56 protein-coding genes and 2 tRNA genes (2 of these 58 cut by a window edge) are annotated in these 55,135 nt (G+C 69.8%); 26 read left to right on the top strand and 32 right to left on the bottom strand.

Annotated elements, in window-relative coordinates; translation table 11 throughout:
• From dacB to COA07_RS14145, 3 genes are all read left to right on the top strand, one after another.
• A protein-coding gene (gene dacB, locus COA07_RS14155) for a D-alanyl-D-alanine carboxypeptidase/D-alanyl-D-alanine endopeptidase (RefSeq protein ID WP_096641244.1) crosses the window boundary here: on the top strand, positions 1 to 891 show its 3' portion. Its footprint begins 525 nt before the window's first position; only the last 891 of its 1,416 coding nucleotides appear in the window; the start codon falls outside the window, past its left edge; the stop codon is at positions 889 to 891.
• 137 nt (positions 892 to 1,028) lie between these two features.
• Positions 1,029 to 1,364, top strand: coding sequence for a hypothetical protein (locus COA07_RS14150; protein WP_066711026.1), 336 nt, complete (start codon positions 1,029 to 1,031; stop codon positions 1,362 to 1,364).
• Between the two features lie 94 nt (positions 1,365 to 1,458).
• Complete coding sequence (locus tag COA07_RS14145) at positions 1,459 to 1,875, top strand: hypothetical protein (RefSeq protein ID WP_174525821.1); 417 nt, start codon at positions 1,459 to 1,461, stop codon at positions 1,873 to 1,875.
• 33 nt (positions 1,876 to 1,908) lie between these two features.
• On the opposite strand, the gene COA07_RS14140 is transcribed toward COA07_RS14145, so the two are convergent.
• The 5 genes from COA07_RS14140 to COA07_RS14120 form a co-directional block, all read right to left on the bottom strand.
• A complete protein-coding gene (locus COA07_RS14140) occupies positions 1,909 to 2,514 on the bottom strand; it encodes a glutathione S-transferase family protein (protein ID WP_066711027.1) in 606 nt (201 codons plus the stop codon).
• A 15-nt stretch (positions 2,515 to 2,529) separates the two neighbouring features.
• Positions 2,530 to 3,414, bottom strand: coding sequence for a dienelactone hydrolase family protein (locus COA07_RS14135; RefSeq protein ID WP_066711028.1), 885 nt, complete (start codon positions 3,412 to 3,414; stop codon positions 2,530 to 2,532).
• Between the two features lie 67 nt (positions 3,415 to 3,481).
• Positions 3,482 to 3,835, bottom strand: coding sequence for an ATP-dependent Clp protease adapter ClpS (gene clpS / locus COA07_RS14130; protein ID WP_083956861.1), 354 nt, complete (start codon positions 3,833 to 3,835; stop codon positions 3,482 to 3,484).
• A 187-nt stretch (positions 3,836 to 4,022) separates the two neighbouring features.
• On the bottom strand, positions 4,023 to 4,649 hold the full coding sequence (locus COA07_RS14125) for a phasin family protein (protein ID WP_066711032.1): 627 nt from the start codon (positions 4,647 to 4,649) through the stop codon (positions 4,023 to 4,025).
• An 83-nt stretch (positions 4,650 to 4,732) separates the two neighbouring features.
• Complete coding sequence (locus tag COA07_RS14120) at positions 4,733 to 6,376, bottom strand: PHA/PHB synthase family protein (RefSeq protein WP_083956862.1); 1,644 nt, start codon at positions 6,374 to 6,376, stop codon at positions 4,733 to 4,735.
• Between the two features lie 169 nt (positions 6,377 to 6,545).
• Between COA07_RS14120 and COA07_RS14115 the strand changes: the two genes are divergently transcribed.
• Both COA07_RS14115 and COA07_RS14110 read left to right on the top strand, forming a co-directional pair.
• Positions 6,546 to 7,754, top strand: a complete 1,209-nt coding sequence (locus COA07_RS14115) for an LL-diaminopimelate aminotransferase (protein ID WP_066711040.1) — start codon at positions 6,546 to 6,548, stop codon at positions 7,752 to 7,754.
• Between the two features lie 233 nt (positions 7,755 to 7,987).
• Positions 7,988 to 8,416 carry an acyl-CoA thioesterase gene (locus COA07_RS14110; protein ID WP_066711042.1) on the top strand — a complete coding sequence of 143 codons (429 nt, stop codon included), beginning with the start codon at positions 7,988 to 7,990 and terminating at the stop codon, positions 8,414 to 8,416.
• 30 nt (positions 8,417 to 8,446) lie between these two features.
• Here COA07_RS14110 and COA07_RS14105 read toward each other — a convergent pair whose 3' ends face one another.
• Positions 8,447 to 8,857, bottom strand: coding sequence for a winged helix-turn-helix transcriptional regulator (locus COA07_RS14105; RefSeq protein ID WP_083956863.1), 411 nt, complete (start codon positions 8,855 to 8,857; stop codon positions 8,447 to 8,449).
• A gap of 214 nt (positions 8,858 to 9,071) precedes the next feature.
• Here COA07_RS14105 and COA07_RS14100 point away from each other — a divergent pair, with 214 nt between their 5' ends.
• Positions 9,072 to 9,407, top strand: coding sequence for a CC_3452 family protein (locus tag COA07_RS14100; protein ID WP_066711046.1), 336 nt, complete (start codon positions 9,072 to 9,074; stop codon positions 9,405 to 9,407).
• Positions 9,408 to 9,547: 140 nt separating this feature from the next.
• Positions 9,548 to 11,695: a RelA/SpoT family protein gene (locus COA07_RS14095; RefSeq protein WP_096641242.1), complete on the top strand. Its 2,148-nt coding sequence runs from the start codon at positions 9,548 to 9,550 to the stop codon at positions 11,693 to 11,695.
• Between the two features lie 71 nt (positions 11,696 to 11,766).
• Here COA07_RS14095 and COA07_RS14090 read toward each other — a convergent pair.
• Together COA07_RS14090 and cpdR are read right to left on the bottom strand one after the other, a co-directional pair.
• Positions 11,767 to 11,841 (bottom strand) — tRNA-Val (locus COA07_RS14090).
• Positions 11,842 to 11,937: 96 nt separating this feature from the next.
• Positions 11,938 to 12,312 (bottom strand): cell cycle two-component system response regulator CpdR, encoded by a 375-nt coding sequence (gene cpdR / locus COA07_RS14085; protein ID WP_066711768.1) that lies wholly within the window; start codon positions 12,310 to 12,312, stop codon positions 11,938 to 11,940.
• Positions 12,313 to 12,455: 143 nt separating this feature from the next.
• On the opposite strand from cpdR, the gene COA07_RS14080 reads away from it, so the two are divergent.
• Positions 12,456 to 13,286, top strand: coding sequence for an N-formylglutamate amidohydrolase (locus tag COA07_RS14080; RefSeq protein WP_066711767.1), 831 nt, complete (start codon positions 12,456 to 12,458; stop codon positions 13,284 to 13,286).
• Between the two features lie 263 nt (positions 13,287 to 13,549).
• Here COA07_RS14080 and COA07_RS14075 read toward each other — a convergent pair whose 3' ends face one another.
• The 3 genes from COA07_RS14075 to COA07_RS14065 form a co-directional block, all read right to left on the bottom strand.
• Complete coding sequence (locus COA07_RS14075; RefSeq protein WP_066711766.1) at positions 13,550 to 14,110, bottom strand: cytochrome b; 561 nt, start codon at positions 14,108 to 14,110, stop codon at positions 13,550 to 13,552.
• Positions 14,111 to 14,129: 19 nt separating this feature from the next.
• The gene (locus COA07_RS14070; protein ID WP_066711765.1) at positions 14,130 to 14,897 is read right to left on the bottom strand and encodes a SapC family protein; all 768 of its coding nucleotides are present in this window, start codon (positions 14,895 to 14,897) and stop codon (positions 14,130 to 14,132) included.
• 86 nt (positions 14,898 to 14,983) lie between these two features.
• Positions 14,984 to 16,420 (bottom strand): FAD-binding oxidoreductase, encoded by a 1,437-nt coding sequence (locus tag COA07_RS14065; RefSeq protein ID WP_066711764.1) that lies wholly within the window; start codon positions 16,418 to 16,420, stop codon positions 14,984 to 14,986.
• 118 nt (positions 16,421 to 16,538) lie between these two features.
• Between COA07_RS14065 and COA07_RS14060 the strand changes: the two genes are divergently transcribed.
• The 3 genes from COA07_RS14060 (at position 16,539) to COA07_RS14050 (ending at position 18,732) form a co-directional block, all read left to right on the top strand.
• Positions 16,539 to 17,015 (top strand): hypothetical protein, encoded by a 477-nt coding sequence (locus tag COA07_RS14060; protein WP_066711769.1) that lies wholly within the window; start codon positions 16,539 to 16,541, stop codon positions 17,013 to 17,015.
• 116 nt (positions 17,016 to 17,131) lie between these two features.
• On the top strand, positions 17,132 to 18,547 hold the full coding sequence (locus COA07_RS14055; protein WP_096641240.1) for a DEAD/DEAH box helicase: 1,416 nt from the start codon (positions 17,132 to 17,134) through the stop codon (positions 18,545 to 18,547).
• Positions 18,544 to 18,732 (top strand): DUF1289 domain-containing protein, encoded by a 189-nt coding sequence (locus tag COA07_RS14050; protein WP_066711589.1) that lies wholly within the window; start codon positions 18,544 to 18,546, stop codon positions 18,730 to 18,732. Before COA07_RS14055 ends, COA07_RS14050 begins: the two co-directional genes overlap by 4 nt.
• A gap of 231 nt (positions 18,733 to 18,963) precedes the next feature.
• Here COA07_RS14050 and COA07_RS14045 read toward each other — a convergent pair whose 3' ends face one another.
• From COA07_RS14045 to COA07_RS14025, 5 genes are all read right to left on the bottom strand, one after another.
• Positions 18,964 to 19,998, bottom strand: a complete 1,035-nt coding sequence (locus COA07_RS14045; RefSeq protein ID WP_245842166.1) for a cell wall hydrolase — start codon at positions 19,996 to 19,998, stop codon at positions 18,964 to 18,966.
• Between the two features lie 62 nt (positions 19,999 to 20,060).
• Positions 20,061 to 20,291, bottom strand: coding sequence for a hypothetical protein (locus COA07_RS14040; protein ID WP_066711590.1), 231 nt, complete (start codon positions 20,289 to 20,291; stop codon positions 20,061 to 20,063).
• Complete coding sequence (gene tgt / locus COA07_RS14035) at positions 20,288 to 21,439, bottom strand: tRNA guanosine(34) transglycosylase Tgt (protein ID WP_066711591.1); 1,152 nt, start codon at positions 21,437 to 21,439, stop codon at positions 20,288 to 20,290. The genes COA07_RS14040 and tgt overlap by 4 nt, the downstream gene beginning before the upstream one ends.
• Positions 21,436 to 22,056, bottom strand: coding sequence for an EF-hand domain-containing protein (locus COA07_RS14030; RefSeq protein WP_245842165.1), 621 nt, complete (start codon positions 22,054 to 22,056; stop codon positions 21,436 to 21,438). Before COA07_RS14030 ends, tgt begins: the two co-directional genes overlap by 4 nt.
• A gap of 39 nt (positions 22,057 to 22,095) precedes the next feature.
• The gene (locus tag COA07_RS14025; RefSeq protein WP_169803546.1) at positions 22,096 to 24,363 is read right to left on the bottom strand and encodes a TonB-dependent siderophore receptor; all 2,268 of its coding nucleotides are present in this window, start codon (positions 24,361 to 24,363) and stop codon (positions 22,096 to 22,098) included.
• Positions 24,364 to 24,441: 78 nt separating this feature from the next.
• Here COA07_RS14025 and COA07_RS14020 point away from each other — a divergent pair, with 78 nt between their 5' ends.
• From COA07_RS14020 to COA07_RS14010, 3 genes are read left to right on the top strand one after another with little or no spacing between them, the layout of a single operon-like run.
• A complete protein-coding gene (locus COA07_RS14020) occupies positions 24,442 to 24,762 on the top strand; it encodes a hypothetical protein (protein WP_066711593.1) in 321 nt (106 codons plus the stop codon).
• A complete protein-coding gene (locus COA07_RS14015) occupies positions 24,759 to 26,294 on the top strand; it encodes a PepSY-associated TM helix domain-containing protein (RefSeq protein ID WP_245842164.1) in 1,536 nt (511 codons plus the stop codon). The genes COA07_RS14020 and COA07_RS14015 overlap by 4 nt, the downstream gene beginning before the upstream one ends.
• Positions 26,287 to 26,646 carry a hypothetical protein gene (locus COA07_RS14010; protein ID WP_096641238.1) on the top strand — a complete coding sequence of 120 codons (360 nt, stop codon included), beginning with the start codon at positions 26,287 to 26,289 and terminating at the stop codon, positions 26,644 to 26,646. Before COA07_RS14015 ends, COA07_RS14010 begins: the two co-directional genes overlap by 8 nt.
• Here COA07_RS14010 and COA07_RS14005 read toward each other — a convergent pair.
• The 5 genes from COA07_RS14005 to COA07_RS13985 form a co-directional block, all read right to left on the bottom strand.
• Positions 26,634 to 27,626: an alpha/beta hydrolase gene (locus COA07_RS14005; protein WP_211280968.1), complete on the bottom strand. Its 993-nt coding sequence runs from the start codon at positions 27,624 to 27,626 to the stop codon at positions 26,634 to 26,636. The genes COA07_RS14010 and COA07_RS14005 overlap by 13 nt on opposite strands.
• Positions 27,627 to 27,710: 84 nt before the next feature.
• Entirely contained in the window at positions 27,711 to 29,300 is a 1,590-nt protein-coding gene (locus tag COA07_RS14000; protein WP_066706366.1) for an acyl-CoA dehydrogenase family protein, read from the bottom strand.
• A gap of 1 nt (position 29,301) precedes the next feature.
• Positions 29,302 to 30,444, bottom strand: coding sequence for an acyl-CoA dehydrogenase family protein (locus COA07_RS13995; protein WP_066706369.1), 1,143 nt, complete (start codon positions 30,442 to 30,444; stop codon positions 29,302 to 29,304).
• Positions 30,441 to 31,655 carry an acetyl-CoA C-acetyltransferase gene (locus tag COA07_RS13990; protein WP_066706378.1) on the bottom strand — a complete coding sequence of 405 codons (1,215 nt, stop codon included), beginning with the start codon at positions 31,653 to 31,655 and terminating at the stop codon, positions 30,441 to 30,443. The genes COA07_RS13995 and COA07_RS13990 overlap by 4 nt, the downstream gene beginning before the upstream one ends.
• Before the next feature lie 14 nt (positions 31,656 to 31,669).
• Positions 31,670 to 32,869 carry a CoA transferase gene (locus COA07_RS13985; RefSeq protein ID WP_066706468.1) on the bottom strand — a complete coding sequence of 400 codons (1,200 nt, stop codon included), beginning with the start codon at positions 32,867 to 32,869 and terminating at the stop codon, positions 31,670 to 31,672.
• Positions 32,870 to 33,016: 147 nt separating this feature from the next.
• On the opposite strand from COA07_RS13985, the gene COA07_RS13980 reads away from it, so the two are divergent.
• Complete coding sequence (locus tag COA07_RS13980) at positions 33,017 to 33,655, top strand: DUF1826 domain-containing protein (RefSeq protein ID WP_066706381.1); 639 nt, start codon at positions 33,017 to 33,019, stop codon at positions 33,653 to 33,655.
• A 3-nt stretch (positions 33,656 to 33,658) separates the two neighbouring features.
• Here the strand turns inward: COA07_RS13980 and COA07_RS13975 are convergent, their stop codons facing one another.
• The gene (locus COA07_RS13975; RefSeq protein WP_066706383.1) at positions 33,659 to 34,327 is read right to left on the bottom strand and encodes a uracil-DNA glycosylase; all 669 of its coding nucleotides are present in this window, start codon (positions 34,325 to 34,327) and stop codon (positions 33,659 to 33,661) included.
• Positions 34,328 to 34,350: 23 nt separating this feature from the next.
• Here COA07_RS13975 and folK point away from each other — a divergent pair, with 23 nt between their 5' ends.
• The 3 genes from folK (at position 34,351) to COA07_RS13960 (ending at position 35,703) form a co-directional block, all read left to right on the top strand.
• On the top strand, positions 34,351 to 34,848 hold the full coding sequence (gene folK / locus COA07_RS13970; RefSeq protein WP_066706386.1) for a 2-amino-4-hydroxy-6-hydroxymethyldihydropteridine diphosphokinase: 498 nt from the start codon (positions 34,351 to 34,353) through the stop codon (positions 34,846 to 34,848).
• A 10-nt stretch (positions 34,849 to 34,858) separates the two neighbouring features.
• A tRNA-Lys gene (locus COA07_RS13965) sits at positions 34,859 to 34,934 on the top strand.
• Positions 34,935 to 34,974: 40 nt separating this feature from the next.
• On the top strand, positions 34,975 to 35,703 hold the full coding sequence (locus COA07_RS13960; RefSeq protein ID WP_083956657.1) for a phosphatase PAP2 family protein: 729 nt from the start codon (positions 34,975 to 34,977) through the stop codon (positions 35,701 to 35,703).
• Here COA07_RS13960 and COA07_RS13955 read toward each other — a convergent pair.
• Together COA07_RS13955 and galE are read right to left on the bottom strand one after the other, a co-directional pair.
• Complete coding sequence (locus COA07_RS13955) at positions 35,680 to 36,516, bottom strand: HpcH/HpaI aldolase/citrate lyase family protein (protein ID WP_066706471.1); 837 nt, start codon at positions 36,514 to 36,516, stop codon at positions 35,680 to 35,682. The genes COA07_RS13960 and COA07_RS13955 overlap by 24 nt on opposite strands.
• Entirely contained in the window at positions 36,513 to 37,508 is a 996-nt protein-coding gene (galE, locus tag COA07_RS13950) for a UDP-glucose 4-epimerase GalE (RefSeq protein ID WP_066706395.1), read from the bottom strand. The genes COA07_RS13955 and galE overlap by 4 nt, the downstream gene beginning before the upstream one ends.
• Positions 37,509 to 37,573: 65 nt before the next feature.
• On the opposite strand from galE, the gene msrA reads away from it, so the two are divergent.
• Positions 37,574 to 38,113, top strand: a complete 540-nt coding sequence (msrA, locus tag COA07_RS13945) for a peptide-methionine (S)-S-oxide reductase MsrA (protein WP_066706397.1) — start codon at positions 37,574 to 37,576, stop codon at positions 38,111 to 38,113.
• A 4-nt stretch (positions 38,114 to 38,117) separates the two neighbouring features.
• Here the strand turns inward: msrA and COA07_RS13940 are convergent, their stop codons facing one another.
• Positions 38,118 to 39,044 (bottom strand): L-threonylcarbamoyladenylate synthase, encoded by a 927-nt coding sequence (locus COA07_RS13940; RefSeq protein ID WP_174525785.1) that lies wholly within the window; start codon positions 39,042 to 39,044, stop codon positions 38,118 to 38,120.
• Positions 39,045 to 39,081: 37 nt separating this feature from the next.
• Between COA07_RS13940 and COA07_RS13935 the strand changes: the two genes are divergently transcribed.
• A complete protein-coding gene (locus COA07_RS13935; RefSeq protein ID WP_066706403.1) occupies positions 39,082 to 40,752 on the top strand; it encodes an acyl-CoA dehydrogenase in 1,671 nt (556 codons plus the stop codon).
• A gap of 3 nt (positions 40,753 to 40,755) precedes the next feature.
• Here COA07_RS13935 and COA07_RS13930 read toward each other — a convergent pair whose 3' ends face one another.
• Genes COA07_RS13930 through COA07_RS13920 form a run of 3 tightly spaced genes read right to left on the bottom strand, consistent with a single transcriptional unit; the run spans position 40,756 to position 42,240 of the window.
• A complete protein-coding gene (locus COA07_RS13930) occupies positions 40,756 to 41,241 on the bottom strand; it encodes a hypothetical protein (RefSeq protein WP_083956658.1) in 486 nt (161 codons plus the stop codon).
• 16 nt (positions 41,242 to 41,257) lie between these two features.
• Entirely contained in the window at positions 41,258 to 41,614 is a 357-nt protein-coding gene (locus COA07_RS13925; protein WP_066486224.1) for a GntR family transcriptional regulator, read from the bottom strand.
• A 47-nt stretch (positions 41,615 to 41,661) separates the two neighbouring features.
• A complete protein-coding gene (locus COA07_RS13920; protein WP_066706407.1) occupies positions 41,662 to 42,240 on the bottom strand; it encodes a nitroreductase family protein in 579 nt (192 codons plus the stop codon).
• Positions 42,241 to 42,360: 120 nt separating this feature from the next.
• On the opposite strand from COA07_RS13920, the gene COA07_RS13915 reads away from it, so the two are divergent.
• From COA07_RS13915 to COA07_RS13895, 5 genes are all read left to right on the top strand, one after another.
• Positions 42,361 to 44,160, top strand: a complete 1,800-nt coding sequence (locus tag COA07_RS13915) for a peptide MFS transporter (RefSeq protein WP_066706408.1) — start codon at positions 42,361 to 42,363, stop codon at positions 44,158 to 44,160.
• Positions 44,161 to 44,173: 13 nt separating this feature from the next.
• Positions 44,174 to 44,848 (top strand): NnrU family protein, encoded by a 675-nt coding sequence (locus COA07_RS13910; protein ID WP_066706410.1) that lies wholly within the window; start codon positions 44,174 to 44,176, stop codon positions 44,846 to 44,848.
• Between the two features lie 88 nt (positions 44,849 to 44,936).
• Positions 44,937 to 46,100, top strand: coding sequence for an acyl-CoA dehydrogenase family protein (locus COA07_RS13905; RefSeq protein ID WP_096641236.1), 1,164 nt, complete (start codon positions 44,937 to 44,939; stop codon positions 46,098 to 46,100).
• Positions 46,100 to 47,740: a long-chain-fatty-acid--CoA ligase gene (locus COA07_RS13900; RefSeq protein ID WP_245842163.1), complete on the top strand. Its 1,641-nt coding sequence runs from the start codon at positions 46,100 to 46,102 to the stop codon at positions 47,738 to 47,740. The genes COA07_RS13905 and COA07_RS13900 overlap by 1 nt, the downstream gene beginning before the upstream one ends.
• Before the next feature lie 126 nt (positions 47,741 to 47,866).
• Entirely contained in the window at positions 47,867 to 49,720 is a 1,854-nt protein-coding gene (locus COA07_RS13895; protein ID WP_066706412.1) for an AMP-binding protein, read from the top strand.
• Here COA07_RS13895 and COA07_RS13890 read toward each other — a convergent pair.
• The gene (locus COA07_RS13890; RefSeq protein ID WP_066706414.1) at positions 49,675 to 50,610 is read right to left on the bottom strand and encodes a LysR family transcriptional regulator; all 936 of its coding nucleotides are present in this window, start codon (positions 50,608 to 50,610) and stop codon (positions 49,675 to 49,677) included. The two genes, COA07_RS13895 and COA07_RS13890, sit on opposite strands and share 46 nt — an antisense overlap.
• 92 nt (positions 50,611 to 50,702) lie before the next feature.
• Between COA07_RS13890 and COA07_RS13885 the strand changes: the two genes are divergently transcribed.
• Positions 50,703 to 52,787, top strand: a complete 2,085-nt coding sequence (locus COA07_RS13885) for a malate synthase G (RefSeq protein WP_066706417.1) — start codon at positions 50,703 to 50,705, stop codon at positions 52,785 to 52,787.
• Between the two features lie 21 nt (positions 52,788 to 52,808).
• Here COA07_RS13885 and COA07_RS13880 read toward each other — a convergent pair whose 3' ends face one another.
• From COA07_RS13880 to hppD, 3 genes are all read right to left on the bottom strand, one after another.
• Positions 52,809 to 53,189, bottom strand: coding sequence for a Rieske (2Fe-2S) protein (locus COA07_RS13880; protein WP_245842162.1), 381 nt, complete (start codon positions 53,187 to 53,189; stop codon positions 52,809 to 52,811).
• A complete protein-coding gene (gene hmgA, locus COA07_RS13875; protein ID WP_066706420.1) occupies positions 53,156 to 54,460 on the bottom strand; it encodes a homogentisate 1,2-dioxygenase in 1,305 nt (434 codons plus the stop codon). The genes COA07_RS13880 and hmgA overlap by 34 nt, the downstream gene beginning before the upstream one ends.
• Positions 54,461 to 54,856: 396 nt before the next feature.
• Positions 54,857 to 55,135 carry the 3' portion of a 4-hydroxyphenylpyruvate dioxygenase gene (gene hppD, locus COA07_RS13870; RefSeq protein WP_066706423.1) on the bottom strand. Its footprint extends 792 nt past the window's final position, so the window shows 279 of its 1,071 coding nt (coding positions 793-1,071); its start codon lies off the right edge, out of view; its stop codon occupies positions 54,857 to 54,859.

Genomic DNA, 55,135 nt, shown 5'->3' with positions numbered 1-55,135 from the left:
CCCGGCGCGGCGGGGGCGCCCGCGGTGGTGGCGGGCGACGGCTATTTCCGCATCGACAACCGCATCCTGACCACCCCCGTCGGCACGTCCGCCGACCTGGGCTTCGCGCGCGAGCCGGGCAGCGACCTGTTGCGGCTGACCGGTACCGTCCCCGCCGGCGGCTCGGTACAGACCGTGACGGTGGGGCTGGACGATCCCGCGCACCGCGCCGCCTGGCTGCTCGCCCGGCAGTTGCGCGCCGCCGGGGTGCGCGTCACCGGACGCATCGCCGCCCGCCACCGCGCGATCACCCCCGCCGACGATCCCGCGAAGCGCGGCGGCGCGCCGGTCGCGCGCGCGGCCGAACCCGCACCGCTCGCCCGCCTCACCCCGCCCCCGCTCGTCGAGGATATCCATCACACCAACAAGGTCAGCCAGAACCTGCACGCCGACCTGTTGCTGCGCCGCGTCGGCGCGGTGACCGGCAGCGGATCGGTCGCCGACGGGCAGGCGCGCGTCGATGTGATGCTGGCCGCCGCGGGGGTGCCGCGCGACGGCTACGACTTCGCCGACGGATCGGGGATGTCGAACTACAACCGTATCACTCCGCGCACCGCCGTCCGCCTGCTCCGCTGGGCGCAGGCGCAGCCATGGGGCGCGGCGTGGCGCGCGACGCTGCCGGTCGGCGGGCAGGACGGGACGCTGGCGCGCCGCTTCGGCGGCACCGCGCTGGCGGGCAAGCTCTTCGCGAAGACCGGGACGCTCAACGCCTCCAATGCGCTGTCGGGCTATCTGTTGACGGCATCGGGGCGCACCTTCGCCTTTTCCGCGCTGGCCAACGACATGCCGCAGGATGCCAGCGCCACCCGCGCGGTCGATCGCGCGCTGCTGGCGATCGCGGCCGCGCACTGAAGCTGAACGAAGGTCGCGCGGCTGCGACACGCCGCGACACTTTTGCGGGGCGATTGCGAACAATCCGCGACGCCCGCCCCCTATCTCTCTCATCGGGCCGGGGTTTCCCCGGTCGCGCGTTATAGGGAGTATCGATCATGAACCGTTTCCAGACGCTGATCGCGGGCCTCGGCCTTGTCGCCGTCGCGCTGCCCGCCGCCGCCTCGGCCGCCCCGTGGCAGTCGGTCAATGCGCGCCAGGCGCGGCTCGATGCGCGGATCGACCAGGGCATCCGCTCGGGCGCGCTGACCCGCGGCGAGGCGATGCGGCTGCGCGGCGAGTTCCGCCAGATCAGCGCGCTCGAATATCGCTACCGCCGCTCGGGCGGGCTGTCGGCGGGCGAGCGCCGCGATCTGGATCGCCGCTTCGACGCGCTGAGCGCGCGCATCCGCTACGACAAGCATGACCGCAACGACCGTCGCCACTATCGCTGACGACGCGCGCGGCCCCGCCCGGTGACGGCGGGGCCGCGCTGCAACTTATGGCCGCAACGAACATTCCAGCCTGATCCATGACAGGAGGGTTGCGATGAAGATGGCGTTGGTGGCGGCGATGGGTGCCGCGGTGACGGTTGCCGGCTGTTCGACCTATGGCGACGGCTATGGTCCGCGCAGTGCCGGCTACAACGGCTGGGGCGCCTATGACTACAACCGCGTCGATCCCAATTACGGCGGCTATTATGCCGACCGCTATTATCGCGATGCCCCTAGTTACCGCGAACGCCGCCTGTCGCGCCGCGATCGCGTCTATGTCGGTCAGGACGGCCGCTATTACTGCCGCCGCAACGACGGGACGACCGGGCTGATCGTCGGCGGGATCGCCGGCGGCGCGCTGGGTGCGGCGATCGCACCGGGCGGGTCGGGCGTGCTGGGCGCGCTGATCGGTGGCGCGGCGGGCGCGGCGGTCGGGCAGTCGGTGGATCGCGGCCAGGTGCGCTGCCGCTGAGGTGATGATCCGGGGCCGGTTGCGGCCGGCCCCTTATCCTGCCGCGATCAGCGCGTCGTCGATCGCCCGCGCCCGCGTCAGCGCCGGACGCGCCTCGACCCGCTCCAGATAGCGCGCGAACGCCGGGCGCTTGTCCAGCAGTCCGAACTGCGTGAACCACCCGACCGCGCTGCCGACATAGACGTCCGCCGCGGTGAACCGCTCGCCGGCGATATAGTCGCTCTCCGACACCGCCGCCTCCAGCGTGTCCACCGCCTTGGCGAAGGTGGCGTATCCCACCATCCCCTCGCGCTCCGGCGGCACCGTGACGCCCAGCACCTTGTCCACCATCGCCGCCTCCAGCGGGCCGGCGGTGAAGAACATCCAGCGCAGGTAGCGCGCGCGTTCCGCCGCGGTCGGCGCCAGCCCCGCCTGCGGGAACGCCTCGGCCAGATAGGCGCAGATCGCCGCCGCCTCGCTTACCACCGCGCCGTCGTGGACGATCGTCGGCACCTTGCCCAGCGGATTGGCCTCCAGCAGCGCCGCCGGCTTGCCGGCCCAGTCGACCAGCACCGTGTCGTACGGCTGCGCCACTTCCTCCAGCATCCAGCGCGCGATCCGCCCGCGCGACATGGGGTTGGTGTAGAAGGTCAGTGCCATGTCGCTTTCCCTTGCTCAGTGGTCGAGATGCCGGTGCAGGAACGCGATCGTGCGCCCCCACGCCAGATCGGCCGCCGCCTTGTCATAGCGTTGCGCCGACGTGTCGTTGTTGAACGCATGGTCGACGCCTGGGTAGGTGAACGCCTCCACCGGCTTGCCCGCCGCCTTCAGCGCCGCCACCCACGGCTCGCCGGTCTGCGCGACGCGCGCATCCTTGCCGGCGTAATGCAGCATCAGCGGCACCGTCAGCTTAGGCGCCTCGGATACGGCGGGCGCGGGGCCGTAGTAACTGACCGCCGCCGACAGCACCGGCCCCGCAGCCAGCGCGACGCGGTTGACCAGCGCCCCGCCCCAGCAGAAACCGATGACGCCCACCCGCGCCCGCGGCCCGGCGGCGGCATAGTGGCGCGCCAGCCCCACGGTTTCGGCGACGACGCGCTCCAGGTCCGCCGCCGCGATCAACGCGCGCGCGCGATCCTCATCGGCGGGCGTGCCGCCCTGGTCGGTCAGCAGGTCCGGCGCCACCGCGACGAAACCGGCCAGCGCGACGCGCCGCGCGACATCCTCGATATGCGCGTTCAGCCCGCGATTTTCGTGGATGACGATCACCGTGCCCCGCGGTCGCGCGCCGCGCGGCGCCGCGACATAGCCCTTCAGCGTCCCCTGCCCGTCGGGCAGCGTCGCGTGCGCGTCGATCCGCAACCGCTGGTCGTCCGCCGGAACGATCGCCGCCGCCGCCGGGGTCGCGGCGATCCCCAGGATCAGCGCCTCCGCCGCCGCCGCCGATCCGGCCAGCGCGGTCATCTGGCGCAGCAGCGTTCGCCGGTCGCGATGATCGTGGGTATAGGCATCGTACAGTCGCACCGCGTCGTCGCGCAGCGCGGGGTCGAAATCCGTCATGGCCGCTCCCGAATCGCCCCCCGGCGATGCCGAGGCTAGAACGGCGGGCCTTCCGGCGATAGCGGGGTCAGGCCTTTTCCAGCGTGCATTGCAGCGGGTGCTGGTTGGCGCGGGCGAAATCCATCACCTGCGTCACCTTCGTCTCGGCCACTTCGTAGCTGAACACGCCGCACACCCCGACGCCCTTCTGGTGGACATGCAGCATCACCCGCGTCGCCTCCTCCACGTTCATGCGGAAGAAGCGTTGCAGGCACAGGACGACGAACTCCATCGGCGTGTAATCGTCGTTGAGCATCAGGACGCGGTACGGCGTCGGCTTCTTCGTGCGCGCACGGGTGCGCGTGGCGATGCCGACACCGGTGCCGTCGCCATCGGCGTCGTCATTCTGGCCCGCGGCCATCGAAGGGGGGTGCTGCTGCATGGACACGCGGCAAAATATGGCACGCGGCGGCCGCAGGGCAAGCCCCCGATGCGCCGATTGCCGGTCGTCACGCCATGCCGCCGCGACGAATCCGGCATGAAAAAGGGGGCGCCCGCGGCACGGACGCCCCCTCTCGATCACGATCCGTCCGGCACCGGGCGACGATCGCCCCGCGCCGTTACCGCGTTCAGGCGGCGATCTTGATCTTGTCCGCGGCCAGCGCGACGCGGTTCTGGATCGGCGCGGCGACCTCACCGGCCAGCTTCAGCGTCGCTTCGGTCGAGCGCGACGCCTCGGCGACCATCGCGTCGAACGCGCCGCGCAGGAAATCGGCCTGCAGCTGGAACAGCTCGGTCGGCGACTTGACGGTCGCGACGGCGTTCACGACCTGCGCGGTGCTGTCGTAGCGCGCGCGCAGGAACGCCGCGGCGTCCTGACCCATCGTCTCCAGCCCCTTGGCCGCGATGCGCGACGATTCCATCAGCGCTTCGACATTGCCCTTGCTGAATTCCGCCATGTCCTCGGCGGCCTTCTTGCTCTTTTCCATCGCGGACTTGGTCTGATCGCCGGCCTGGCCGAAGAAGTTCTTGGCCTGCTCCTGCGCCTTTTCGGCAAACGCCTTGACGGTGTCGTTCATGGTCTGGTCCTTCGCTGCGATCTTGGGGGTGGCGAGAGTGGCGGCCGGCGCGTCCTCGGCGGGGACGATGGACGGCGCGATGGCCGCTACCGCCGACACCACCGCGGCACGGGCGCGACGCGGACGTGCCGGCTTCGCCACCGATGCGGCGGGCGCGCTCCGATCCTGGTCCGACATGCACCTGCTCCTGTCATTTGCTGCGGTGCACAATAAGCCTTTTCAGCGCTTTTGACAAGTCCGTTGTGCGCCGCAACATAATGTCACGGCTGGCGCACGTATGTCCCCGGGGCATCCTCCAGCGCGGTCAGCTTCCCCTTGCCGGGGATGCGCGCGCCCTTCGCCTTGACCGTGTCCGGCGCCTGCGCGGTCAGCCACGCGATCCAGTCGGGCCACCAGCTGCCGGCCGTCTCGCTGGCGCCGGCGACGAAATCGTCCAGCGTCGCGGCCGGCGCATCACTGGTCCAGTAGCGGTATTTTCCCGCCGCCGGCGGATTGACCACCCCGGCGATATGCCCCGACGCCGCCAGCACGAACCGCGCCGGCCCGCGGACGTGACGGGTGATCTCCCACACGCTGGCGGGCGGCGCGATATGATCCTCGCGCCCCGCCTGGATGTAGCAGGGCGTCTCGATCCGCGTCAGGTCGATCGGCTCGCCCAGCACCGTCACCCCGCCCGGCTCGACCAGCCGGTTGTCGCGGTACAGATCGGTCAGGTACGACAGGTGCCATTTCGCCGGCAGGTTGGTCGTGTCACCGTTCCAGTGGAGCAGATCGAACGGCGCGTAATCCTTCCCCAGCAGGTAATTGTTGGTGACATAGTTCCAGATCAGGTCGCGCCCGCGCAGCAGGTTGAACGTCGCGGCCATGAACCGCCCGTCCAGGAACCCGTCGGGGGTGAGCTGCGCGATCATCGCCAGCTGTTCGTCGGTGACGAAGTGCATCAGGTCGCCGGCCTGTGCGAAATCGACCTGCGCGGTAAAGAAGGTCGCGCTCGCCACCTTGTCCGCCTCGCCGCGCGCCGCCAGCAGCGCCAGCGTCGCGGCCAGCGTGGTGCCCGCCACGCAATAGCCGATCGTGTGCACCGCCGGCACGTCCAGCGCGGCGCGGATCGTGTCGATCGCGTCGATCTGCGCCGCGACGTAATCGTCCCATGTCACGTCGGCCATGGAGGCGTCGGCCGACTTCCACGACACCATGAACACGCTGACGCCCTGCTCCACCGCCCAGCGGATGAAGCTCTTCTCCGGGGTCAGGTCCAGGATGTAGAAACGGTTGATCCACGGCGGAAAGATCACCAGCGGCGTCGCCAGCACCCGCTCGGTGGTGGGCGCGTAGTGGATCAGCTCGTACAGCGGGGTGCGCTTGACGACCTTGCCCGGCGCCGTCGCCAGGTTGCGTCCCAGTTCGAACGCATCGGCGGCAGTATGCGTCAGCTGCCCGCGCGCCATGTCGGACAGCATGTGCTGCAACCCGGCGACCAGATTCTCGCCGCGCGTCTCGATCGTCTTCTCGATCACCTCGGGATTGGTCAGCGCGAAGTTCGACGGGCTCAGCGCGTCGATCATCCCGCGCGTCGCGAAGCGCAACTGCTCGCGCTGCCGCGCATCCAGCCCGTCGACCGCATCGACCCCGCGCAGCCAATGGTTGGCGATCAGCGCATAGCTTTGCCGCAGCCAGTCGAACATGGGGTTGGCGCGCCACGCCTCCGCCGAGAAGCGCCGGTCCTTTTCCGGCGGGCGTTCCGCGGTCGCGGCGCCGGGCGCGGTGAACCACTGCCACAGCCCCAGATAGTCGGTCCAGAAATCGCGCGCCTGCGCCGCGATCGCCTCGCCATCGGCGATCGGCAGCCCGGCCTCCAGCATCAGCTGCTGCGCGCGGCCCAGCATCCACGTCCAGTGCTGCATGTCCGCCAAGGTCGAAATCGGCGGGACGGGCGGCTGCTGCTTGGGGTCGGTCACGGGCGGGCCTCCTCTCCTTTGACCCGTGTAGACCAGCGGCGCGCGCCCGCCACCGTTTTTCTTCGCGTGGCCGCGCGCAATGGCGTTATAGCGGACGCTCCAGAGGAGTAAGATCGTGTCCGACGAATTCTACCGCATGAAACGCCTGCCCCCGTATGTCATCGCCGAAGTCAATGCGATGCGGGCAGCGGCGCGTGCGGGGGGTGAGGACATCATCGACCTGGGCATGGGCAATCCCGACCTGCCGCCGCCCGACCATGTCATCGACAAGCTGGTGGAGGTCGCGCGCAAGCCCGACGCGCACGGCTATTCACAGTCGAAGGGGATCCCCGGGCTGCGCCGCGCGCAGGCCAATTACTACGCGCGCCGCTTCGGCGTCGAGGTCGATCCCGAGAACGAGGTCGTCGTCACCATGGGGTCGAAGGAGGGGCTGGCCAGCCTCGCCACCGCGATCACCGCGCCGGGCGACGTCGTGCTCGCGCCCAACCCCAGCTACCCGATCCACACCTTCGGCTTCATCATCGCCGGCGCGACGATCCGCGCGGTGCCGACGACGCCGGACGAACATTATTTCGAAAGCCTCGACCGCGCGATGGCGTTCACCGTCCCGCGCCCCAGCGTGCTGGTGGTCAATTATCCGTCGAACCCGACCGCCGAATCGGTCGACCTGGCCTTCTACGAACGCCTCGTCGCCTGGGCGCGCGAGAACAGGGTGTGGATCATCTCCGACCTCGCCTATTCGGAACTGTATTACGACGGCAATCCCACCCCCTCGATCCTGCAGGTGAAGGGCGCGAAGGACGTCGCGATCGAATTCACCTCGCTCAGCAAGACCTATTCGATGGCCGGCTGGCGGATCGGCTTCGCGGTCGGCAACCGCACGCTGATCGCGGCGATGTCGCGCGTGAAATCCTATCTCGACTACGGCGCCTTCACCCCGATCCAGGCCGCCGCCTGCGCCGCGCTCAACGGCCCGCAGGATATCGTCGAGAAGAACCGGCAGCTGTACCACAAGCGTCGCGACGTGCTGGTCGAAAGCTTTGCGCGCGCCGGCTGGGACATCCCCTCGCCGCGCGCCTCGATGTTCGCCTGGGCGCCGCTGCCCCCGGCGCTCCAGCATCTGGGCTCGCTCGAATTCTCCAAGCAGTTGCTCACCCAGGCCAAGGTCGCGGTCGCTCCCGGCGTCGGCTATGGCGAGAACGGCGAGGGCTTCGTGCGCATCGCGATGGTCGAGAACGAACAGCGCCTGCGCCAGGCGGCGCGCAACGTGAAACGCTATCTGCAGAGCATGGGCGTCAACACCCCGGGCAAGGCGACCGGCTGACGCCCCGGCCGGGAATGTCATCCAGCGTCACATCGCCGTCCCGGCAGAACCGAAACCTCTGCGCCCCCCTTCGTCATGCCGGACTTGTTCCGGCATCCATGTTGCCGCGAACGCACAGGCCGATGCTCTTGCGGCACCATGGACCCCGGCCTGCGCCGGGGTGACGGCGGTCCCGCGATCTCCCCGCCGCCCGCGCGGTTGACCCGTCCCCGCCACGCCGCCAAAGCATCGCCATGACCCGCCCCGGCTTCGCCTTCTCCACCCGCTTCAAGGTCCGCTATGCCGAGATCGACGGCCAGAAGGTCGTCTTCAACTCGCGCTACCTCGAATATGCCGATGTCGCGGTCACCGAGTTCTGGCTGTGGACCGGGATCGGCGAGGCGCTGGGCGCGCTGTGGCAGGACACCGAATTTCACGTCCGCCGCGCGGAGGTCGATTATCTCGCGCCGTTCACATGGGGCGACGAGGTGGAGGCGTTCGTCCGGATCGAGCGGCTCGGCACCTCCAGCATCACCAAGAGGTTCGAACTGGTGAAGGCCGGCGACGGCACGCTGTGCGCCGCGATCACCATCGTCAGCGTCAACGTCCATCTGCCGACTGGTCGCCCGGTGCCGATCCCCGACGCGATCCGCGACTTTATCGCTGCGCTGCCACAAGGCTGACCGGCGGACGGGCCGGCCCGGTCCCGGCCCTCAGCCCGCGTCCGCCTCGGCCGGCACGTCGCCCGGCAACGCCCAGTGCATGTCGTGCTTGGTCAGCTTGCGGCCGTCATGGCTCAGCACCGCAATCTCCTGGATCGGGCGACCGTCGCGCACGTCGACCAGGATCGGGAACGCCGGCTCGCCCGTCTCCCACCTCTCCCCCCACTGGCGCAGCGCAACCATCGTCGGCAGCAGAGCCGATCCCTTGGGGGTCAGGTTGTAGACGATCTTGCGGCGATCCTCGGGCACCGACGCGCGTTCCATGATGCCGTGTTCGACGAACCGCGCCAGCCGGTTGGCCAGGATGTTGCGCGCGATCCCCAGTTCCTGCTGGAACTCCTCGAAATGATGCAGGCCGTTGAACGCCGCGCGCAGGATCAGGAACGCCCAGCGTTCGCCCATCGATTCCAATGCCGCCGGTAGGCTGCACTCCGCCAGATTTTCGCGCACCTTGCCCACGCATCACTCCTCGCGCCGAACGAACGCCGGCGTCAACCCGCATCTACAGCCCGGCCATATAAGTTTTGTAATGAAACTCGCAAATGCGAGTTGCCTCTTGCAACTCGCAGTCGCAGCAACTAGGTGGCGATCAGAAACCTAGTTACGGAGTCGTGTCATGCTTCGCACCGTCCTGTCCGCCATCATCGCCTCCGCCGCCACGCTGGCCGCCGCGGGCGTCTCCGCCCAGCCGGCCACCGGCTATTATGTCGCGACCCCGGTGGCGGCGCCGGCGAAGGTGCGCTTCATCACCCGCGCCACGCCGTGGCAGCTGCAGGACGGCACCTATGTCGCCGCCCGCGCGCCGGAACGCGACGCCATCCTGTGCCAGCTGGTGGTGCGCGACATCGGCGCGCTCAGCGCGTTCAGCGCGGGGGGCAAGGCCTTCGACGCCGCACAGCTCGAAAAGTGCAACGGCAAGGCGGCGACCGTCACCGCCTCGGCGCAGCGCTGATCGCCTCGCACTCACGCCATCTCCCGCCCCTCTGACCGGGAGCGCAATGGGCCTCTGCCGGAACTCCCCCGGCGGAGGCCTTTTTTGTTGCGCGCGTGTTGCCATCGGGGGGCGTTCGGCGGCATCCTGCGCAGGTGCCTGTGCTGAGACAATATGAACTCGTCGACCGGGTTCTCGATTACGATCCCGACGCCGACGAGGCGATGCTCAACCGCGCCTATGTCTTCTCCGTGAACGCGCACGGCACGCAGAAGCGCGCGTCGGGCGACCCCTATTTCAGCCACCCGATCGAGGTGGCGGGCATCCTGACCGAACTGCATCTCGACGACGAGACGATCGCGACCGCGATCCTGCACGACACCGTCGAGGATACCGTCGCCACCCCGGAGGAGATCGAGCGGATCTTCGGCGCCAATGTCGCGCGGCTGGTCGACGGCGTGACCAAGCTCAGCAAGATCGAGGCGCAGACCGAGAACGAGCGCGCGGCGGAAAATCTGCGCAAGTTCCTGCTGGCGATGTCGGGCGATATCCGCGTGCTGCTGGTCAAGCTGGCCGACCGGCTGCACAACATGCGCACGCTCCATTACATTCCCAAGCCGGAGAAGCGCCGCCGCATCGCGCGCGAGACGATGGATATCTACGCCCCGCTCGCCGAGCGGATCGGCATGTACGAGTTCATGAAGGAGATGCAGACGCTCGCCTTCCAGCAACTCGAACCGGAAGCGTATGAATCGATCACCCGCCGGCTGGAACAGCTCAAGGACGGGTCGGACGGCGATCGCATCGCCAAGATCGGGTCGGGGCTGAAGCTGCTGCTGGCGCGCGCCGGCGTCGATGCCGAGGTGTCGGGGCGCGAAAAGCATCCCTATTCGATCTGGCGCAAGATGCAGGAACGCCACATCAGCTTCGAGCAGCTGTCCGACATCATGGCGTTTCGCGCGATCGTGCCGACGGTGGAGGATTGCTACCGCGCGCTGGGCGTCATCCACCGCCGCTGGCCGATGGTGCCGGGGCGGTTCAAGGATTACATCTCCACCCCCAAACGCAACGGCTACCGCTCGCTCCACACCAGCGTCATCCACGCCGAGAACCGCCGGATCGAGATCCAGCTGCGTACGCCGGAAATGCATGCGGAGGCGGAATTCGGCCTCGCCGCGCACTGGGCGTACAAGCAGTCGGTGCCCGCGACCGGGGGGGCGACCCGCCGTACCGCGCAGGCCGCGGCGCAACCGGGGGCGCAGGCCGGGTGGATCGCCGATCTGGTCGAGATCCTCGACACCGCCGCGACCCCGGAGGAGTTGCTCGAACACACTCGCATCGCGATGTATCAGGATCGCATCTTCGCCTTCACGCCGAAGGGCGAACTGATCCAGCTGCCCAAGGGCGCGACCCCGATCGACTTCGCCTATGCGGTGCACACCGATCTGGGCAACCAGGCGGTCGGCGCGAAGATCAACGGCCGCGTCGTGCCGCTGTCGACCGTGATCGAGAACGGCGACCAGGTGCAGGTGCTGCGGTCGAAGGCGCAGGTGCCGCAGCCGGCGTGGCTCAACCTGGCGATCACCGCCAAGGCGCTGGCCGCGATCCGCCGCCACCTGCGCAACGAGGAACGCGACCAGTCGGTCGCGCTGGGGCGCAAATTGTACGACGACATCGTCCAGCGGCTCCCCGCGACGCTCGCCGCCAATGCGCTGGACGAGGCGCTCAAGCGGCTGAAACTGCCCGACGAGGCCGCGCTGATGCAGGCGATCGCGCGCCGCACGCTGGGCGATGCGCAGGTGATGGAGGCGCTGATGCCCGGTTCGGCGGGCGCCGACCTGGCCGATGCCCCGCCGCAATCGAGCGCGATCTCGATCCAGGGGCTGGCGCCCGGCGTCGCCTATGAGCTGGCCGAATGCTGTCACCCCGTGCCCGGCGACCGCATCGTCGGGCTGCGCCGCCCCGATGCCTCGATCGAGGTCCATGCCATCGACTGCCCCGTGCTCGCCGCGCTCGCCGAACGGTCGGAGGAGGAAACCGACTGGATCGACGTCCAGTGGGGCAACAAGACCGAGGGCGCGGTCGCACGCATCTCGGTCGAGGTGCGCAACGAACCGGGCGCGCTGGGGATGCTGGCGACCGTCATCGGCCAGCACAAGGCCAACATCATCAACCTGCGCCTCGACAACCGCGACACGCAATTCCACACCAACACGATCGACGTTGAGGTGCACGACGCGCACCAGCTGATGCGCCTGCTCGCCGCGCTGCGCGCCGCCGAAGCGGTCAATGCCGCCGAACGCATCTAAGCGCGCCCACGCCGGCTACGCCCCTGACAGCAAAAACCCCGCCAGGCCGGTCGGCCTGGCGGGGTTTTTAATGGTGGGCGTGGCAAGGATTGAACTTGCGACCCCTGCGATGTCAACACAGTGCTCTACCACTGAGCTACACGCCCACGTGAGGAAGGCGCCTCTACCGGGGTCGGCGGGGGAGCGCAAGCGCTATTCCGCATCGCTCCCGATATCCCGTCATCCACCCGAAACGGCGCGCGTCAGATCAGCTCGGCATTGTCCACGTTGAACAGCCGGTCGACCTCCAGCACCAGGTCGCGCAGGTGGAATGGCTTCGACAGGACGCGTGCGTGCGGCATCGCGCTGCCGGCCTTGAGCGTGACGGCGGCGAAGCCGGTGATGAACATCACCCGCATCCCCGGCGCCATTTCCTGCGCCTTCTGCGCCAGTTCGATGCCGTCCATCTCGGGCATGACGATATCGGTCAGCAGCAGGTCGAACGTCTCGCGCTCAAGCAGCGGCAGCGCCGCGGTCCCGCGGTCCACCGCGCTGACGGCATAGCCCGATCGTTCCAGCGCGCGCGCCAGATACTCGCGCATCACCGCATCGTCTTCGGCCAGCAAAATCTTGATCATCTTGGTCCTAAGCTCCCGTGCACGCCTTATGACCCACGCGGCTTGAAGTTTCCACCAGCGGACATGGTGAACCGATGTCGTTAACCGGCTGAAATGCGACGAACGGTTGCGGGCGGCGCGACGCTTCCATAGCGTGCGGCCAGATGCCTTCGTTCCGCCTCGTCGGGCCGGTTCCGCCGGAAAGCCCCGTGATCCTGTCCGTGCCGCATGCCGGACGCGATTATCCCGCGGCGCTGATGGCGGCGCTGCGCGCGCCCCCTGCGGCGCTGCGCACGCTGGAGGACCGGCATGTCGACGCGGTCGCGCTGGCCGCGCGCGGGCGCGAGACGGCGCTGATGCAGGACGTGCCGCGCGCCTGGATCGACCTGAACCGCGCCGAGGACGAACGCGATCCGCTGCTCGACGAAGGCGCCCGCGCCGCGCCGCTGTCAGCGAAGGTGCGCGCCGGGCTGGGGCTGGTCCCGCGCCGGACCAGCGCGGCGGGCGAATTGTGGTACGGTCGCCTTTCCGCGGCCGAGGTGGAGAAACGCATCGCCGACGCGCACCGCCCCTATCACGACGCGCTGGCACGGGTGCTGGCGGCGACCCGCGCGCGCTTCGGCGTGGCGGTGCTGGTCGACGTCCATTCGATGCCGCCGATCGCGGGCAGCCGCGCGCGGATCGTCATCGGCGACCGCTTCGGCCGCTCTGCCGCGGTCCGCTATGTCGCGCGGGTGGCGGGGGCGATCGGCGCGACGAGCATCCCCTATGCCGTCAACACGCCCTATGCCGGCGGGCACATCCTCGATCGCCACGGCGATCCCGCGCGGGACGTGCATGCCGTCCAGATCGAGATCGACCGTTCGCTGTATCTCGACCGGCGGCTCGACGCGCCCTCGGTCGATCTGCCTGCGGTCGCCACGCTGCTGCGCGCGGTGGTGGACGCACTGACCGACGAGGCGCTGGGCGCGGGACTGGCGCAGGCAGCGGAATAGTCGCCGCCCACAGCGCGGCGCATTCAGCCACTTCAGGCCGGGCGCCGCGAAACCGCGCCGATAAAAAAACCACCGCGTGTTTGCACACGCGGTGGCCAAGGTTCAGGGAGGAGACACGCCAGAGGCGTGCCATACGGTTCCGCGAAAGGGGGGACACGGAAACCGTACGCCAACAACATAAGAGGGCGGCAAAGGGTTTCAAGTCTTCGCCCCGCCGCCACGATAAACTGTTCGAATCCGGCGATGGGCCGCTGACCAGCGGGTCAGCGCCCGGCGGGCAGCATCCGCGCCATCACGCCGTCGCGCAGCAGCACCGCATGGCGCAGCGCCGCGGCGACATGCGCGGCGACCAGCACCGCCATCATCCAGCCCAGCACCTCGTGCCCCTCGGCCCCCAGTCCGGCGGCGGCGTCCGACACGGGCAGGTACGGCAGGCCGAACAGCCTGAACCACGTCAGCGCGCGTCGCCCCTCTGGGCCGGATACCATCATCCAGCCGGTCAGCGGCACCGCGATCATCAGCACGTACAGCGCCCAATGCGTTGCATGCGCCGCCGCCCGTTCCCACGCCGGCGTCGTCGCGGGCAGCGGCGGCGGGCGATGCGCCACGCGCCAGGCCACCCGCGCCGCCGTCAGCAACAGCACGGTGATGCCGATCGCCTTGTGCGCCGGCATCCATGCGCGCAGCGCCGGGATCGATTCATGCCCGATCCCGACGATCAGGTTGACGATCACCAGCACCGCGATCGTCCAGTGAAAGGCGATGGCGACCCGCGAATAGGTCGCGCCCGCGATCGGTCGCGCCGCGTGCCCGCGCGTCGCCATCACCCCTGCCCCATCCGCGTCAGGCGACCAGCTGCGGCTGCGGCATCTTGCCCAGCTTCACCTGGCGCGCGAAGATGTCGCGCATCAGCGACAGCGAGAACAGGTGCGCATACAGCAGCGGCAGCATGCCCGACTGCGACATCTTGCGCAGCTGGTCGCCGCGCAGGTCGGCCAGCTTCTGCTCGTCCACCATCTGGAACCCACGATAGACGAACGGCTGGTCGATGCCGTCCTGCTGGATCGTCACTTCGCCTTCCATCAACAGGCCGGCGTCGCGGATTTCCGTCATGAACTGACCGGTGCGCGCCGCGGCCTGCTCGAAATTCTCGTTGAACTGAAGGATGTTGCGCGTCAGCTCGGTCGGCTGGCCGTCGGCGAACAGCGGCTCGCCGTCATCGAACGCGCCGATCGTGTCGGTGGTCGGGTCGAAGCACAGCGACAGCTCGTCCGCATCCGGGCGCAGCCGCGCCAGCATGTACGGATAGCGGCGGACATAGGCCGGGACGTACAGATTGTCCTCGGTCAGCGCGCCGGCGTCGTCGACGAACACGTTGACGCCCTCGTTCAGGCCCATCAGCGCGATCGGGATCGAATCGTCGCCCGACGAAAAGACGATCGGCATGAACCGCTGCACCAGCGGGAATTCCTCCACGGTCAGCGGGATCGCGTGCTGGCCGGTCAGGAACGGCGCCACGTTCGACGAGCGGATCTTGTAGTTGGCGTGGAGTTCGCTCGAAAGCGGCTCGAGGCCGTTGTAGAAAAGCGGAAGCTGCGGCGCGCTGGCCATGGGATTCTCCGTAGCGGACGGGATGAGGTTCGTATCGTCTCGATCGGGCGCGCCGCGTCCTGCCGCCACCCGGACGGGGGACGGGCCTATTGCGGGTTGCCCGGCGGCGCAAGCGTCACGAGCTTGCCGGGGTTCATCAGTTCCCCCGGATCGAACGCCGCGCGGATCGCGCGCAGCGCCGCCAGCCGCGCCGGCGGGGCCAGCCGCTCCAGTTCGTCGCGCTTCATCTGGCCGATGCCATGCTCGGCGGAAATCGTGCCCCCTGCCGCGACGACCAGGTCGTGGACGAAGGCGGAGACGACCGGCACCTGCCGCGCATACCAGTCGGCCGGGTCGGTGCCGGGGGCGGCGCGGACATGGAAATGGACGTTGCCGTCGCCCAGGTGGCCGAAGCCGCTGGCGCGCGTGCCGGGAAAGCGCGCCTCGCACGCCGCCGCCGCCTCGATCATGAAGCGCGGCATCGCCTCCACCGGCACCGCGATGTCGTGCTGCGCCGCCGGCCCGGTGGCGCGTTCGGCGTCGGAGATCGATTCGCGGATCCGCCAGAACGCCTCGGCCTGCGTCTCGCTCGCCGCGATCGTGGCATCGCCGGCCAGCCCGTCCGCGATCGCCGCGCCCAAGACACGCTCCACCACCGCCGCGGCGCCGTCGGGCGCGTCGTCGTCGGTCACCTCGATCAGGACGTGCCACGGATGCGCGCTTGCCAGCGGCGCGCGGGCGTCGGGCAGATAGGCGAGCACCGCGTCCAGCGATTCGGCGGGCAGCAGCTCGAAACTCTCCAGCGCCGGGGTCGTGCGCTGGAACCGGCGCAGCAGCGTCATCGCCGCGTCGGGGGATGCCACCCCCGCCCAGGCGACCGTCCGCCCCGCCACCGCCGGCACCAGTCGCAGCGTCGCGGCGGTGACGATGCCCAGCGTCCCTTCGGCCCCGATCAGCAACTGCGTCAGGTCGTAGCCGCGATTGTCCTTCTTCAGCGCCGCCAGCCCGTCGTGCCGCGATCCGTCGGGCAGCACCGCCTCGATCCCCGCGACCAGCCCGCGCATCGTGCCGAAGCGCAGCACCTGCGTCCCCCCGGCGTTGGTGGATACCAGCCCGCCGATCGTCGCCGATCCCTTTGCCCCCAGCGACAGCGGGAAACGCCGCCCGTGCGCCGCGGCCGCCGCGTGCAGCGTCGCCAGGATCACGCCCGCCTCCGCCACCGCCAGCCCTGCCTCCGCGTCGATCGAACGGATCGCGTTGAGCCGGCGCAGCGACAGGATCGCCGCGCTGCCGTCCGCGGGCGGGGTCGCCCCGCCGACCATCGAGGTGTTGCCCCCCTGCGGCACCAGCGCGACACCCTCGGCCCGGGCGGTGGCGACGATCGCCTGCACCTCGTCGACCGTGGCGGGCGCCAGCAACAGCTCGGCATGGCCGTGGTAGCGGCGGCGCCAGTCGGTTTCCCATGGCGCGATCGCATCGCGATCGGTGACGATGGCGGCGGCGGGCAGGCGCGCGGCGATCCGTTCGGCGAAGCGGGCAAGCATCGGGTTCACGCGCGTGTCCTTGCGCCCGATTGCGCGCGGCTTCAACCGCGTCACGGCCGCTTCGCCGGCGGTTCATCCCCCGTTCAACCGGCGCCGGTCACCGCGATGGGCGCCTGTCATGATCCCGCGCCTTCCGCCCGCCCTGCTGCTCGCGATGGCCGCCCCCTTTGCGGTGGGCGCGGCCGCGCCTGCGCCGGATGCGCTGGCCGACGGCACGCAATGGGCGCAGCTGACGATCCACGAACGGCTCATCATCCGCATCCCGCGGATGCCGGCCGCCGCACGCACTGCGCTGCGCGCACCGGCGCCGGCGCCGGTGGACTGGCGCGAACGCCGCGGGCCGCGCTGCCTGACGATGACGTCGCTGACCGGCGCGGCGATCGGTCGCGACGGCGAGGTCGATCTGATCGTCGAGGGGTCGCAACGCGTGCGCGCGCGGCTGGATTCGCAATGCCCGACGCTCGATTTCTACTCGGGCATGTACCTGAAGCCGACCGCCGACGGCAAAATCTGCGCCCGGCGCGACGCGATCCGCACGCGATCGGGCGGCCGCTGCGCGATCGCGCAGTTCCGAAAGCTGGTGCCGGCGCGCTGAAAACCCGCTCGAACGCGCATATTCCTTGACTTTGCGGCCGCGATCGGGAAGCGCGGACGGGATAGAAAAGAGGCGTCGGCGCCGGCCGCGCCCGCCCCCGGCAACCGGACATCTGCATGAGCTTCGCCGACCTCGGCCTTTCCGACGAACTCCTCCGCGCCGTTGGCGACACCGGCTATACCGAGCCGACGCCGATCCAGGCCAGCGCCATCCCGTCCGTACTGATGATGCGCGACATCATCGGGATCGCGCAGACCGGCACCGGCAAGACCGCCAGCTTCGTGCTGCCGATGATCGACATCTTGGCCCACGGCCGCAGCCGCGCGCGGATGCCGCGCAGCCTGATCCTGGAGCCGACGCGCGAACTGGCCGCGCAGGTGGCCGAGAATTTCGAGATCTACGGCAAGTATCACAAGCTTTCGATGGCGCTGCTGATCGGCGGCGTGCAGATGGGCGATCAGGTCAAGGCGCTGGAAAAGGGCGTCGACGTGCTGATCGCCACGCCGGGCCGGCTGATGGACCTGTTCGGCCGCGGCAAGATCCTGCTGACCGGCTGTTCGATGCTGGTCATCGACGAGGCGGACCGGATGCTCGACATGGGGTTCATCCCCGATATCGAGGAAATCTGCACCAAGCTGCCCGCGCAGCGCCAGACCCTGCTGTTCAGCGCGACGATGCCCGCGCCGATCAAGAAGCTGGCCGACCGCTTCCTCAGCAATCCCAAGACGATCGAGGTCGCGCGCCCCGCCAGCACAAACATCAACATCACCCAGTGGGTAGTGCCGGTGAAGGGCAGCGCGTTCGAGAAGCGCCGCAGCCTGCGCACCCTGCTACGCCAGGACGACGTGCGCACCGCGATCATTTTCTGCAACCGCAAGACGACGGTGCGCGAGCTCAACAAGAGCCTGAAGCAGCACGGCTTCGCCTCGGGGGAGATCCATGGCGACATGGACCAGCCCGCGCGCCTCGCCGAACTGGACCGGTTCAAAAAGGGCGACGTCAACATCCTGGTCGCCAGCGACGTCGCCGCGCGCGGGCTGGACATCAAGGGCGTCAGCCATGTCGTCAACTTCGACGCGCCGTGGCACCCGGACGATTACGTCCACCGCATCGGCCGCACCGGGCGCGGCGGCGCGACCGGCGTGTCCTATACGCTGATGGGGCCGGACGATCAGGAGAATGTCGAGAATATCGAGAAGCTGACCGGACAGGCGATCCCGCGGCTCGATGCGCTTCCCGATGCCCCCGAGGCGGAGGAAGACGCCCGCCCCGCCCGCCGCACCCGCGAGCGTCCCGAGCGTGCGGAACGACCCGAGCGGACCGAACGCGCCGAACGTCCTGCCCCGGCGCCCGCCGAACGCCGCGAACGCCCCGCCCGCCCGGATCGCACCCCGCCCGCGCCGCGCCTGGCGGACACCGCCGAACCCCGTCACCAGCGCCCGCCGCGCCGCGATCCGGTTCAGGACGGTCCCGACGACGGCGGCTGGAATGGCCCGATCCCCGACTTCCTCGGGGTCGCGCTCACGTCATGACGATCGCCGCCGACGACGTTCCGGCGTCGCCGTGCAATCTCGTCTGCACCATGGACCCGGTGACCGGCTTCTGCCTGGGATGCTATCGCACGATCGGTGAGATCGCGGGGTGGAGCAGCGCCGACACGACGGAGAAGCGCGCGATCCTGCTGCGGGTCGCCGAGCGCGAGCGCGCCGCGCGCTAGATCGGATCGACCGTCGTCGCCCCAACGCAGGTCGATACCGTTGCGAAAGCCCTCCACGTCATGCCGGACCCGTTCCGGCATCCATCGCGCCGCATAGGCCGCAAACGGTTGAATTCTCGACACCGCGGACCCCGGAACAGGGCCGGGGTGACGGGGCTGTCACGGCGGCGGGCACGCCTTTCGAAGCGGCCCCGTGCGATGCGGGACGACGATACCGCCCCGCCGCCGCCTTCACCGCAGCGGCTTGCCCGAATCCTTCCAGCGATCGAGGATCGGCGATTCCGGCAGGCGGTCGCCCGGCGCGCGCACACTGGGTGAAGGCGACGGCGCAGGCACCGGCGTCGCCATCCCCGCCACCGCACCCGCCGAAGCCGCCACGGGCACTGGCGTCGCCACTCCGACCGGTATCGCCATCGCCACCACCGGTGCCGCCACCGGCCCCGCCGGCAACAGCTCGCCGCCGCGATACCGCTGCACGAATGCCGCCGCCGTCCCCCAGAAGCCCTTCCAGCGGTGGAAGAAATGCGCCCCCACCGCATCGGTCATCACCAAGGTGCGGTTCCACGCCGGGGTCACCGCGAACGTGTGGTAATGGGTGGCAAGGCCCACCGGGGCATAGACCGATCCGTTCAGCGCCGCCGCCGCGATCCGCGCCGCGCGCGCCCAGCCCTGCCGGCTCGGCACCCGCGCACTCGCGCCGTCGCACGCGAAGCTGAACTGGCACCCGCCGCCCCCGGCCCCCGCGCCTGCGCCGACGCCCTGATAGACGACGCCGCACACGCTCGCAGGAAAGGCCGGGTGCCGCACGCGGTTCAGCACCACCTGCGCCACCGCGCGCTGCCCCTCGTCCGATTCCGACGCCGCCTCGTAATAGATCGCGGCGGTGAGGCATTCGAGCGCACGCGCGCGGTCGATCGACGCGACGCCCGCCAGCGTGAACGGACGCGCCGGCGTCACCTTCGCATCGCCCGCGATCCGCGCGGCGAAGGCGGGGGCGGCCGGCAATGGCGCAGTCCCGGTCGTGCCGCGCGCGGGTGAGGCGAAGGCGACGGGATCGCCCGCCACCGGCACCGCACCGGCGCCCGCAGGGGCGGGCAGCGTGCGGCTCACCAGGACACGCGGCGATGCCAGCATCAGCATCGCGGCCTGCGCCGCCAGCGCACCAGCGGCCACCACGATCAGCGCACCGATCACCGCCAGCGCGCGCCGCGCCCAGTAGCCGGCGGCGCGTTGCGATCGCTGGTCGATGGGGAAGAAGGCGCGCACGGCCCGGCTCCTCGCACGCGCCCGCCCGCCGGGCGCGTCGCTATCGCCTAGCGCGCCGGCCCTTACTTTTTCTTATCACTCCGGCGGCTGTCGCGCTGCGAATTGGCGAACAGCACCGCGGCGGCCACCGCGGCGGAACCGATGCCCACGCCCAGCCACGTCTTGCCGATCTGCCAGCGTCCGCCACGGTGCATCGCGGCGTCCTTGGTCCCGCCGGCTTCCTCATGCGCCTTGGCGGCGGCGACGGTCGCCAGGATCTCGTTCGGTTCGCTCCGGTCGGTTGCGTCGGTCATCCTTGTCCTCCTTTGCCCGCGCCATAACGCGCGCGGAAACCGCTGGCGAACGCCGCCAGCCGCTGCTCGGCGATGGCGCCACGCAGGTCCGCCATCAACGCCTCGTAAAAGGCGATATTGTGTTCGGTCATCAACATCGCTCCCAAAATCTCGCCACTGCGGACGAGATGGTGGAGATAGGCACGGCTCCACGTCGCGCACACCGCACAGCCGCATTCGGGGTCCAGCGGCCCCTGATCCTCGTTGAAGCGCGCGTTGCGGATGTTGATCGGCCCGGTCCGCGTGAACGCCTGCCCGGTGCGCCCCGACCGCGTCGGCATGACGCAATCGAACATGTCGACGCCGCGTTCCACCGCGCCGACGATATCGTCGGGCTTGCCCACCCCCATCAGATAGCGCGGCCGGTCCGCCGGCAACTGCCCGGGGGCGTAGTCCAAGCAGCCGAACATCGCCTCCTGCCCCTCGCCCACCGCCAGCCCGCCGATCGCATAGCCGTCGAAGCCGATGTCGATCAGCGCGTCCGCGCTCGCGCGGCGCAGCCCTTCGTCCAGCGCGCCCTGCTGGATACCGAAGATCGCATTGTGCGCCGCATGGACGCCGCCATCGGCGTCGTGGAACGCATCGCGGCTGCGCCTGGCCCAGCGCATTGATCGTTCCATCGCCGCGGCCTGCACCTCGCGCGTGGAGGTGGTCGGCACCAGTTCGTCGAAGGCCATCGTGATGTTGCTGCCCAGAAGCCGCTGGATCTCGATCGACCGTTCGGGGGTGATGAGGTGCCGCGTCCCGTCCAGATGGCTGGCGAAGGCGACGCCCTCCTCCGACCTCTTGGTCAGTTCGGACAGGCTCATCACCTGATAGCCGCCCGAATCGGTCAGGATCGGCCGTTCCCACCCCATGAAGGCGTGCAGCCCGCCCAGCCGCGCCACGCGCTCCGCACCGGGACGCAGCATCAGGTGATAGGTATTGCCCAGGATGATGTCGGCACCCGCGCGCTCGACATCGGCGGGCTTCATCGCCTTCACCGTCGCGGCGGTGCCGACCGGCATGAACGCGGGCGTGCGGATCGTCCCGCGCTCCATCGCGATCGTGCCGGTGCGCGCCGCCCCGTCGGTGGCGGCGATCGTGAAGGCGAAACGCGGCGCGCTCATCGCTCGCCGCCTCCGTTGCCGCCTTCCTTTTCGCCGTCGTTCTTGTCGTCCGGTTCGGGTGTACGCGGATCGTGCCCGCCACGCGGCACCGCCTCGGCGCCCGGCTTGCCTTTCCCGCGCGGGCCGCCGCGCCCCATCGTCGGGCCGTCCGCGCCGATCGGCATGGTACGGAACGTCAGCAGCTCGGCACGGCTGATCGTCTTGCTGCCGTCCTTGTCGTAACGCGCGAACAGCCGGCTGAACTGGTCGAGCATCTCGTCCAGCGTGACCTGCCCGTCGTTGTTGCGATCGACCTCGAACGGGCTGGGCAGCGCATTGGCATCGCCCAGGAACCTGGCCGCCCAGTCCGAATAGGCGATGTAGCGCAGCGCGCCGGTATGCGCGGTGTCGATCGCCTCGAACGATGCACGCACGCCGTCGATCATCTCCGACCGGTCGACCAGCGCATCGCCATTGGCGTCGAACGTCGCGATCATCATCGCCACCGGCTCGACCACCATCGTCGCGGGAGTCTGCGGCTGTGCGGGCGCGGGCGCGCGCACGACGATCGGCGGCGGCTCCTGCGCGGGGGCGGCAGCGGCGGCGACAAGTGACAGCAACAGGGGGAGCGCACTCATCGCTCCCCCGTGGCAGAACATGCCCGCCTTATCCAGCCGTCACCAATTGTAGCGCAGCGTGCCGACGACGGTGCGCGACGCACCGAAATAGCAGCTGTTGTTGAAGAAGCAGCTGGCGATGTGGCGCTTGTCGAACAGGTTCTGCGCATTGACGCTCAGGCTCAGCCCCGCCAGCGACCGATCGGCCGCGCCGAAATCATAGCCGATCAGCGCATCGGCCAGCACGAACCCGGGCGACTGGAACCGCGTCGTCACCAGCTGCCGGTTGCGGGTGATCTGCGCCGTCCCGTCCGATTCGCCGACATAGCGGACGCCCGCGCCGACGTTCAGCCCGCCCAGCGCCCCCGCCGCGGCGTGCTTCAGGTCCCATGCGACGAAGCTCGATGCACTCCACTTGGGGATACCCAGCGGGCGCGTGCCGGTCACGCCGGCCAGTTGGTCGCCGGTGCCGGTGGGCGGATTGCCGCGCACCGTCAGCGCATCGGTATAGCTGCCCGCGACCGTCACCGACACGCCCGGCGCGATGTCGCCGCGCCCGTCCAGCTCGACGCCGCGCACCTTCACCTCGCCCGCCTGGATCGAAAAACCGATGTTGACCGGATCGGGCACGGTCGCGTTCTGGCGCCGCAGGTCGAACGCCGAAAGCGTGAACAGCGCGTTGGTGCCGCGCGGCTGGTATTTCAGCCCGGCCTCATATTGCCGCCCCGTGACGGGGACGAACGGCGTCCCGTCGAACGCCGTCCCGGTCTGCGGCTCGAAGCTTTCGGAATAGCTGGCGAACGGCGACAACCCCCACTTGGTCTCGTACAACGCGCCGACGCGCCCGGTGAAGGCGGTCTGCGACAGCCGGGTCACCGCCCCGCTGACGCGGTTGCGCGACAGCGTCGAATACCAGTCGTACCGCCCGCTCGCGATCAGGTTCAGCCCGCCGATCGCGATCTGATCCTGCGCATAGACGCCGACCTGGTCGGTCTTGCGGAAACCGCGCGTGACGCCGGGGAACAGCAGCAGGTCGCTCGACGGCAGGTTGCGGCCATAGACGGGGGCGTACAGGTCCAGGTTGGGGATGTTGATCGCCGGATTGGCGCTGGTGCCGGTCGCGAACGCCTGGTCGTTGCTGCCGCGGTTGTTCTGCCAGTCCAGCCCGGCCAGCAGCGTATGGCGCACCGGCCCGGTCGCCAGCTCCGCCGCCAGCCGGTTGTCGATCGTGATCGTGCGGAACGCCTCATCCGCGCCGCCGCCGCCGCGCGTGATCCGCGACAGGTCGGTGTTGCCGTTGGCGTCCAGATTGGCGTTGGCGTTGAACGACAGATAGATCTGTCGATAATGCAGGTCGACATCCAGGTAGCGCGCATTGGTGGTCCAGGTCAGCGCGTCGTTCAGCTGGTGGCGGAAGAGGATCGTCGCCGACTTCTGCGTCCGGTCGAACGCCTCATACGCCGGCTCCGAGACGTTGAGGTCCACCGGCAGCGCGCCGAGCGGGCTGGGCAGCGCCGAGCCGTAGACCGGCACCCCGCTGTACGACGCCGCCTCGGGATCGCGCTGGTAATTGAGGATCAGCGTGACGCTGGTCGCGTCGTCGGGCGCGAAGGTCAGCATCGGGCGCGCATAATAGCGCCGGTTGCGGGTCAGCGCGACGAACCCGTCGGACCGTTCCGCCCCGGCGATCACGCGGAACAGCAGCCTACCGTCGCGGTCGAGCGGCTGGTTCACGTCGATCGACGAGCGCAGCAGGTCGAAATTGCCCGCCGCCAGCTCGATCCGCCCGCCCGCCTCGCGGTACGGCACCTTGCTGGTCAGGTTGACGAGGCCGCCCGGGGTCGAATTGCCGTACAGGACCGACGCCGGCCCCTTGATGATGTCGACGCGGTCGACCAGGTGGAAATCGATCTGCGGGCTGGAATACGGCCCGCCCAACAGGCGCATCCCGTCCATATAGACGCCTGGCGTGAACCCGCGGATGTACAATTGGTCGTAGCGCGTCGCGACATTGCCGCGCTGGTTGGGCGCGACACCCGCGACATAGCCGAGCGCCTGGTTGATCGACTGCGCGTTGCGGCGCAGCAGCTCGGCCTCGTCGATCACCGTCACCGCTTGCGGCAGCGCGATGAGCGGGGTCGGGGTCTTGGCACCCGAATCGCCGGTCGCACGCTCGCGCACGCCGTTGACGATCACGTCGTCATTGTCGCGCACCTGCGCGTCGTCGGCGGCCACGGCATCATCGGCAACACCGGGCATCGCCCATCCCGTCGCCGGCGCCGCCCCCAGCAGCAATGCCGTGATCCATCCGCTTTTGCGTCCCCGCATCATTATTTTCCGCTATTGATAGTGACTCGCAGACGCTGCTAAGGGGCATGCAGCGTTGAGGCAAGGGGGTTGCGGCAAATGTTGATGGGACGGGCCGGTTCGGGAGCCGCGCGGCGCTGGCGCATCCGCCCCGCCGCCTGGGCGATGACGGCCCGCTGCCTCACCGCGTTCCTGGGCAATTACGCGTTCGCCGCCACCGCCGCGTCGCTGACCGCGCGGCTGCTGCCGATCGCGCGGGTGGAGGCGACCGCCTGGGCGATGATCCTGTCGTTCCTCCTCTACGCGATCGTCGGCCTGTGGTGCTTTGCGGAGGCGCGGCTGGCGCGCGTCGCGGGCGTGGTGTGGGGCGGCGCGCTGCTGATGGGCGCGGCGGTGTGGTGGATCGGGGTTCGCCCGTGATCCGCGCGCTGCGTCAGTCGATGGCATGGATCCACGGCTGGCTGGGGCTGGTCGCCGGCTGGCTGCTGTTCGCGATGTTCGCCACCGGCACCACCAGCTATTTCCGCCCGGAGATCACGCGCTGGATGCAGCCGGAGATCGCCGCCAACCGCACCGCCCCCGCCGATGCCGCCGCCACCGCGGTCCGCCACCTCCAGCGCGTCGGTGCCGACGACGTGCAATGGTTCATCGCGCTGCCCGACGATCGCACGGCGGTGACCCGCGTGTTCGAACAGCAGAAGCCCCCGGCGGATGGCGCCCCCCGTCGCCGCCGCGCCGAGGAACTGGTGCTCGATCCCGCCACGGGCGCGCCCGTCGCCGCACGCGACACGCGCGGGGGCGAACATTTCTACCGCTTCCACTTCCAGCTGCAGCTGCCCTTCCCCTGGGGCCGCTGGCTGGCGGGCGTGTGCGCGATGTTCATGCTGGGCGCGATCATCTCCGGCGTCGTCACGCACAAGCGCATCTTCGCCGATTTCTTCACGCTGCGCTGGAACAAGGGGCAGCGCAGCTGGCTGGACGCGCACAATGTCAGCGCGGTGCTGGCGCTGCCCTATCATGCGGTCATCACCTACACCGGGCTCATCACGCTGGTGGTGATGTACATGCCCTGGCCGATCGCCGCCAATTACCCGCAGCCCGCGCGCTTCGCGCAGGAAGCCTATGGCCTGGCCCCCGATGTCGAGGCGATCGGGCGTCCCGCGCCGCTGGTCGCGGTCGCGCCGCTGGTGCGCGATGCCGAACGGCGGCTGGGCGGCGCGGCCGGGCGCATCGTCGTCAGCCATCCCAATGATGCCGCCGCGACCGTCACCGTCACGCGCGGCAACGCCGCATCGGTCGGCGCGCGCGGCGTCAGCGCGACCTATTCGGGCACGACCGGTCGGCTGCTGTCGGTTACCCCGCCGCCCGGCCCGGCGATCACCACCGCCAACGTGCTGCTGGGGCTGCACCTGGCGCAATTCGCCGGGCCGGGCTTGCGCTGGATGCTGTTCCTGCTGGGGCTGAGCGGGGTGGCGATGGTCGGTACCGGCCTGCTGCTGTGGACGGCCGCGCGCCGCCGGCCGGGCGCCGCCCCCTTCTTCGGCCTGCGGCTGGTGGAGCGGCTCAACATCGCCACGATCGCCGGCCTGCCGCTGGGAATGGCCGCGTTCCTGCTCGCCAACCGGCTGCTGCCCGTCGACATGGCGGGCAGAGCCGATGCGGAGGTGGCGGCGATGTTCTGGACCTGGGGCGCCGCCGCACTGCTGCAATGCGTCCGCACGGCCCGGCTGGCGTGGCGGGACCTGTTCGCGCTCGGCGCGCTCGCCTTCGCTGCGATCCCGATCGTCGATGCGCTCACCACCCCGCGGCTGGCGGCGGGCGATCCGCTGTTCGTCGCCTTCGACCTGGCGATGGCGGTGATGGCGCTTGCGCTCGCCTTCGCCAGCCGCCGCGCCGCACGCATCCCCGCCGCCCCCGTCCGTCGCTCCGCCAGAAAGGTTGCCCATGCCTGACACGATCCTGATCGCCGCGCTCGCCTTCGTCCTGCTCGCCGCGACCGCGCATCGCCACCGCCGCGATGCCGGGATCGTCGCCCCCGGTCAGGTGCGCGCGCTGCGCGTGGTGGCGGGCGCGCTGCTGCTCGCCGCTTTCGTGCGCGCCGCCGGGCCGCTGGCGGGCGAACGGATCGTGCGGTTCCTGGTCGGCGGGTCGGTCGCCGGCATCGCGGTGGTGCTGGCGCTGTCGTTCGACGCGGCGCGCGTGCTGGCGCCGGTCCGCTGGCTGCTCAGCCGCCCGCGCCCCGCCGCCGTACCCGCGACGGTCCCCGCACGCGCCCGCGCGACGGCGCGCGCTCAGCGCGGCTGACGCGCGATCCAGGCGGCCAGCAGGTCGGGCCAGTAATGCGCGGGCAGGGCGCGGTCGCCGGTGCCGTATCCGTGCCCGCCTTCCTGGAAGAAATGCGCCTCGACCGGTCGCTTCGCGGCTTCCAGCGCGCGCATCATGATCCGGCTGTTCTCCGCCGGCACCGCCGGATCGTCGAGCGAATGGACCAGGAAGGTCGGCGGCGTCTGCGCCGTCACGTGCAGCGCGGGTGACCGCCGCGCCACCAGCGCCGCATCGGGGGCATCGCCCAGCAGCAGGTGAGTCGACAGCGCATGCCCCACCCCGGCGGCGTGCGAGATCACCGGATAGACCAGCGCCGCAGTCGCCGGGCGCGCGTCCAGCCGGTCGATCGCGTCCCCGCCCGGTGCCAGCGGCTCGGCAAAGCCGGTCGCCAGCGACGCGGCCAGGTGCCCGCCCGCCGAAAAGCCGACCACCGATACCTGCGCCGGGTCGAAGCCATATTCGCCCGCGACCGACCGGATCACGCGTATCGCGCGCTGCGCGTCCTGCAACGGCACGTCGGCGCGGTTCGCCCAGCCCTCGCCCGGCAGGCGATAGGTGAGGACGAACACCGTATAGCCCTTGGCAGTCATCCGCGCCGCGACGTCGACGCCCTCGTTGACGATCGACACCAGCCGGTATGCGCCGCCGGGGAGCGACAGCAGCGCGCGCCCGTTCGATTCGCGCGGGCGGAACACGCGCAGGTCGGGCGCGGCGACGTTGCGGATATAGATGGTGTCGCCCGGCTCGGCGGGCTGGCGGGTGAAGCCTGATCCGGGCACGCCCTTCGGCCACAGCGGGATCGACCGCGCCTGTCCCCAGATGACCGGCAGCGGCGGCAATACGGGCGCCGGCGCGGCCGCGGCCGACACCGCCCCCGCGCGCGTCAGCGCCGCACCCGCCGCGACACCCCCGGCCGCCGCCATCATCCCGCGCCTGCTGATCCCGTCGCCCTTTGCCATCGCCGCATCACTCTCCCGTTACGCCCGCCATGCCACCTCGTACAGCGCAGTGCAAAGGTTTGCTTGCAGAATGAGTAACTTGGATCAGCGTCCCGCGATCAGTCCGCGCGCGATCACCTGCGCCTGGATTTCCGCCGCCCCTTCGAAGATGTTCAGGATGCGCGCGTCGCACAGCAGGCGGCTGATTTCATACTCCAGCGCATAGCCGTTGCCGCCGTGGATCTGCAGCGCGGCATCGGCATTGCTCCATGCCGCGCGCGCCGCCAGCAACTTGGCCATCCCCGCCTCGATATCGCAGCGGCGGCCCGAATCCTTCGCGCGGGCGGCGGCATAGGTAAGCTCGCGCGCCATCACCATGTCGACCACGCCGGCGGCGATCTTGTCGGCAACGCGGGGGAAGGCGATGATCGCGCGCCCGAACTGGCGACGCTGGCGGGCATAATCCAGCGCCAGCTCGATCGCGCGGCGCGCGACGCCGACCGCGCGCGCCGCGGTCTGGATGCGCGCGCCCTCGAACGTCGCCATCAACTGCTTGAACCCGCGCCCCTCCTCGCCGCCCAGCAACGCGTCGGCAGGGGCGGCCATGCCGTCGAACGCCAGCGCATATTCGCGCATCCCGCGATAGCCCAGCACCGCGATCTCGCTGCCCGCCATCCCCGCCGCCGGGAACGGATCGGTCTCGGTCCCGCGCGGCTTGGGCACCAGCAGCATCGACAGCCCGGCATGACCCGCCACGTCGTCGCGCGTGCGGGCCAGCAGCGTCATCAGGTCCGACCGGCTGGCATGGGTGATCCACGTCTTCGCCCCGTCGATCCGCCAGCCGCCGCCCGGCGCGGCGCGTGCGCGGGTGGCGATCGCGCCCAGATCGGATCCGACATCGGGTTCGGTGAACACCGCGGTCGGCAGCACCGCGCCGCTCGCGATCGCGGGCAGCCAGCGCGCCTTCTGCGCTTCCGTCCCCGATGCCGCGATCAGCTCGCCGGCGATCTCGGACCGCGTGCCCAGCGATCCCGCGCCGATCCACCCGCGCGACAATTCCTCGGTGACGACGCACATCACCAGCTTCGACAGGCCCAGCCCGCCATAGGCCTCCGGAATGCACACGCCGAACGTGCCCAGCGCCGCCATGTCCGCGATCACCGCATCGGGGATCAGCGCATCGTCCAGGTGCCAGCGATGCGCGTGCGGCACGATCCGCTCGTCGGTGAAGCGGCGGAACTGGTCGCGGATCGCGTCCAGTTCGGCATCGTCCAGCGCCTCCGCCGGCCACTGCCCGGCATCCAGCGCCGCCGCCAGTGTCGCGCGCTCGTCGCGCCGGTCCGTATCCAGCAGCGGGGCGGCGGCATCCGCCAGCGCGCGCGCCGCGCCATGCGTCCCCAGATCGGCGGGACGGACGATCTCGTTCTGCCCCATCGGCAGCCCGCCGGTCAGTTGCGCGACGGTTTCGGCGACGCCGATGCGCAAAACCGCGTCATTGACCGCATCGGGGGCGCTCCGTCCGTGCCAATCGGCCAGCGCCTCCAGCGCCGCAACACCCGTCGCCACCCACGCCAGCCCGTGCGCAGCGCGCTGCTCGGTGTCGATGGAGGCGTCCGCAACGCGGCCTCGCACCGCCTCGACCGTCGCCGCACCATAGCTTTTGGCCGCCGCCAGCGCCTCCGCGACGTCGCGCATGTCAGTAACTCCGCGGCAGATTCAGCACATGTTCCGCGACATAACTCAGGATCATGTTCGTGCTGATCGGCGCCACCTGGTACAATCGCGTCTCGCGGAACTTGCGTTCGACGTCATATTCCGCCGCGAAACCGAACCCGCCATGCGTCTGGATGCACGCCTCCCCTGCTGCCCAACTCGCCTCGGCGGCCAGCATCTTGGCGATATTCGCTTCCTCACCGGCGTTGTCGCCCGCTTCGTACCGGCGCAACCCTTCGTGCACCATCAGTTCGGCGGCGCGCATCTGCGCATAGGCGCGCGCGATCGGGAACTGGACGCCCTGATTCTGCCCGATCGGCCGCCCGAACAGCACGCGTTCGCGCGCATAATCGCTGGCCCTGTCGATGAACCACTTGGCATCGCCGATACATTCCGCCGCGATCAGCAGGCGTTCGGCATTCATCCCCGACAGGATATAGCGGAACCCCTTGCCCTCCTCGCCCACCAGATTGGCCGCCGGGACGCGCAGATTGTCGAAGAACACCTCGGTCGTGGCGTGGTTCATCATCGTCTCGATCGGGCGGATCGTGATCCCCGGCGACGTCATGTCGACCAGCAGCACCGACAGCCCGTCGGTCTTCGACGCCGCTTCCTCGCGCGGGGTGGTGCGCGCCAGCAGCAGCATCAGGTCCGAATGTTCGGCCCGGCTGGTCCAGATCTTCTGCCCGTTGACGACATAATCGTCGCCCTCCCGCCGCGCCGTCGTCTTCAGCGCCAGCGTATCGGTGCCGCTTGTCGGCTCGGTCACCCCGAACGCCTGCAAGCGCAGCTCCCCGGTGGCGATCCGCGGCAGATAACGGCGCTTCTGCTCGTCCGACCCGTGGCGCAGCAGCGTGCCCATGATGTACATCTGCGCATGGCACGCCGCGCCGTTGCACCCCTGCCGCTGCACCTCCTCCAGGATCGCCGCCGCCGCCGACAGCGGCAGCCCGGCGCCGCCGAACTCCTCCGGGATCAGCGCCGCCAGCCATCCGCCCTGCGCCAGCGCCGCGACGAATTCGGTCGGGTACGCACGCTCGCGATCCTTCGCCCGCCAATAGGCACCGGGGAATTGCTGGCACAGCCGCGCCACTTCGGCGCGGATCTCCGCATGATCGGCGCTCACGCCGCGCGCTCGAACACCGCGGCGATGCCCTGCCCGCCGCCGATGCACATCGTCTCCAGCCCGTAACGCCCGCCGCGCCGTTGCAACTCGCGCGTCAGATTGGCCAGGATCCGCCCCCCGGTCGCGCCGATCGGATGACCCAGCGAGATCCCCGATCCGTTGACGTTGAGCATGTCGTGCCGCGCGTCGTCCTCGCTCCAGCCCCAGCCCTTGAGCACCGCCAGCACCTGCGGCGCGAACGCCTCGTTCAGCTCCACCAGGTCGATGTCGCCCCAGCCGAGGCCGGTGCGCCGGAAGAGCCGCTCCACCGCCGGCACCGGCCCGATCCCCATGCGCGACGGGTCGCAACCGGCCGCCGCCCAGCCATGGAACCATGCGATCGGCTCCAGCCCCAGTTCGTCCAGCCTGTCCTCCGCGACCACCAGACAGGCGGCGGCGGCGTCGTTCTGCTGGCTGGCATTGCCCGCGGTCACCACCCCGCCCTCGATCGGGCGCAGCTTGCCCAGCGACTCGATCGTGGCATCGGCACGATACCCCTCGTCATGCGCGAAGACGACCGGATCGCCCTTGCGTTGCGGGATCGTCACCGGGACCAGCTCGTCCGCGAACAGCCCCTTTTCCCACGCCGCCGCCGCGCGCTGGTGCGAACGCACGGCATAGGCATCCGCCGCCTCGCGCGTGATGCCATAGTCCTTCGCCAGGTTCTCGGCGGTCTCGATCATCCCGCTGATGACGCCGAACCGCTCGACCGGCTGGCTCATCAACCGCCCGCGGGTCAGCCGGTCGTGCAGCGTGACATTGCCCATCCGCACGCCGCCGCGCAGGTCGGTGGTATAATGTTCGACGTTCGACATGCTCTCGCACCCGCCCGCCACCACGACGTCGCTGGCGCCGGTCTGCACCATCATCGCCGCATCGATCACCGCCTGCAGCCCGGACCCGCAGCGCCGATCGAGCTGATAGCCCGGCACCTCGATCGGCAGCCCCGCCGCCAGCCACGCCCAGTGGCCGATCGCGGGCGCCTCGCCATTGCCATAGCCTTGCGCGAAGACGACGTCATCGACGCGCGCCGGGTCGATCCCGGTCCGCTCGATCAGGGCGGTCAGCACCGTCGCGCCCAGTTGGCCGGCGGTCAGCGTGGACAAGGAGCCGCCGAACTTGCCGACGGCGGTACGGATCGGGGCGACGATGGCGGCGCGGCGCAGGGTCATGGGATGGGTGTCCTTCAGGAAATGCCGACCACGCCGGCGTCGATCAGGCGCGCGATCGCGCCGGAGGAAAGGCCCAGCCGCTCGGCCAGCACGCTTTCGCTGTGCTGGCCGTTGCGCGGCGCAGGCGCGGGCGGCGCGCGGTCCAGCTGCGGCACCGTCGCGAACGGTCCCGCCGCCGGATAGGCGAAGCCGCTGGGATTGTCGTCGCGCGCGGCGAAGATCGGGTTGTCGGCGACCAGCCGCGGGTCGTGTGCCGCCTCGCGCATCGTGCGATAGGCGGAATGGACGATGCCGGCCGCATCGAACGCCGCCGCCAGATCGGCATGGTCGCGGCTCGCGATCGCCGCCTCGAACAACGGCATCAGCGCGTCGCGATGGACGAAGCGCGCGCCGTCGTCCTGCGCGAAGGCGACCCCGCGCGCCGCCTCCACCGCTGCGACCGCCTCCTCCAGCGCCAGTGCCGACAGCAGGCGCGCCCATTGCCGGTGCGTCACCACCACGATCATCGTGCGCACCCCGTCGCGCGTGGTGAAATCGCGCCCGAACAGGCCGTAGACGGTATTGCCCAGCCGCGGGCGATCGGCGTCGCCGTACAGCACCTCGGCGATCCCGCCCAGATTGGCGACGGTGCCGATCGCGACATCGGACAGCGGCACACGCACCTCCCCGCCCTGCCCGGTCGCGGCACGCCGCTGGATCGCCGCCAGCAGCGCGAAGGCGGCATAGGCACCGGTCAGCAGGTCCCACGCCGGCAGCACGTGGTTGACGGGTGCGGGTCCGTCGCCCGTCAGCATCGGATAACCGACCGCATTGTTGACGGTATAGTCCAGCGCCGGGCTGCCGTCCGCCCAGCCCATCACGCGCACCGTCACCAGATCCGCCCGCCCCGCCGCCAGCGTCGCATGCGACAGAAAGCCGTCGACCGGGAAATTGGTGACGAACTGCCCGGTGGCGCGCACCAGCGCCTGCAACAGCTCGCGCCCCTCGCCCCGCGACAGATCGAGTGCGACCGACTTCTTCGCGCGGTTCAGGTTTTCCCAATAGAGCGAATCGCCCGCCGCAGTCACCGGCCAGCGGCGATAGTCCGGCCCGCCGCCGATCGGGTCGACGCGGATCACCTCGGCGCCGAACTGCGCACAATACAGGCCCGCGGTGGGCGAGGCGACGAACGACGACGCCTCGATCACGCTCAGCCCGCCCAACAGGTCGTACACCGCCATCCTCTCGTTTTGCGGCCACCTTATCGGTTCGCACTCGCGCTTCAACCATCACCGGCGTTTTGACAAACACGCGCCATACCAATATGAGATGTTATCTCATTCCACCCACAGCGCCGGATTTCGCCCGGTGAGGAGCAACTGATGGCGACGCTGCTGCTGTCGGACACGACCCTGCCCGATCACGTCCGCGCCAGCGATCGCCCGTCGATCCTGTCATCGGTGCTGATGCCGCAGGTCACGCTCGCCATCTGGAACCGCGGCGACACGGCTCCCGCGGCACCGTCGCTGGAGGTGCTGGCGACGATCGACGACATCTGCCTCACCGCGCCCGTGTCGACGCTGTCGGCATCGGTCCGCGCCGCGATGACAGAGGCGGGGTATCCGGCTGCGGTCGTCGACGCGCTGGGCACTGACATCGCGATGCTCGCCGACCAGCTGGCGCGGCTGCTCGATCGCGACGCGGTGTCGGTGCGGCTGGAGGTGGTGGAAACCGATGCCTGTCGCCGCTTCCATGCCGATTACGTCAGCCTGCGGCTGATCTGCACCTATGCCGGGACGGGGACGCAATGGCTGGACGATCGCAGCGCGGCGTTGCTGCGCGATGGCGTCGCGCCCGGCGAAGCGGCGATCCGTCACCTCGGCCCCGGTGACGTCGGGCTGTTCAAGGGGCGTGAATGGGCGGGCGACCGCGCGATCATCCACCGTTCCCCGCCGATCGCCGATACCGGGGAACGCCGGCTGCTTCTGGTGATCGATCCCGCGCCCAACGCTTCCCGCTGACCGCTAAGCCCCCGTCGCCGCCCGCACCGCCAGCGCGCGTTCGAACACCGCCTCGAACATCTCGCGCGTCAACCGGCCGGTGTTCTGGTTGTAGCGGCTGCAATGATAGCTATCGATCAGGATGCGGCCATCGGGCATGCGATGTTCGGCCAGATGCCCGAACCGCGCCTTCGGCAACTTGCCGCCCAGCACCTTCACGATCGACTGGTGCGCGATCTGCCCCAGCGCGACGAACACGCGGGCGTTGGGCAGCGCGCCCGCCTGCCCCTCAAGGAACGGGCGGCAGGTGCGGATCTCCTCCGGCGTCGGCTTGTTTTCCGGGGGCAGGCATTTCACCGCATTGATGATGACCGCCCCGGTCAGCGCCAGCGTATCGGCGGGACTACCCTCGTAGCTGCCGGTCGCCAGCCCGTATCGCGCCAGCGTGGTGAACAGCAGGTCGCCCGAATAATCGCCGGTGAACGGGCGGCCGGTGCGGTTCGCGCCCTGCTTGCCCGGCGCCAGCCCGACGATCGCCAGCCACGCATCGGGATCGCCGAAGGCGCGCACTGGCGCGTTCCACCAGTCGGGATGTTCGATACGCAGCGCCTCGCGCACCGCCACCAGCCGCGGACAGCGCGGGCAGTCGCGGGGCGGCTCGGTATCGGGCAGCGGAGAGGGTGCGAAGTCCATCGTCTTTCGTTAGGCGCGAACGGGTGCGGCACTCAACGTCCCATCCCTCAACCTATGTCGTGGCGATCGGCTCCAACCGGCGCGGCCGGCACGGCCCACCCCGCGCCGAGGTGGCCGCGGCGCTCGCGCTGCTGCGCGGTGAGGCCTCCCCGATCGTCGCCAGCGCGCCGCTTGGCCCGTCGACGCGGACCTTCGCCAATGCCGCGGTGCTGATCCGCAGCGACGAAGCGCCCCCAACGCTGCTCACGCGACTGAAGGCGATCGAGCGCGATTTCGGTCGGCGGCGCGGGCGGCGCTGGGGGGAACGGGTGATCGACCTCGACATCATCCTGTGGTCCGGCGGCACGTGGCGGTCACCGACGCTGACGATCCCGCACACCGCGTTCCAGGCGCGTGATTTCGTGCTGCGCCCCATGGCGGCGATCGCCCCGCGCTGGCGCGATCCGCGCAGCGCGCGCACGGTCCGCCAGCTTCATGCCCGGTTGACCCGCGCGCGCGCCGTCCCTAACGCCCGCCGCTAACCCTGCGTGAGGGTCCGTAGCTCAGTCGGTAGAGCAAGCGACTTTTAATCGAGAGGTCCCGGGTTCGAGCCCCGGCGGACCCACCACGCGGGGGATCGGACGGCCGGAAAGAGGGTTGGCACCATCATGCCTTCCCACGCGACCGATCCGCAGCCCCTGTTCCCCGACCGCGAGCCGGAGCAGGCGCCCCCGGCGCCCCGCGCGTTATGGGCGGCGATGGCGATCGGCGGGCTGCTGGCGGTGCTGCTGCTCGCCTTCCTCGTGATCGATCGGGTTCCGTTCGCCTGGGATCGCGCGATCATGCTGGCGCTGCGCCGCGCCGACGATCCCGCACAGCCGATCGGTCCCGCCTGGCTGCGCCAGGCGATGGTCGACCTGACCGCGCTGGGCGGCGTGACGGTGCTGACGACGGTGACGGCGGCCGCGATCGGGCTTCTGCTGGTCCGCCGGCTGTGGCTGACCGCCGCGCTGGTCGCCGCCGCCACGATCGCCGGCTCTATCGTGTCGGGAATGGCGAAGCATTGGGTGGGTCGCCCGCGTCCCGAACTGGTAGACCATTTGGTCCAGGTCAGCGGACTGAGCTTCCCCAGCGGCCATGCCACGAACAGCGCGGTCGTCTATCTGACGCTCGCCGGGCTGGTCGCGCAGGTCGAACGCAGCCGCGCCGCGCGCAGCTACACGATCGTGGTGGCGGTGCTGCTGGTCGGGATCATCGGGATCAGTCGCGTCTATCTGGGCGTCCATTGGCCGTCCGACGTGCTGGCCGGCTGGTGCGCGGGGACGGCCTGGGCGACGCTGTGGTGGTGGATCGGCGCGTGGTGGCGCCGCGCCTTATTCGCCCGCCGCGGCCAGTAACCGTCGCGCCGCCTTCAGGTGCGGGGCGTCCACCATCCGCCCGTCCATCTGCAGCGCGCCCGCCCCGGGGTTCGCATCGAACAGCGCCACGATCCGCCGCGCGTGGTCGATCTCCCGTTCGGACGGAGAGAATGCCGCGTTGATGACCGGCACCTGCGCCGGGTGGATCGCCATCATGCCCGTGAAGCCGTCGCGCCGCCCGCGCGCGGCATAGTCCGCCAACCCGTCAAGATCGCGGAAATCAGGATAGACGGTCTCGATCGCCGGCACGCCCGCGGCATGCGCGCCGAACAGCGTCAGCGCACGCACGACGCGATAGGGATCGGTATAGCTGCCATCCGCCTCGCGCGCGGTCGCCGCGCCGATCGCCGCGGGCAGATCCTCCGCCCCCCAGGTCAGCCCCGCCAGACCTTCGCCATCATAATCGCCCAGCGTGAACACCGCACGCGCGGTTTCGCTGGCGATCGGCAGGATGCGATAGTCGCCGGGCAGCATCGCGCGCAGCGTCGCCACGGACCCGCGCCCCTCCGCCTTGGGCAGGACGACGCCCGTCATTCCGCTCCCGGCGATCGCCGCCACGTCCTCGGCGACGAACGCCGAATCGAGCGGATTGACGCGTACGAACAGCGCCGGCCCGCTGCTGCCGGCCCGCGCATCGAGCAACGCGCGCACCGCCGCGCGCGCCGCGACCTTGGCGGGGGCCGCGACCGCATCCTCCAGGTCCAGGATCAGCGCGTCGGCACCCAGCCCCAGCGCTTTTTCCATCCGCTCCGGCCGGTCACCGGGTACGAACAGCAGCGATCGCAGCCTCACCGGCCGCGCTCCGCCAGCGCGCGTTCCCACGCCAGCGCGTCGCGCACGATCCCGTCCAGGTCGTCCCGCCGCGGCGTCCAGTCGAGCGTGCGCAGGATCGCGCTATTGTCCGCCACCAGCTCGGCCGGGTCGCCCGCGCGGCGCCCCTCCAGCCGGCGTTCGATCGAAAGGTTGGTGACCCGGTCGACCGCGTCGAGCACCTCCAGCACCGAAAAGCCGCGGCCATAGCCGGCGTTGAGGATGTGGCTGTCGCCCGGCCGCTCGACCAGCAGCTTCAGCGCCGCGACATGCGCCTCCGCCAGGTCGCTGACGTGGATATAGTCTCGCACGCCGGTGCCATCGCGGGTGGGAAAATCGGTGCCGAACACCGATACCGCCGCGCGCTTGCCGGTCGCCGCCTCCACCGCGATCTTGATGAGGTGCGTGGCCCCCACCGTCGACTGGCCGCTGCGGCCCTGCGGATCGGCGCCGGCGACGTTGAAATAGCGCAGGCAGGCATAGTTCAGCGGATGCGCCGCCGCGACGTCGCGCAGCATCGCCTCGGTCATCAGCTTCGACATGCCATAGGGGTTGATCGGGCGGGTCGGATCGCCCTCCGCCACCGGCACCTTGTCCGGCGTGCCGTAGGTGGCCGCGGTGGAGGAGAAGATGAAATGCGGCACGCCCGCCGCCACCGCGCTTTCGATCAGCGTGCGCGTCGCGGCGGTGTTGTTGCGATAATATTTGAGCGGATCGACGACCGATTCGGGCACCACCACCGATCCGGCGAAATGCATCACCGCGCGCACGCGATGTTCGGCCATCACATCGCGGATCGACGGGTCCTCCACCGCCATTTCCACCAGCGTCGCGCGCGGATCGACCGCCCAGGCGAAGCCGGTGACCAGATTGTCGACCACCACGACACGATAGCCGGCGTCCAGCAGCGCCAGCACGGCATGGCTGCCGATATAGCCGCCACCGCCCGTCACCATCACCTTGCCGTCGATCATCGCCGCGCACTCCCTTTGCCGCGGCGGTAGCGCGTTCCTACATGATAGGCAAAGGAGACCCGGAAATGACCGAATATGCGACGCTGGCCGGCGGCTGCTTCTGGTGCACGGAGGCGGTGTTCAAAGACGTGATCGGCGTGGAAAGCGTCGAAAGCGGCTATATCGGCGGCCACGTACCCAACCCGACCTACAAGCAGGTATGCGGCGGCGACACCGGCCATGCCGAGGCGATCCGCGTCGGCTTCGACCCCGCACAGGTCAGCTATGCCGACCTCCTCGACATCTTCTTCGCGACGCACGATCCGACGCAGCTCAACCGTCAGGGCAACGACGTGGGCACGCAATATCGTTCGGCGATCTTCCCCGCGACGGTGATGCAGGAGGAGCAGGCGAACCAGGCGATCGCGCGCGCGCAGGACGACTGGCCCAAGCCGATCGTCACCACGATCGAACCGATGGCCGAATGGTATCCGGCAGAGGGCTATCACCAGGATTATTGGGAAGGCGAAGGGCAGCGCAATCCCTATTGCCTGGCGGTGATCCCGCCCAAGCTGCAGAAGCTGCGCAAGAGCTTCGCCGCGCGCAGCCGCGCCGTCACCGCCTGACGGGTCAGCGGGTCGCGGCGCGGCGCAACCGGTCGTTGATCGCGGCGCCGATGCCCTTTTCGGGCACCGGCGCCACCGCGATCCGCGATCGGCTGCTGGCATCGGCGCGGTGAAGCGCGTCGAACAGCCGCGCGGCGGCCTCCACCACGTCCCCCGAGGACGACAGCATATCGTCGCCGGTTATCGCGCCGAACCCGATCAGCCATTCGTCGTGCCCCGCTGCGACGGCATCGAGGCGCAGCGGCTTGCGCGGGGCGTAGTGCGTTGCCAGCTGCCCCGGCGCGCTGACATGCGCGGTGGCCCCGGATGCCACCGGCAGCACCTCGCCCAGCATCTCCGCCGTGACCGGACCGTGGCGAAGGATCGTGCGCCCCGCCACGATCGTCGATTCGACCCCTGCGGTCGTCGCGCCGTCATCGACGATCAGCGGCACGTTCGCCCCCAGGCTGGCCGCGACATGCGCCGCGTGCGTCGGGCTGATCGCGTTGCTGGCGTTGGCGGACGGCGCGGCGAGCGGCGCTTCGCTGGCCGCCAGCAGCGCCTGCATCGCGCGGTGCGCGGGCACGCGGATCGCCACCGTGTCCAGCCCGGCGGTGACCAGCGACGCGATGCCCGCATCCGCGCGGATCGGCAGCACCAGCGTCAGCGGGCCGGGCCAGAAGGCGGCGGCCAGCACGCGGGCGTCCGCGTCGAACACCGCGATCCGTTCCGCCGCCGCCGCATCGGGCACGTGGACGATCAGCGGATTGAACGACGGTCGCCCCTTGGCGGCATAGATGCGCGCCACCGCCGCCGAATCGCGCGCGTCGGCGGCCAGGCCATAGACCGTCTCGGTCGGGATCGCGACGATACCGCCGGCCCGAATCAGCGCCGCCGCCTCTTGGATGGCGGCCATGCCGTAGCGTCGGATGAGAGGGTGTTGAGCGGTCATCGCCGGACGGTATAGCGTCGCCAGCCAGGAGACCGAAATGACCTTCACCGCCCCCGTCGCCGACCAGCGTTTCGTCCTCGATCATGTTGTTCACCTGAATGAGCTGGCCGCGACCGATCGCTTCGCCGCCGCCACCCCGGACGTGATCGACGCGGTACTGGAAGGGATCGCGCAGTTCGCGGAAGGCGAATGGGCGCCGCTGGCGCGCACGGGCGATACCGTCGGCGCGAAATGGACCCCCGATGGCGTGGTCATGCCGGATGGATATCCCGCCGCCTATCGCGCCTATGTCGAGGGCGGCTGGGGGACGATCGGCGTGCCGGAGGAATTCGGCGGACAGGGGCTGCCGTTCGTGGTGCAGGCCGCGGTGCTGGAAACGCTGGGCACCGCCAACATGGGCTTCGCGCTCGCCCCGATCCTGTCGGTGGGCGCGATCGAGGCGTTGCAGCACCACGGCACCCCCGAACAGCAGGCGACCTATCTGCCGCGGCTGGCGACCGGCGAATGGTCCGGCACGATGAACCTGACCGAGCCGCAGGCGGGCAGCGACGTCGGCGCGCTGCGCACCACCGCCACCCCGCGCGGCGACGGCACCTTCGCGATCAAGGGGACGAAGATCTACATCTCGTTCGGCGATCACGACCTGACCGACAATATCGTCCACCTCGTCCTGGCGCGCACGCCGGGCGCGCCGGAGGGGACGAAGGGCATTTCGCTGTTCCTCGTCCCCAAGGTGCGGCTGGACGGCACGCCCAACGACGTGCGGGTGGTGTCGATCGAACACAAGATGGGGCTGCACGCCTCGCCCACCTGCGTGCTGTCGTTCGGCGACCACGACGATTGCATCGGCGAGCTGATCGGGCCCGAATTCGGCGGGATGCGTGCGATGTTCACGATGATGAACAACGCCCGCCTCAACGTCGGCCTGCAGGGCGTGCAGGTGGCCGAGGGCGCGACGCAGAAGGCCGCCGCCTATGCCCGCGAACGCATTCAGGGCGTGCGCGACGGACGGCCCGCCGCGATCGTCGAGCATCCCGACGTGCGCCGGATGCTGCTGCGCATGAAGGCGCAGACGATGGCCGCGCGCGCGCTGGTCTATTACGCCTGCGGGATGGTCGATCGCGCCGGGCTGGGCGATGCCAAGGCGAAGGAGCGGCTGGAGATCATGACCCCGCTGGCCAAGGCGCATGCCACCGACCTCGGCAACGAAGTCGCCAGCATCGGCATCCAGATTCACGGCGGCATGGGCTATGTCGAGGAAACCGGCGCGGCGCAGTTCTTCCGCGATGCGCGGATCACGCCGATCTACGAAGGCACCAATGGCATCCAATCCGCCGATCTGGTCGGCCGCAAGCTGGCGATGGCCAATGGCGGCACCTTCGCCGATCTGATCGCCGACATGCGCGGCGAGGCACGCCATCCGCAGCTGGTCCGGTTGATCGACGCGTGCGAGGCGGTCGGCCGCCGGCTCCAGACGGTCGAAGCCGACGATCGGCAGGCGGCCAGCTATCCGTTCCTGACGATGCTGTCGGTCGCCGCCTGCGGCTGGCTGATGGAGCGGCAGGCGGGCGCCGCGGCGGGGGATGCGGTGAAGACGACCGCCGCCGCCTTCTACCTCGACCAGATCCTGCCCGAGGCATTCGGGCTGGAAGCCGCGGCGCACGCGCCGGCGGCGGTGCTCTACGCACTGCCCGCCGACGCATTCTGACGGTCAGTCGCCCGAGGGGCAGCCGCTGTCGGGATTCGGCCCGGCGCCCTCGGGGTACCAGCGCGCCGCCTTGGCGTCCTGATCGTAATAGCAGACCGCCGCGCGCTTGCCGTCCGGCGTGATCGCGATCGACCAGTTGTGCGGGCCGCAATTGTGCGGCTCGCAACCCCAGGCGAGCACCCGTCCGTCCCGCATCACGATCGGCGTCGCGACCGCCTCGTTGCTTAGCACGCCGTCGCGTACCGCCTCGTCCGGCACCGCGGCGGCGACGGCCGCCTTCACCAACGGATCGCCCAGGAAGCTCGTCGCGCCGACCGCCTCATAGGGATAATGATCGACATAGCGCGCCATCGCTTCGGGCGCGGTCGGGCTGGCCGAAGGTGACGGGGTTGCGGCGGGCGTGGGCGTGGCCACGTTCGCTACGGGTTCGGTCTGCTGCTGGCAGGCGGCCAGCGCCACAAGCAGGACGGGAGCAAGGCGACGGAGCATCCGCGCCAGGATAGCGTCAGCGCGCCGTGGGTTCCAGCAGGTCGGCCGCATCCAGCCCCAGAAGGTCGATCCAGGTGTGGATGCGCGGCCATTGATGCGCGACGAAATCCGCACGCTCGGCGGCGCGCAGCCGCTCCGCCGCGCCCGCCAGCACGAACATGCCGACGCCGCGCCGCACCTCGACATAGCCGTCGTCCTGGAAACTCTGATATGCCTTCGCGACCGTCAGCGGGTTGGCGCCATGCTCGGCGGCCAGCGCACGAACCGATGGGAGTTGATCCCCCGCGCCATAATCCCCGCGCAATATCCCCGCCGCGATCGTCGCGCGCAGGCGGAGATAGACGGGGGAGTCGTCGCTGCTCAGAACTGCCATGCTGTTCTAATACACTATGGGGCGCCCGAGTCGAGTCGCGCGTGCCGCTACCCCTGCCACACCGACCATAGCCGTGCCGGATCGGGACGCGGCCGCTCCTCCAGCGCGCGCGATGGCGTGCCGATGAACATGAACCCCGCGATCCGTTCGGGCGCCGCGCCGAAAGCGTCGCGCACCGCGTCCGAAAACGCCGGCCACCCCGTCAGCCATCCGCCGGCATAGCCGTGCGCATGGACCGCGTGGAGCAGGTTCATGCACGCCGCGCCTGCCGACAATTCCTGTTCCCACATCGGAATGTGGCTGTCGGTGCGCGGGGAAAACAGCGCGACGACCAGCGCCGGCGCCTGCCGCGCGAACTGCGCCATCGCGTCCAGCTCGACCTGTTTCGCCGCCGGACGCTCGGCGCGATAGGCATCGACCAGCAGCGTGGCCAGCGCGTCGCGCCGGTCGTCGGGCACGATCACGAACCGCCACGGCGCCAGCTTTCCGTGATCGGGCGTGCGCCCCGCCAGGCCGATCATCGCCACCAGTTCGTCCTGCGAGGGACCGGGCGCGACCAGATCGCGCGGCTTGCCCGACCGGCGGGTGGCGAGCAGCGACAGCGGCGTGGAAAGATCGTTGAACATGGCCGGTCGTCTATCCCGGCAGGCGGGATATTTACAGCCGCCGCTTTGCCGCTAGTTTCGCCTGCAATCAGTTTCGCGCCCCTCCGCTGCGGCGCGACCAGTTCAGGAGCGTCGTTCCCTATGGTGGAAACCCCGACCGCGGACACCCCGCGCGAGCCGGATATCAGCCACGTCAATCCGGCCAGCGAGGCCACGTGGTTCGGGCATCCCCGCCAGCTGGCCCGGCTGTTCACCACCGAAATGTGGGAACGGTTCGGCTTCTACGGCATGCGTGCGCTGCTCACGCTGTACCTGACGAAGCATTTCCTGTTCGGCGACCGTGCCGCAACGGGTCTGTACGGCGGGTTCACCGCTTTGGTCTATCTGACGCCGCTGATCGGCGGATACCTTGCCGACCAGTATCTGGGATCGAAGCGCGCGGTGAAGTTCGGCGCGCTACTGATGGCGCTGGGTTACTTCACGCTCTGCTTCGGCGGGCAGACGGCCACCCCCTATGCGATGGTCGACGGGCAGCGTTATGCGGTCGCCATCGACGAACGCGCCGGTGCGGAGACGCGCTATGTCGTCGACGGCGCGCAGAAGCTGGCGATCCGCGGGAACGAGGACGGCACCGTCTCGCTGCTCGACCCGGCCGGCGCGGTTGCGCGTACCGTGGCGCCGGGCGCGTTCCAGTCGGAGGGTGACCGCAGCCCGTTCTACGTCGCACTGATGCTGCTGGCGCTGTGCATGGTGTCGGTCGGCAACGGCTTCTTCAAGCCGAACATCTCCACCATGGTGGGTGAATTGTACGCCCCCGGCGACCGGCGCCGCGATACCGGGTTCACGATCTTCTACATGGGCATCAACCTCGGCTCGCTATTCTCGCAATTGCTGTGCCCGCTGCTGGCGACCACCGTCGGGTGGTGGGCCGGATTCGGTCTGGCCGCGTTCGGCATGCTGTTCAGCTGGTTCCTGATCCAGTTCGACGGCGGGCGCCTGTCCGGCTATGGCGAGCCGCCGGCGCGCGATGCCGGCCAGCCGGACCGGGCGCTGGGCATCTATGCCGCGTCGCTGATCGGGGTGCCGGTCTTCTACCTTTTGTTCACCAACCTGATGAACGCGCCAGAGCCGGTCGCCGGATCGGGAATGATCGGCTACATCCTGGCGCTGCCGCTGATGGGCAAGTTGCTGTTCGGCACCTTCCTGGTCGGGGTGCCGGCGATCCTGGCCTGGTCGTGGGCCAAGGGCAGCCGCACCGAGTTCCAGATGATGCTGGCAGCGATGGTGCTGATCGTCTTCAACGTCGTGTTCTGGACGCTGTTCGAACAGGCCGGATCGTCGCTGACGCTGTTTGCGGACCGCAACACCGACCTGTCGATCTTCGGGCTGTTCTCGATCTCGGCCGGGCAGACGCAGTTCTTCAACGCCTTCTTCATCGTCGCCTTCGCCCCCGTCATGGCGGCGATGTGGACGAAGCTGGCCGCCGCGGGCCGCGAACCGTCGATCCCAGTCAAGTTCGGCATCGCGCTGATCGGCGTCGGCGCGGGCTTCCTGTTCCTGGTGTTCGGCAGCCGCTTCGCCGGGCCGGATTTCAAGGTAGGCATCTGGTGGCTGGCGGGCCTGTACCTGATCCATTCGCTGGCCGAACTGTGCATCTCGCCGGTCGGGTTGTCGATGATCACTAAGCTGTCGATCGCGCGGATCGTCGGGCTGATGATGGGCGTGTGGTTCCTGTCGATCTCGGTCGCGCAATATGTCGCGGGCGTGGTGGCGCAGGTCGCCAGCGTCGAGACCGTCGGCGGACAGGTGACCAACCTGAAGGTCAGCCTGGACACGTACAACAACGTCTTCTGGACGATCGGCATTGCCGCCGCCCTGATCGGCGTGGCATTGCTGGCGCTGTCGCCGCTCATCAAGAAGTGGATGCACGGCGTCCAGTAACGAAGGGAACGCCATGGGAGAGGTGCCGTTTGCCGCCGCAGCGTTCGTCGGGACGCACTTTCTCCTGTCGCATCCGCTGCGCGCGCCGATCGTGGCGCGCGTGGGGGAGCGCGGTTTCCTCGGCCTCTACTCGCTGGTCGCGGCGCTGACGCTCGGCTGGCTGGTGGTCGCCTATCGCGCCACGCCGCCCACCGCACCGCTGTGGCCGGTCGGCGACCTGCTGTGGGCGATCGCCTCCGCGGTGATGCTGTTGGCCAGCGTGCTGTTCATGGGCTCGCTGGTTGGCAACCCTGCACTGCCCGACCCGGGCGGACAGCAGCGCCCGCCGGTGGAGCCGCGCGGCGTCTTCGCGATCACACGCCATCCGATGATGTGGTCGTTCGCGTTGTGGGGCGCGGCGCACATCCTGGTCTATCCGCAGCCGGCCAATATCGTCCTGGCGGGCGCAATCATCATGCTGGCGCTGGTCGGCGCGCACCTTCAGGATCGCAAGAAGGCGCGCCAGCAACCCGATGCCTGGCCGCAGTGGATGGCACGAACCAGCTTCCTGCCCTTCGCCTCACGACGTCCGATCCGCGGGCTGGGCGGCCACGCACTGGGCGGCGGCGTGGTCGTGTGGCTGGCGGCGACCTGGGCGCATATCCCGCTGGCCGGATGGGCGGCGGGAATCTGGCGCTGGATCGCGTGACGACAAAACAAAAGTTACGCCAAGGGCTGGCGACACGAAACGAAACAGGACAAAGCGGCCGGCATCTGACACTATCGGACGCGAGAGGATGATGACCGACGCCACAACGATCGCCGCGCGCGTGGAACGGTTCGTCCGGGATACGGTGGCGCCCTACGAGCGCGATCCGCGCTGCGGTGCGCACGGCCCGTCGGACGATCTGGTCGCCGAACTGCGCGGGTTGGCGCGCGACGCGGGCGTGCTGACGCCGCACATCCTGGCGGATGGCACCCACCTGCACCATCGCGACGTCGCGGTGGTGTTGCGCGCCGCCGGCTTGTCTCCGCTGGGGCCGGTGGCAGTCAACGTCGCCGCCCCGGACGAAGGCAACATGTACCTGCTGGGCCAGCGCGCCAGCGCCGAGCAAAAGGCGCGGTTCCTGGATCCGATGGTGAAGGGCGAGGCGCGTTCCGCCTTCTTCATGACCGAGCCGGCTGCCGACGGCGGCGCCGGCTCCGATCCGTCGATGATGCAGACCAGTGCGACGCGCGATGGCAACCACTGGGTCGTCAACGGGCGCAAGGCGTTCATCACCGGCGCCGAAGGGGCGCAGGTCGGCATCGTCATGGCGAAGGCCGACGAAGGCGCGACGATGTTCCTGGTCGATCTGCCCGATCCGGCCATCCGCATCGAACGTGTGCTCGACACGATCGACAGTTCGATGCCCGGCGGCCACGCGGTGGTCGCGATCGAGAACCTGCGCATCCCCGCCGACCAGATGCTCGGCAATCCGGGCGAGGGGTTCCAGCTGGCGCAGGTGCGCCTGGCGCCGGCGCGGCTGACCCACTGCATGCGCTGGCTGGGCGCCTGCATCCGCGCGAACGAGATCGCGACGGATTACGCCTGCCGCCGCCACGCCTTCGGCAAGCCGCTGGTCGATCATGAGGGCGTCGGCTTCATGCTGGCGGAAAACCTGATCGACCTGAAACAGGCCGAACTGATGATCGACTGGTGCGCCGCGGTGCTGGACGACGGCCATCTGGGCACCGCGGAAAGCAGCATGGCGAAGGTGGCGGTGTCGGAGGCGCTGATGCGCATCGCCGACCGCTGCGTCCAGGTGATGGGCGGTACCGGCGTGACCGGCGACACGATCGTGGAACAGGTGTTCCGCGAAGTGCGCGCCTTCCGTATCTATGACGGACCTACCGAGGTCCACAAATGGAGCCTCGCCAAGAAGGTGAAGCGCGACTGGAAACACGCGAAGGAGAGCTGATGTCGGATCTGTTCGGGTTGATGCAGGACGTGCCGCTGACGGTAGATCGGATCCTCGATCACGCGGCGGCGTGGCACGGTACGCGCGAGATCGTGTCGCGCGATGCGGCCGGCGCGGTATCGCGGACCGATTATGCCGCGCTGCACCGCACGGCCAAGCAGGTGTCGAACGCGCTGGCCGCCGCGGGCATCGTCCGCGGCGACCGCGTGGCCACCATGGGGTGGAACGGGGCGCGCCATCTGGCGGCCTGGTATGGCGCGACCAACATGGGCGCGGTGCTCCACACGCTGAACCCGCGGCTATTCCCCGAACAGATCGCCTATATCGCACGCCACGCGGGCGATCGCATCCTGCTGGCCGACCCCGCGTGCGCGGGGCTGATCGCGCCGCTGCTGAAGGAAGCGCCCTCGATCGAGCAGGTGATCTTCCTGTGCGGCCCGCAGGACATGCCCGAGGTGCCGTTCGCGGCGACCGACTTCGATTCCTGGGTGGCCGGACAGCCCGCCGAATATGTCTGGGGCGGGTTCGACGAGCGGCTGGCGTGCGGGCTGTGCTATACGTCCGGCACGACGGGCAATCCCAAGGGCGTGCTCTATTCGCACCGCTCCAACTTCCTGCACACGCTGATGACGCTGCAGGCGGATGCGCTGGCGCTAACGCAGCGCGATTCGATCCTGCTGGTCGTTCCGATGTATCACGCCAACGCCTGGGGGGTCGTCTATTCTGCCCCCGCCGCGGGCGCCAAATTGGTGCTGCCCGGCGCGCGAATGGACGGCCAGTCGATCTTCGATCAGATCGAGGAGGAAGGCGTCACTTTCTCCGCCGCGGTGCCGACGGTGTGGCAGGGGCTGCTCCAGCACTTGCGCGCCACGGGGCAGACCTTCTCGACGCTGAAGCGGGTCGTCATCGGCGGCTCCGCCCCGCCCGAATCGCTGATCCGCGCCTTCCAGGACGACTACGGGGTGGAGGTGATCCAAGGCTGGGGCATGACCGAAACCTCGCCGCTCGCCACCCTGTCCAGCCCGACGCAGGAGGTGCTGGCGCAGCCGTACGACGAACAGGTCCGGCGCAAGGGGATGCAGGGACGGCTGGTCTGCGGGCTGGAGCTGAAGCTGACCGACGACGAGGGCAACCGCCTGCCGCATGACGGCAAGAGCGCGGGGCATCTGAAGATCAAGGGGCCGACGATCACCTCCGGCTATTTCGGTGGCGAGGGCGGCGACGTGCTGGACGAGGAAGGCTTCTTCGATACCGGCGACGTCTCCACGATCGATCCGTCCGGCTATATGCAGATCACCGATCGGGCGAAGGATATCGTCAAGTCCGGCGGTGAGTGGATCAGTTCGATCGAGATCGAGAATATCGCCACCGGCCATCCGGCAGTGGCGATCGCCGCGGTCATCGGCGTCGCGCATCCCAAATGGGACGAGCGCCCGATCCTGCTGGTGCAGCCCGCGCCCGGCACGACATGCGCCAAGGACGAATTGCTCGCCTTTCTGGACGGGAAGATCGCCAAATGGTGGATGCCCGACGACGTGGTGGTGGTCGACGCCATCCCGCTGGGCGCGACCGGCAAGATCGACAAGAAGCTGATCCGCCAGCAGATGGCCGACTACCGCCTGCCCGGCCTGGCGGCGTGATGCCCGCGTGATACGCCGGCGCAGGCGCGCCGGCGTATCGCATCGGCTTGCCTGGATAAGCCGCCCGGCTTAGGCTGCCTCCCGGACCGTGCAGCAAGCGCGGCCGAAAAGCGAGAGGAATGCCGGATGTCGCGCGCCGATCCGATCCACAGCGTGCCGTTCAAGCCGCTGCCGCAAAAGGCCCCGGACGTGGAGGTCGAGCGGCGCGACGACGGCGTCGTTCTGATCCGCCAGCGCCACGCCATGGCGCCGCCGGCGCGATCAATCGTACACCTGCTGGCCGAACGCGCTGCGGCGCATCCCGAACGCCCGTTCATCCTTCAACGCACCGTCGATGGCGGCGGATGGGAAGGGATCAGCTATGGCGAGGCGATGCGCGCGGCGGAGGGGATCGCGCAATGGCTTCTAGACCGCGGGATGGGCAGCGATGACGCGGTGATGATCCTGTCGGCCAATTCGGTCGAACACGCGCTGATGACGCTGGGCTGCTATGCCGCGGGGGTGCCGGCCGCTCCGGTCAGCCCGGCGTACAGCCTGATCTCCACCGATCATGCCAAGCTGCGCCATGCCGCCGCAACAGTGTCCCCTCGGGTCGTGTTCGCGCAGTCCGCGGCCCCCTTCGCGCGGGCGTTCGACACGCTGCGCACGCTGCGACCCGACCTGGCGATCGTCACCGTCGATGGCGGCATGGGCACCATTGCGCTCGCCACACTGACCGCGACATCGTCCGGCCCCGCGGTAGCGGCGGCGCGCGAGGCGATCGGCCATGCTACCGTGGGCAAGTTCCTGTTCACCTCCGGCTCGACCGGCATGCCCAAGGGGGTGCCGCAGACCCATGGCATGATGGTCCATGTCGTCGCCGCGCAGGAAGGGCTGCGAGACGATGATCCCGACGAACGCCCGGTGCCGCTGTCGCTGGAATGGATGCCGTGGAGCCACATTTCGGCGGGCAATATCGCGTTCAACAACAATATCGCCGCCGGCGGCACGCTCTACCTCGACGAAGGCAAGCCGGTGCCGGGGCTGTTCGATACGACGATCCGCAACCTGTACGACGTGTCGCCAATGGTGTTCGGCTCCGCGCCGATCGCCTTCGCCATGCTGGCCGAGGCGATGGAGCGCGACCCGACGCTGCGCGCCAGCTTCTTCCGCAACCTGACGCACATGGCCTATGGCGGCGCCACGCTGTCCAGCGACGTCGCCGACCGTATCCAGGCGCTGGCGGTCGCCGAGACGGGGCATCGCATCCCGCTGACCACCATGTACGGCGCGACCGAGACGCAGGGGGTGACGGTCGTACACTGGCTGACCGAGCGGGTCGGGCTGATCGGCCTGCCGCTGCCGGGGATCACGCTGAAACTGGTGCCGACGGGCGGCAAGATGGAGGTGCGGGTCAAGGGGCCGACCGTCACCGCCGGCTATCACCGCGACCCGGAACGCACCGCCGCTGCCTTCGACGAGGAGGGCTTCTATCGGTTGGGCGATGCGGCGCGCTTCCTGGATCCCGACGAGCCCGCCCAGGGGCTGGTGTTTGATGGGCGCGTGACCGAGGATTTCAAGCTCGATTCGGGTACCTGGGTGTCGGTGGGCACGCTGCGCCCGGATCTGGTCGCCGCCTGTTCCCCGTATCTGCAGGATGCGGTGATCGCGGGGCAGGACCGGCCCTGCATCGCGCTGCTCGCCTGGCCGTCCGCCGCCGCGCTCCAGACGCTGGCGCAGGCGACGCCCGGTAGCAATCCGTTCGATACGCTGGCCGGGCTGGTCGCCGAGCGGCTGCGTGCCCACAATGACGCGGCCGGGGGCAGTTCGCGGCGCGTCGCGCGCTTCGTGCTGCTGCGCGATCCGCCGTCGATCGACGCGGGCGAGATCACCGACAAGGGCTATGTCAATCAGCGCGCCGCGCTGACCGCGCGCGCCGCGACGGTGGACGCGCTCTACGCCGAACCGCCGGGCGACGTCGTGGTCGTGCTGGCGGGCTGACCGCCCTCCCACGCGGCGGGGTCGATCACCGCGCGCAGGAAGGCGACGAAGGCGGTGACCGCGGCCGCCACCGGCTGCCCACGCGGATGCACCGCCCAGATGCCGACCCGCGCCGATCCCTCCCAGTCGGGCAGCACGCGCACCAGCGTGCCGCGCGCCAGCGCATCGTGCACATCCCATAGCGAGCGCAACGCGATACCCGCCCCGGTCAGCGCCAGTTCCCGCACCAGTTCGCTGGAATTGGTCGCGACGATGCTGTCGCCCTCCACCGTCCGCGCCCGGCCGCGCGCCATCAACTGCCATGGCAGCTGGCCCTGCGCGGCAAGCAGGCGGTGTGCCGCCAGATCGGCGATCGTGGCCGGCGCGCCATGCGCCGCCAGATAGGCCGGCGCGGCGCACAGCACGCGGCGGCTGTCGGCCAGCCGGTGCGCAACGACATCGGCGGGCACGTCCGGCGCGATACGGATCGCGACGTCGACGCCCCCCGCCAGCAGATCGACGAACCCGTCCGACAGGTCGATCGCCAGCGCCACCGCCGGATGGTCCGCGATGAAGCGGTGGAGATGCGGCGCGACGTGCAGTCGCCCGAACGAGGTCGGCGCCGACACCCGCAGCGGCCCCGCGGGCGCCAACGCCGCCCCGGTGACGCGCGCCTCCGCCGCGGCGGTCGCGGCGAGGATCGCGGTGAGATCGGCGTGAAACCGTTCCCCCGCGGCGGTCATCGCCAGCCGCCGGGTGGTGCGGTGGAGCAGCCGCACGCCCAGCCGCTGTTCCAGCCGCGCCAGCCGCTTGCTGACCATCGCGGGCGACAGGCGCAACGCGCGCGCCGCCGCCGACAGGCTGCCGGCGGCGGCGACATGGGCGAACAGTTCGTAATCCGGATCGAGCATCCATCTTTTCCTATGGGGAAAAGCTGCTGGGCATTTCGTGCCTCTACCGAGCGGCCGCCGATCGGTCTAGACCATCGGCAAAGGAGCAGGACATGACGATCGACCGCGCCGGATTGCAGGTGGACGAGGCGCTGGCCGCCTTCATCGAGGAGCGCGCGTTGCCCGGCACGGGGATCGCAGCCGACGCCTTCTGGCGCGGTGCGGCAGCGATCTTCGCCGATCTGGCCCCGCGCAACCGCGACCTGCTGGCCACGCGCGACCGGATACAGGCGCAGATCGACGCGTGGCATGGGGAGCGCGCGGGTCAGCCGATCGACCAGAGCGCCTATCAGGCGTTCCTGCGCGACATCGGCTATCTCGTCCCCGAACCGGCGCCCTTCGCGGTCGCGCCGGCAAACGTCGACGATGAGGTCGCGCGCCGTGCCGGGCCGCAGCTGGTGGTGCCGGTCCTCAACGCGCGGTTCCTGCTCAACGCCGCCAATGCGCGGTGGGGCAGCCTGTACGACGCGCTGTACGGCACCGATGCGATCCCCGGCGCCACCGCCGGCAAGGGATATGACGCGGCGCGCGGCAGCCAGGTGATCGCCTGGGCCAAGGCGTTCCTGGACGATGCCGCGCCGCTGGCCGACGGCAGCTGGACCGACTGGACCGGCGGCACGCCGGCGCTGGCCGACCCGGCGCAACTGGTCGGGCGCGCGGGCGACAACCTGCTGCTGCGTCACCACGGCCTGCATATCGAGGTGGTGATCGACCGCGCGCATCCCATCGGCCGCGACGATCCGGCGGGGATCGCCGACGTGATCCTGGAATCGGCGCTGACCACGATCTGCGACCTGGAGGATTCGGTCGCCGCGGTCGATGCGGCGGACAAGGTCGCGGCCTATACCAACTGGCTGGGGCTGATGCGCGGCGACCTGACCGAGACGTTCGAGAAGGGCGGCGCGACGATGACGCGGCGGCTGAACGCGGATCGCGACTATGTCGCGCCGGACGGTACGCGCTTCACGCTGCCGGGGCGCAGCCTGCTGTTCGTGCGCAACGTCGGGCATCTGATGACCAACCCGGCGATCCGGCTGACCGATGGCGAAGAAGCGCCGGAGGGCATCCTCGACGCGATCGTCACCAGCCTGATCGCGCTGCACGACGTGAACGGCGCGCGGGCGAACAGCCGCGCCGGGTCGATCTATATCGTCAAGCCCAAGATGCACGGTCCGGACGAGGCGGCGTTCACCGACACGCTGTTCGACCGGGTCGAGGACCTGCTGGGCCTGCCCCGCCACACCGTCAAGGTGGGGGTGATGGACGAGGAACGGCGCACGTCGGCCAATCTGGCGGCGTGCATTCACGCCGTGCGCGACCGGATCGTGTTCATCAACACCGGCTTCCTGGATCGCACCGGGGACGAGATGCACACGTCGATGCGTGCCGGCCCGATGATCCGCAAGGGCGAGATGAAGAACGCCGCCTGGATCAAGGCGTATGAGGACCGCAACGTCCAGATCGGCCTTGCCTGCGGCCTGTCGGGCAAGGCGCAGATCGGCAAGGGGATGTGGGCCGCGCCCGACATGATGGCCGACATGCTGGCGCAGAAGATCGCGCATCCGATGACCGGCGCGACCACCGCCTGGGTGCCCAGCCCGACCGCCGCGACGCTGCATGCCACCCATTACCACCGCGTCGACGTGTTCGCGCGGCAGGAGGCGCGGCGTGCCGAGCCGGTCGCGCCGCTGGACGCGCTGCTGGACGTGCCGGTCGCGCATGGCCGCAACTGGTCGCCCGAGGAGGTGCGCGAGGAGCTGGACAACAATGCACAGGGTATCCTCGGCTATGTCGTGCGGTGGATCGACCAGGGGATCGGCTGTTCCAAGGTGCCCGACATTCACGACGTGGGGCTGATGGAGGACCGCGCGACGCTGCGCATTTCGTCGCAGCATATGGCCAACTGGCTGCTGCACGGCGTCGCCGGCGCGGACGAGGCGGAGGCGGCGCTGCGGCGGATGGCGGCGAAGGTGGATGCGCAGAATGCCGGCGATCCACTGTACCGGCCGCTGACGCAGGACAGTATCGCGCTGGCCGCGGCGCGCGCGCTGGTGTTCGAGGGGGTGGCGCAGCCCAACGGCTATACCGAGCCGCTGCTGCACCGGTACCGGGCTAAGGCGAAGGCGGCGGCGCGCTGACCGCCGGGGCGGCGAGGCCGCTCATGCGGTGACGATCGTGCCGTCGGTGACCGTCACGGGCCAGGGCGCCAGGCGCTGGCCGGTGCACGGGCCGGCGACGCACATGCCGTCGTCCACCCGGAACAGGGCGCCATGCCACGTGCAGCGGATGTGCCCCGCGGCGATGTAGTCGTCCAGTTCCTGCGCCAGCGGCAGGCCGGCGTGCGGGCAGCGGTCGACATAGCCGAAGGCGGCATCCCCGCGACGCACGACGAAGCCGTGGAAGCGGCCGGCGCGCAGTTGCAGGACGAAGTTGCGCGCCGCGCCGTCCGCGATCTGCGCCAGCGGGCCGAGCGCGACGCCCGCCGGGGTGGCGTAAAGGCGCGCGGTCAGGGCAGCACCGCCTTGGGAAAGTCGTTCCACACCGCGTCGTAGTCGAGCTGCGCGCGGTCCAGCGCCGCCGCCGTGGGGCGATAGGCCCAGCAGCTTTCGAGCATGAACGCCATCGTCCCGTCGAGCTTCACCGGCGCCAGCGCCGCCTCGGTCGCGCCGCGCCATGACGCGACGTCGGGGCCGTGGCCGCTCATCATGTTGTGGAGCGACAGTCCGCCGGGGCGGAAGCCGTCCGCCTTGGCATCATATTCGCCGGTGATGAGGCCCATCGCCTCCGACATGACGTTGCGGTGGAACCACGGGGGACGGAACGTCCCTTCCGCGACCATCCAGCGCGGCGGGAAGATCACGAAATCGGCATTCGCGCGTCCGGGCACGTCGCTGGGCGAGGTCAGCACGGTGAAGATCGACGGATCGGGATGGTCGAAGCTGACGGTGTTGATCGCCATGAAGCGCGACAGGTCGTAGCGCCACGGCGCCAGATTGCCGTGCCACGCCACCACGTCCAGCGGCGAATGATCGAGCGTCATCGTCCACAGCGCGCCCATGAACTTCTGGATCACCTGCACCGGCGTGTCGCGATCCTCGAACCACGCCACCGGGGTTTCGAAATCGCGCGGGTTGGCCAGGCCATTGGCGCCGATCGGCCCGAGATCGGGGAGGCGCAGCAGGCTGCCGTGATTTTCCGCGACATAGCCGCGCGCCGCGCCATCGGGCAGCAGCACGCGGAAGCGCACCCCACGCGGCACGCACGCGATCTGCCCCGGCGCGACCGACACGCGCCCCATTTCGGTCAGCAGTTCCAGCCGGCCGTGTTCGGGGACGAACAGCAATTCGCCGTCGGCATCCATGAACACCCGGTCGTTCATGTCGCGGTTCGCGGCATAGATGTGGAGCGCCACCCCCTCCAGATCGGCCGGATCGCGGTTGACCAGCATCGTCGTCATGCCGTCGACCCAGTCGACGCCGGCGTCGGCCAGCGGCAGCGGATCCCAGCGCAGCCGGTTGGGGGCGAGCGGCGCGGCGGCGGTGCCGGGCGCGAAGGCGCGCGCGCCGTCGTAGCGGGCATAGGGCGGATGCTGCGCGGTGGGGCGCATCCGGTACAGCCACGACCGGCGGTTTTCGTGCCGCGGCGCGGTGAAGGCGGTGCCTGACAGCTGTTCGGCATAGAGGCCGAAGGCGGGGCGTTGCGGCGAGTTGCGCCCGATCGGCAGCGCACCGGCCACCGCCTCGGTCGACACATGGTTGCCGAAGCCGGGGAAATAGCCCGCGGCATCGGGATCGGGGTGGTGGACGGTCATTATGGCTTCCTCTCCTTTCCACCACCCCGCGGCGGACACGATATCGGCCGGCGCGGCGCGAATATTGTCAATGTTGAGGCGCCGGCGCGTTTTCGCGCGCCATGCGCCGGGGATGCGACCGCGAGGCGACGGCGACGCGACGCCTGCGCGCCCTGTCCTCTATCTGGCGTCACATCCGTTCATCGTCGCGACGATAGCGGGGTACGGCATTGTAGGACACGGATTTGAGAACCGTGGACGATGTAGCCCGTCATGCCGGACTCGTTCCGGCATCCATCGTCCCGCGAGAGCAATGGTTCGCGGATGTGCGGCACGGTGGATGCCGGAACACGTCCGGCATGACGGAGGGGGTTGCGGGAAGGTCTCGCATGACAGGTACCGGGGCCGGCGGCCCGTTCAGGCGTCGACGGTGATGACGCCGCGGCGGATCTGGTCCAGCTCGATCGATTCGTACAGCGCCTGGAAATTGCCGTTGCCGAACCCTTCGTTGCCCTTGCGCTGGATGATCTCGAAGAAGATCGGGCCGACCATCGGCTCGGTGAAGATCTGCAGCAGGATGCCTTCCTGCTCCACGTCGCCGTCGATCAGGATGCGGTTGCGGCGGAGGCGTTCCAGATCCTCGCCATGCCCGGGCACGCGCTTGTCGACCAGTTCGTAATAGGTCTCGATCGTGTC

It is taken from the genome of Sphingomonas adhaesiva (assembly GCF_002374855.1).
Taxonomy (GTDB): Bacteria; Pseudomonadota; Alphaproteobacteria; order Sphingomonadales; family Sphingomonadaceae; genus Sphingomonas; species Sphingomonas adhaesiva.
The sequence above is the reverse complement of the archived record's forward strand: the minus strand, read 5'-3'. Positions and strand labels throughout refer to the sequence as shown.

Excerpts from the sequence above, each read along its gene's own strand:
- COA07_RS13905 (WP_096641236.1), top strand. The coding sequence starts at position 44,937 with ATGATGACCGACGCCACAACGATCGCCGCGCGCGTGGAACGGTTCGTC.
- COA07_RS14070 (WP_066711765.1), bottom strand. The coding sequence starts at position 14,897 with ATGGCCAGCGCGCCGCAGCTTCCGCTTTTCTACAACGGCCTCGAGCCG.
- COA07_RS13930 (WP_083956658.1), bottom strand. The coding sequence starts at position 41,241 with ATGCTCCGTCGCCTTGCTCCCGTCCTGCTTGTGGCGCTGGCCGCCTGC.
- COA07_RS14140 (WP_066711027.1), bottom strand. The coding sequence starts at position 2,514 with ATGGCACTGACCTTCTACACCAACCCCATGTCGCGCGGGCGGATCGCG.
- COA07_RS14065 (WP_066711764.1), bottom strand. The coding sequence starts at position 16,420 with ATGCTTGCCCGCTTCGCCGAACGGATCGCCGCGCGCCTGCCCGCCGCC.
- COA07_RS13925 (WP_066486224.1), bottom strand. The coding sequence starts at position 41,614 with ATGGCAGTTCTGAGCAGCGACGACTCCCCCGTCTATCTCCGCCTGCGC.
- COA07_RS13940 (WP_174525785.1), bottom strand. The coding sequence starts at position 39,044 with ATGACCGCTCAACACCCTCTCATCCGACGCTACGGCATGGCCGCCATC.
- COA07_RS13890 (WP_066706414.1), bottom strand. The coding sequence starts at position 50,610 with ATGCTCGATCCGGATTACGAACTGTTCGCCCATGTCGCCGCCGCCGGC.
- COA07_RS14020 (WP_066711593.1), top strand. The coding sequence starts at position 24,442 with ATGTTGATGGGACGGGCCGGTTCGGGAGCCGCGCGGCGCTGGCGCATC.
- COA07_RS14040 (WP_066711590.1), bottom strand. The coding sequence starts at position 20,291 with ATGACCGACGCAACCGACCGGAGCGAACCGAACGAGATCCTGGCGACC.
- clpS (WP_083956861.1), bottom strand. The coding sequence starts at position 3,835 with ATGCAGCAGCACCCCCCTTCGATGGCCGCGGGCCAGAATGACGACGCC.
- COA07_RS13980 (WP_066706381.1), top strand. The coding sequence starts at position 33,017 with ATGGCGACGCTGCTGCTGTCGGACACGACCCTGCCCGATCACGTCCGC.
- COA07_RS13975 (WP_066706383.1), bottom strand. The coding sequence starts at position 34,327 with ATGGACTTCGCACCCTCTCCGCTGCCCGATACCGAGCCGCCCCGCGAC.
- COA07_RS13920 (WP_066706407.1), bottom strand. The coding sequence starts at position 42,240 with ATGTTCAACGATCTTTCCACGCCGCTGTCGCTGCTCGCCACCCGCCGG.
- COA07_RS13910 (WP_066706410.1), top strand. The coding sequence starts at position 44,174 with ATGGGAGAGGTGCCGTTTGCCGCCGCAGCGTTCGTCGGGACGCACTTT.
- COA07_RS14150 (WP_066711026.1), top strand. The coding sequence starts at position 1,029 with ATGAACCGTTTCCAGACGCTGATCGCGGGCCTCGGCCTTGTCGCCGTC.
- COA07_RS13960 (WP_083956657.1), top strand. The coding sequence starts at position 34,975 with ATGCCTTCCCACGCGACCGATCCGCAGCCCCTGTTCCCCGACCGCGAG.
- tgt (WP_066711591.1), bottom strand. The coding sequence starts at position 21,439 with ATGAGCGCGCCGCGTTTCGCCTTCACGATCGCCGCCACCGACGGGGCG.
- COA07_RS13935 (WP_066706403.1), top strand. The coding sequence starts at position 39,082 with ATGACCTTCACCGCCCCCGTCGCCGACCAGCGTTTCGTCCTCGATCAT.
- COA07_RS14000 (WP_066706366.1), bottom strand. The coding sequence starts at position 29,300 with ATGCGCGACGTCGCGGAGGCGCTGGCGGCGGCCAAAAGCTATGGTGCG.
- COA07_RS14120 (WP_083956862.1), bottom strand. The coding sequence starts at position 6,376 with ATGCAGCACTGGACGTGGATGCTGGGCCGCGCGCAGCAGCTGATGCTG.
- COA07_RS13895 (WP_066706412.1), top strand. The coding sequence starts at position 47,867 with ATGTCGCGCGCCGATCCGATCCACAGCGTGCCGTTCAAGCCGCTGCCG.
- msrA (WP_066706397.1), top strand. The coding sequence starts at position 37,574 with ATGACCGAATATGCGACGCTGGCCGGCGGCTGCTTCTGGTGCACGGAG.
- COA07_RS14135 (WP_066711028.1), bottom strand. The coding sequence starts at position 3,414 with ATGACGGATTTCGACCCCGCGCTGCGCGACGACGCGGTGCGACTGTAC.
- COA07_RS13990 (WP_066706378.1), bottom strand. The coding sequence starts at position 31,655 with ATGACCCTGCGCCGCGCCGCCATCGTCGCCCCGATCCGTACCGCCGTC.
- COA07_RS14060 (WP_066711769.1), top strand. The coding sequence starts at position 16,539 with ATGATCCCGCGCCTTCCGCCCGCCCTGCTGCTCGCGATGGCCGCCCCC.
- COA07_RS14145 (WP_174525821.1), top strand. The coding sequence starts at position 1,459 with ATGAAGATGGCGTTGGTGGCGGCGATGGGTGCCGCGGTGACGGTTGCC.
- COA07_RS14105 (WP_083956863.1), bottom strand. The coding sequence starts at position 8,857 with ATGGGCGAACGCTGGGCGTTCCTGATCCTGCGCGCGGCGTTCAACGGC.
- COA07_RS13915 (WP_066706408.1), top strand. The coding sequence starts at position 42,361 with ATGGTGGAAACCCCGACCGCGGACACCCCGCGCGAGCCGGATATCAGC.
- COA07_RS14050 (WP_066711589.1), top strand. The coding sequence starts at position 18,544 with ATGACGATCGCCGCCGACGACGTTCCGGCGTCGCCGTGCAATCTCGTC.
- cpdR (WP_066711768.1), bottom strand. The coding sequence starts at position 12,312 with ATGATCAAGATTTTGCTGGCCGAAGACGATGCGGTGATGCGCGAGTAT.
- COA07_RS14080 (WP_066711767.1), top strand. The coding sequence starts at position 12,456 with ATGCCTTCGTTCCGCCTCGTCGGGCCGGTTCCGCCGGAAAGCCCCGTG.
- COA07_RS14125 (WP_066711032.1), bottom strand. The coding sequence starts at position 4,649 with ATGTCGGACCAGGATCGGAGCGCGCCCGCCGCATCGGTGGCGAAGCCG.
- COA07_RS14030 (WP_245842165.1), bottom strand. The coding sequence starts at position 22,056 with ATGAGTGCGCTCCCCCTGTTGCTGTCACTTGTCGCCGCCGCTGCCGCC.
- COA07_RS13900 (WP_245842163.1), top strand. The coding sequence starts at position 46,100 with ATGTCGGATCTGTTCGGGTTGATGCAGGACGTGCCGCTGACGGTAGAT.
- COA07_RS14010 (WP_096641238.1), top strand. The coding sequence starts at position 26,287 with ATGCCTGACACGATCCTGATCGCCGCGCTCGCCTTCGTCCTGCTCGCC.
- COA07_RS14005 (WP_211280968.1), bottom strand. The coding sequence starts at position 27,626 with ATGGCAAAGGGCGACGGGATCAGCAGGCGCGGGATGATGGCGGCGGCC.
- COA07_RS14110 (WP_066711042.1), top strand. The coding sequence starts at position 7,988 with ATGACCCGCCCCGGCTTCGCCTTCTCCACCCGCTTCAAGGTCCGCTAT.
- COA07_RS14025 (WP_169803546.1), bottom strand. The coding sequence starts at position 24,363 with ATGCGGGGACGCAAAAGCGGATGGATCACGGCATTGCTGCTGGGGGCG.
- COA07_RS14100 (WP_066711046.1), top strand. The coding sequence starts at position 9,072 with ATGCTTCGCACCGTCCTGTCCGCCATCATCGCCTCCGCCGCCACGCTG.
- COA07_RS13885 (WP_066706417.1), top strand. The coding sequence starts at position 50,703 with ATGACGATCGACCGCGCCGGATTGCAGGTGGACGAGGCGCTGGCCGCC.
- galE (WP_066706395.1), bottom strand. The coding sequence starts at position 37,508 with ATGATCGACGGCAAGGTGATGGTGACGGGCGGTGGCGGCTATATCGGC.
- COA07_RS14055 (WP_096641240.1), top strand. The coding sequence starts at position 17,132 with ATGAGCTTCGCCGACCTCGGCCTTTCCGACGAACTCCTCCGCGCCGTT.
- hmgA (WP_066706420.1), bottom strand. The coding sequence starts at position 54,460 with ATGACCGTCCACCACCCCGATCCCGATGCCGCGGGCTATTTCCCCGGC.
- COA07_RS14075 (WP_066711766.1), bottom strand. The coding sequence starts at position 14,110 with ATGGCGACGCGCGGGCACGCGGCGCGACCGATCGCGGGCGCGACCTAT.